Annotated in this window: 58 protein-coding genes and 4 pseudogenes (1 of these 62 running past the window's edge); 22 read left to right on the top strand and 40 right to left on the bottom strand. The window is 71.7% G+C overall.

Annotated elements, in window-relative coordinates; all coding sequences use genetic code 11:
* Positions 1-1001, bottom strand: the 5' portion of a protein-coding gene (locus AB852_RS19660) for a sensor histidine kinase (RefSeq protein ID WP_073790126.1). It extends 256 nt beyond the left edge of the window; only the first 1001 of its 1257 coding nucleotides appear in the window; the start codon lies at positions 999-1001; the stop codon falls past the left edge of the window.
* 392 nt (positions 1002-1393) lie between these two features.
* Here AB852_RS19660 and AB852_RS19655 point away from each other — a divergent pair, with 392 nt between their 5' ends.
* Entirely contained in the window at positions 1394-2368 is a 975-nt protein-coding gene (locus tag AB852_RS19655; RefSeq protein WP_073790123.1) for an ABC transporter ATP-binding protein, read from the top strand.
* Positions 2365-3216 (top strand): ABC transporter permease, encoded by an 852-nt coding sequence (locus tag AB852_RS19650; protein ID WP_073790120.1) that lies wholly within the window; start codon positions 2365-2367, stop codon positions 3214-3216. The genes AB852_RS19655 and AB852_RS19650 overlap by 4 nt, the downstream gene beginning before the upstream one ends.
* Before the next feature lie 130 nt (positions 3217-3346).
* Here the strand turns inward: AB852_RS19650 and AB852_RS19645 are convergent, their stop codons facing one another.
* From AB852_RS19645 to allB, 3 genes are all read right to left on the bottom strand, one after another.
* Positions 3347-3958 (bottom strand): dihydrofolate reductase family protein, encoded by a 612-nt coding sequence (locus AB852_RS19645; protein WP_073790117.1) that lies wholly within the window; start codon positions 3956-3958, stop codon positions 3347-3349.
* A 121-nt stretch (positions 3959-4079) separates the two neighbouring features.
* Positions 4080-5255 carry an allantoicase gene (alc, locus tag AB852_RS19640; RefSeq protein ID WP_079184771.1) on the bottom strand — a complete coding sequence of 392 codons (1176 nt, stop codon included), beginning with the start codon at positions 5253-5255 and terminating at the stop codon, positions 4080-4082.
* 306 nt (positions 5256-5561) lie between these two features.
* On the bottom strand, positions 5562-6926 hold the full coding sequence (gene allB, locus AB852_RS19635) for an allantoinase AllB (RefSeq protein WP_073790114.1): 1365 nt from the start codon (positions 6924-6926) through the stop codon (positions 5562-5564).
* Positions 6927-7267: 341 nt separating this feature from the next.
* Here allB and AB852_RS19630 point away from each other — a divergent pair, with 341 nt between their 5' ends.
* A complete protein-coding gene (locus AB852_RS19630) occupies positions 7268-8059 on the top strand; it encodes an IclR family transcriptional regulator (protein WP_073790111.1) in 792 nt (263 codons plus the stop codon).
* Positions 8060-8412: 353 nt separating this feature from the next.
* Here the strand turns inward: AB852_RS19630 and AB852_RS19625 are convergent, their stop codons facing one another.
* Positions 8413-8628, bottom strand: coding sequence for a DUF6243 family protein (locus AB852_RS19625; protein ID WP_073790108.1), 216 nt, complete (start codon positions 8626-8628; stop codon positions 8413-8415).
* A 756-nt stretch (positions 8629-9384) separates the two neighbouring features.
* Complete coding sequence (locus tag AB852_RS19620) at positions 9385-9696, bottom strand: DUF5955 family protein (RefSeq protein ID WP_073790524.1); 312 nt, start codon at positions 9694-9696, stop codon at positions 9385-9387.
* 274 nt (positions 9697-9970) lie between these two features.
* On the opposite strand from AB852_RS19620, the gene AB852_RS19615 reads away from it, so the two are divergent.
* Together AB852_RS19615 and aceB are read left to right on the top strand one after the other, a co-directional pair.
* Positions 9971-10579, top strand: a complete 609-nt coding sequence (locus AB852_RS19615; protein ID WP_073790106.1) for a nucleotidyltransferase family protein — start codon at positions 9971-9973, stop codon at positions 10577-10579.
* Between the two features lie 126 nt (positions 10580-10705).
* Entirely contained in the window at positions 10706-12328 is a 1623-nt protein-coding gene (gene aceB / locus AB852_RS19610; RefSeq protein WP_073790105.1) for a malate synthase A, read from the top strand.
* A gap of 60 nt (positions 12329-12388) precedes the next feature.
* Here aceB and AB852_RS19605 read toward each other — a convergent pair whose 3' ends face one another.
* Positions 12389-12682 (bottom strand): Rdx family protein, encoded by a 294-nt coding sequence (locus AB852_RS19605; RefSeq protein WP_073790102.1) that lies wholly within the window; start codon positions 12680-12682, stop codon positions 12389-12391.
* Between the two features lie 3 nt (positions 12683-12685).
* Positions 12686-13633 (bottom strand): HipA family kinase, encoded by a 948-nt coding sequence (locus AB852_RS19600; RefSeq protein ID WP_073790100.1) that lies wholly within the window; start codon positions 13631-13633, stop codon positions 12686-12688.
* Between the two features lie 1462 nt (positions 13634-15095).
* Here AB852_RS19600 and AB852_RS41515 point away from each other — a divergent pair.
* Positions 15096-15492 (top strand): annotated as a pseudogene (locus AB852_RS41515) (Tn3 family transposase); the annotation flags it as partial.
* On the opposite strand, the gene AB852_RS19590 reads toward AB852_RS41515, so the two are convergent.
* From AB852_RS19590 to AB852_RS19575, 4 genes are read right to left on the bottom strand one after another with little or no spacing between them, the layout of a single operon-like run.
* On the bottom strand, positions 15481-16578 hold the full coding sequence (locus tag AB852_RS19590; RefSeq protein ID WP_245876839.1) for a site-specific integrase: 1098 nt from the start codon (positions 16576-16578) through the stop codon (positions 15481-15483). The pseudogene AB852_RS41515 and the gene AB852_RS19590 sit on opposite strands and share 12 nt — an antisense overlap.
* Complete coding sequence (locus AB852_RS19585; protein ID WP_073790079.1) at positions 16575-16910, bottom strand: hypothetical protein; 336 nt, start codon at positions 16908-16910, stop codon at positions 16575-16577. The genes AB852_RS19590 and AB852_RS19585 overlap by 4 nt, the downstream gene beginning before the upstream one ends.
* The gene (locus AB852_RS19580; protein WP_073790076.1) at positions 16907-17521 is read right to left on the bottom strand and encodes a hypothetical protein; all 615 of its coding nucleotides are present in this window, start codon (positions 17519-17521) and stop codon (positions 16907-16909) included. The genes AB852_RS19585 and AB852_RS19580 overlap by 4 nt, the downstream gene beginning before the upstream one ends.
* Complete coding sequence (locus AB852_RS19575) at positions 17518-18204, bottom strand: hypothetical protein (protein ID WP_073790074.1); 687 nt, start codon at positions 18202-18204, stop codon at positions 17518-17520. The genes AB852_RS19580 and AB852_RS19575 overlap by 4 nt, the downstream gene beginning before the upstream one ends.
* A gap of 306 nt (positions 18205-18510) precedes the next feature.
* On the opposite strand from AB852_RS19575, the gene AB852_RS19570 reads away from it, so the two are divergent.
* Complete coding sequence (locus tag AB852_RS19570; protein ID WP_073790072.1) at positions 18511-18942, top strand: hypothetical protein; 432 nt, start codon at positions 18511-18513, stop codon at positions 18940-18942.
* 227 nt (positions 18943-19169) lie between these two features.
* Here the strand turns inward: AB852_RS19570 and AB852_RS19565 are convergent, their stop codons facing one another.
* Complete coding sequence (locus AB852_RS19565; RefSeq protein WP_073790070.1) at positions 19170-19370, bottom strand: hypothetical protein; 201 nt, start codon at positions 19368-19370, stop codon at positions 19170-19172.
* 692 nt (positions 19371-20062) lie between these two features.
* Here AB852_RS19565 and AB852_RS19560 point away from each other — a divergent pair.
* The 6 genes from AB852_RS19560 to AB852_RS19530 all read left to right on the top strand — a co-directional run bounded on the left by AB852_RS19560 (position 20063) and on the right by AB852_RS19530 (position 26510).
* Entirely contained in the window at positions 20063-21205 is a 1143-nt protein-coding gene (locus AB852_RS19560) for a tyrosine-type recombinase/integrase (RefSeq protein ID WP_073790068.1), read from the top strand.
* Positions 21202-21537, top strand: coding sequence for a helix-turn-helix domain-containing protein (locus AB852_RS19555; RefSeq protein WP_073790066.1), 336 nt, complete (start codon positions 21202-21204; stop codon positions 21535-21537). The genes AB852_RS19560 and AB852_RS19555 overlap by 4 nt, the downstream gene beginning before the upstream one ends.
* Before the next feature lie 396 nt (positions 21538-21933).
* Positions 21934-23076 carry a site-specific integrase gene (locus AB852_RS40275; RefSeq protein WP_245876838.1) on the top strand — a complete coding sequence of 381 codons (1143 nt, stop codon included), beginning with the start codon at positions 21934-21936 and terminating at the stop codon, positions 23074-23076.
* A 191-nt stretch (positions 23077-23267) separates the two neighbouring features.
* Complete coding sequence (locus AB852_RS19545; protein ID WP_073790064.1) at positions 23268-24644, top strand: S41 family peptidase; 1377 nt, start codon at positions 23268-23270, stop codon at positions 24642-24644.
* Positions 24645-24905: 261 nt separating this feature from the next.
* Positions 24906-25430 (top strand): hypothetical protein, encoded by a 525-nt coding sequence (locus tag AB852_RS19540; protein WP_073790062.1) that lies wholly within the window; start codon positions 24906-24908, stop codon positions 25428-25430.
* A 750-nt stretch (positions 25431-26180) separates the two neighbouring features.
* Positions 26181-26510: a hypothetical protein gene (locus AB852_RS19530; RefSeq protein WP_143201258.1), complete on the top strand. Its 330-nt coding sequence runs from the start codon at positions 26181-26183 to the stop codon at positions 26508-26510.
* A gap of 123 nt (positions 26511-26633) precedes the next feature.
* On the opposite strand, the gene AB852_RS19525 is transcribed toward AB852_RS19530, so the two are convergent.
* Positions 26634-27005: a MerR family transcriptional regulator gene (locus AB852_RS19525; protein ID WP_073790054.1), complete on the bottom strand. Its 372-nt coding sequence runs from the start codon at positions 27003-27005 to the stop codon at positions 26634-26636.
* 78 nt (positions 27006-27083) lie between these two features.
* Here AB852_RS19525 and AB852_RS19520 point away from each other — a divergent pair, with 78 nt between their 5' ends.
* Together AB852_RS19520 and AB852_RS19515 are read left to right on the top strand one after the other, a co-directional pair.
* Positions 27084-28310 (top strand): MFS transporter, encoded by a 1227-nt coding sequence (locus tag AB852_RS19520; RefSeq protein ID WP_073790051.1) that lies wholly within the window; start codon positions 27084-27086, stop codon positions 28308-28310.
* 407 nt (positions 28311-28717) lie between these two features.
* A complete protein-coding gene (locus AB852_RS19515) occupies positions 28718-28975 on the top strand; it encodes a DUF5133 domain-containing protein (RefSeq protein WP_329558943.1) in 258 nt (85 codons plus the stop codon).
* On the opposite strand, the gene AB852_RS19510 is transcribed toward AB852_RS19515, so the two are convergent.
* The 16 genes and pseudogenes from AB852_RS19510 to gvpO form a co-directional block, all read right to left on the bottom strand.
* The gene (locus tag AB852_RS19510) at positions 28924-29232 is read right to left on the bottom strand and encodes a hypothetical protein (protein ID WP_073790049.1); all 309 of its coding nucleotides are present in this window, start codon (positions 29230-29232) and stop codon (positions 28924-28926) included. The two genes, AB852_RS19515 and AB852_RS19510, sit on opposite strands and share 52 nt — an antisense overlap.
* A 763-nt stretch (positions 29233-29995) precedes the next feature.
* On the bottom strand, positions 29996-30358 hold the full coding sequence (locus tag AB852_RS19500) for a DUF6281 family protein (protein WP_245876837.1): 363 nt from the start codon (positions 30356-30358) through the stop codon (positions 29996-29998).
* A 32-nt stretch (positions 30359-30390) separates the two neighbouring features.
* The gene (locus tag AB852_RS40885) at positions 30391-31458 is read right to left on the bottom strand and encodes a matrixin family metalloprotease (protein WP_073790043.1); all 1068 of its coding nucleotides are present in this window, start codon (positions 31456-31458) and stop codon (positions 30391-30393) included.
* A gap of 489 nt (positions 31459-31947) precedes the next feature.
* Positions 31948-32301, bottom strand: a complete 354-nt coding sequence (locus AB852_RS19490; protein ID WP_073790041.1) for a hypothetical protein — start codon at positions 32299-32301, stop codon at positions 31948-31950.
* 249 nt (positions 32302-32550) lie between these two features.
* Positions 32551-33189 (bottom strand): zinc-binding dehydrogenase, encoded by a 639-nt coding sequence (locus AB852_RS19485; RefSeq protein ID WP_245876836.1) that lies wholly within the window; start codon positions 33187-33189, stop codon positions 32551-32553.
* Positions 33190-33223: 34 nt separating this feature from the next.
* Positions 33224-33364 (bottom strand): annotated as a pseudogene (locus tag AB852_RS40880) (IS5/IS1182 family transposase); the annotation flags it as partial.
* A gap of 267 nt (positions 33365-33631) precedes the next feature.
* A pseudogene (locus tag AB852_RS19475) lies at positions 33632-33936 on the bottom strand (transposase); the annotation flags it as partial.
* A gap of 639 nt (positions 33937-34575) precedes the next feature.
* Positions 34576-34923 (bottom strand): hypothetical protein, encoded by a 348-nt coding sequence (locus tag AB852_RS19465; RefSeq protein ID WP_073790039.1) that lies wholly within the window; start codon positions 34921-34923, stop codon positions 34576-34578.
* Between the two features lie 38 nt (positions 34924-34961).
* Positions 34962-35231: a gas vesicle protein K gene (locus AB852_RS19460; protein ID WP_073790037.1), complete on the bottom strand. Its 270-nt coding sequence runs from the start codon at positions 35229-35231 to the stop codon at positions 34962-34964.
* Positions 35228-35413 carry a gas vesicle protein gene (locus AB852_RS19455; RefSeq protein ID WP_073790035.1) on the bottom strand — a complete coding sequence of 62 codons (186 nt, stop codon included), beginning with the start codon at positions 35411-35413 and terminating at the stop codon, positions 35228-35230. The genes AB852_RS19460 and AB852_RS19455 overlap by 4 nt, the downstream gene beginning before the upstream one ends.
* Positions 35410-36303 carry a GvpL/GvpF family gas vesicle protein gene (locus tag AB852_RS19450; protein WP_073790033.1) on the bottom strand — a complete coding sequence of 298 codons (894 nt, stop codon included), beginning with the start codon at positions 36301-36303 and terminating at the stop codon, positions 35410-35412. Before AB852_RS19450 ends, AB852_RS19455 begins: the two co-directional genes overlap by 4 nt.
* A complete protein-coding gene (locus tag AB852_RS19445; protein ID WP_073790030.1) occupies positions 36300-36614 on the bottom strand; it encodes a gas vesicle protein in 315 nt (104 codons plus the stop codon). The genes AB852_RS19450 and AB852_RS19445 overlap by 4 nt, the downstream gene beginning before the upstream one ends.
* 142 nt (positions 36615-36756) lie before the next feature.
* Positions 36757-36990, bottom strand: a complete 234-nt coding sequence (locus AB852_RS19440) for a gas vesicle protein GvpG (protein WP_073790028.1) — start codon at positions 36988-36990, stop codon at positions 36757-36759.
* 4 nt (positions 36991-36994) lie between these two features.
* Positions 36995-37714, bottom strand: a complete 720-nt coding sequence (locus AB852_RS19435; RefSeq protein WP_073790025.1) for a GvpL/GvpF family gas vesicle protein — start codon at positions 37712-37714, stop codon at positions 36995-36997.
* Positions 37711-38142, bottom strand: a complete 432-nt coding sequence (locus AB852_RS19430) for a gas vesicle structural protein GvpA (RefSeq protein WP_073790023.1) — start codon at positions 38140-38142, stop codon at positions 37711-37713. The genes AB852_RS19435 and AB852_RS19430 overlap by 4 nt, the downstream gene beginning before the upstream one ends.
* 49 nt (positions 38143-38191) lie before the next feature.
* The gene (gene gvpO / locus AB852_RS19425; RefSeq protein WP_079184769.1) at positions 38192-38500 is read right to left on the bottom strand and encodes a gas vesicle protein GvpO; all 309 of its coding nucleotides are present in this window, start codon (positions 38498-38500) and stop codon (positions 38192-38194) included.
* A gap of 329 nt (positions 38501-38829) precedes the next feature.
* On the opposite strand from gvpO, the gene AB852_RS19420 reads away from it, so the two are divergent.
* A complete protein-coding gene (locus AB852_RS19420) occupies positions 38830-39072 on the top strand; it encodes a hypothetical protein (RefSeq protein WP_073790019.1) in 243 nt (80 codons plus the stop codon).
* A gap of 200 nt (positions 39073-39272) precedes the next feature.
* On the opposite strand, the gene AB852_RS19415 is transcribed toward AB852_RS19420, so the two are convergent.
* The 3 genes from AB852_RS19415 to AB852_RS19405 all read right to left on the bottom strand — a co-directional run bounded on the left by AB852_RS19415 (position 39273) and on the right by AB852_RS19405 (position 41898).
* Positions 39273-39659, bottom strand: coding sequence for a hypothetical protein (locus AB852_RS19415; protein ID WP_143201257.1), 387 nt, complete (start codon positions 39657-39659; stop codon positions 39273-39275).
* A 109-nt stretch (positions 39660-39768) separates the two neighbouring features.
* Positions 39769-40959, bottom strand: coding sequence for an alpha/beta hydrolase family protein (locus tag AB852_RS19410; protein ID WP_073790014.1), 1191 nt, complete (start codon positions 40957-40959; stop codon positions 39769-39771).
* A 261-nt stretch (positions 40960-41220) separates the two neighbouring features.
* Entirely contained in the window at positions 41221-41898 is a 678-nt protein-coding gene (locus AB852_RS19405) for a winged helix-turn-helix transcriptional regulator (RefSeq protein ID WP_073790011.1), read from the bottom strand.
* Positions 41899-42027: 129 nt separating this feature from the next.
* On the opposite strand from AB852_RS19405, the gene AB852_RS19400 reads away from it, so the two are divergent.
* The 4 genes from AB852_RS19400 (at position 42028) to AB852_RS19385 (ending at position 47234) form a co-directional block, all read left to right on the top strand.
* Positions 42028-43236 (top strand): pyridoxal phosphate-dependent aminotransferase, encoded by a 1209-nt coding sequence (locus AB852_RS19400; protein WP_073790009.1) that lies wholly within the window; start codon positions 42028-42030, stop codon positions 43234-43236.
* A gap of 92 nt (positions 43237-43328) precedes the next feature.
* The gene (locus tag AB852_RS19395; RefSeq protein WP_073790006.1) at positions 43329-43928 is read left to right on the top strand and encodes a histidine phosphatase family protein; all 600 of its coding nucleotides are present in this window, start codon (positions 43329-43331) and stop codon (positions 43926-43928) included.
* A gap of 126 nt (positions 43929-44054) precedes the next feature.
* Positions 44055-44702: a hypothetical protein gene (locus tag AB852_RS19390; RefSeq protein WP_073790004.1), complete on the top strand. Its 648-nt coding sequence runs from the start codon at positions 44055-44057 to the stop codon at positions 44700-44702.
* Between the two features lie 318 nt (positions 44703-45020).
* Complete coding sequence (locus AB852_RS19385; RefSeq protein ID WP_073790002.1) at positions 45021-47234, top strand: alpha-N-acetylglucosaminidase; 2214 nt, start codon at positions 45021-45023, stop codon at positions 47232-47234.
* 43 nt (positions 47235-47277) lie between these two features.
* Here the strand turns inward: AB852_RS19385 and AB852_RS19380 are convergent, their stop codons facing one another.
* The 6 genes and pseudogenes from AB852_RS19380 to AB852_RS19355 form a co-directional block, all read right to left on the bottom strand.
* Complete coding sequence (locus tag AB852_RS19380) at positions 47278-48666, bottom strand: 8-oxoguanine deaminase (protein ID WP_073789999.1); 1389 nt, start codon at positions 48664-48666, stop codon at positions 47278-47280.
* A gap of 61 nt (positions 48667-48727) precedes the next feature.
* Complete coding sequence (pucL, locus tag AB852_RS19375) at positions 48728-49687, bottom strand: factor-independent urate hydroxylase (protein WP_073789997.1); 960 nt, start codon at positions 49685-49687, stop codon at positions 48728-48730.
* 6 nt (positions 49688-49693) lie between these two features.
* The gene (uraH, locus tag AB852_RS19370) at positions 49694-50065 is read right to left on the bottom strand and encodes a hydroxyisourate hydrolase (protein WP_073789994.1); all 372 of its coding nucleotides are present in this window, start codon (positions 50063-50065) and stop codon (positions 49694-49696) included.
* Complete coding sequence (uraD, locus tag AB852_RS19365; protein ID WP_073789992.1) at positions 50062-50568, bottom strand: 2-oxo-4-hydroxy-4-carboxy-5-ureidoimidazoline decarboxylase; 507 nt, start codon at positions 50566-50568, stop codon at positions 50062-50064. The genes uraH and uraD overlap by 4 nt, the downstream gene beginning before the upstream one ends.
* A 314-nt stretch (positions 50569-50882) precedes the next feature.
* Positions 50883-51182, bottom strand: a pseudogene (locus AB852_RS40875) (helix-turn-helix domain-containing protein); the annotation flags it as partial.
* Positions 51183-51235: 53 nt separating this feature from the next.
* Positions 51236-51520, bottom strand: coding sequence for a YkoF family thiamine-binding protein (locus AB852_RS19355; protein ID WP_073789989.1), 285 nt, complete (start codon positions 51518-51520; stop codon positions 51236-51238).
* Positions 51521-51880: 360 nt separating this feature from the next.
* Here AB852_RS19355 and AB852_RS19350 point away from each other — a divergent pair, with 360 nt between their 5' ends.
* Together AB852_RS19350 and AB852_RS19345 are read left to right on the top strand one after the other, a co-directional pair.
* A complete protein-coding gene (locus tag AB852_RS19350) occupies positions 51881-52762 on the top strand; it encodes a TIM barrel protein (RefSeq protein WP_425444176.1) in 882 nt (293 codons plus the stop codon).
* Between the two features lie 179 nt (positions 52763-52941).
* Positions 52942-53835 (top strand): 2-hydroxy-3-oxopropionate reductase, encoded by an 894-nt coding sequence (locus AB852_RS19345; protein ID WP_073789984.1) that lies wholly within the window; start codon positions 52942-52944, stop codon positions 53833-53835.
* 334 nt (positions 53836-54169) lie between these two features.
* On the opposite strand, the gene AB852_RS19340 is transcribed toward AB852_RS19345, so the two are convergent.
* Positions 54170-54712, bottom strand: coding sequence for a DNA-binding protein (locus tag AB852_RS19340; RefSeq protein ID WP_245876835.1), 543 nt, complete (start codon positions 54710-54712; stop codon positions 54170-54172).
* Between the last annotated feature and the right edge of the window lie 9 nt (positions 54713-54721).

Genomic DNA, 54721 nt, shown 5'->3' with positions numbered 1-54721 from the left:
TGGGCGATGCGGTAGGCGGTGCGGCCCACGGAGGCGGGGACCGTGCCCGGGTCGGTGACCTGGTTGTCGAGGAGGATGTCGGCGCCCGCCGCGCGGGACTCGGCGACGAGTACGTCGAGCGCGGCCAGGGTCGGTTGCGGACGGCCTGATTCCTCGCCCTCACCGGCGCGCAGCACCCCGATGATCTCGCGCAGGTCCTGGAGCGCCTCGTGGGAGCTCTCCCGGATGACCCCGGCGGCCCGGGCGATCTCGTTCTCGGGGGCGCCGGGGCGGAACTCCAGGGCGCCCGCGTGGACGCTGAGCAGGGTCAGCCGGTGGGCGAGTACGTCGTGCATCTCGCGGGCGATGGACTCGCGGGCGAGCCGCTGGGCCTGTTCGGCGCGGAGTTCCGCCTCGGTCTCGGCGCGCCGGGCGCGGTCGCGCAGCGACAGCAGCAGTTCGCGGTGGGAGCGGACGAACAGGCCCCAGCCGACGGCGGTCGCCGTCAGGATCATGGTGAACGCGACGGCCAGGCCGAACGACACCTCGGGGTCGGGCCGCATCCAGAAGTAGAAGGGCACGGCGAGGAGGTTGGCCCCGCAGATCCAGGCGACGTATTTGAAGGGCCGGTGCACGGCCAGGGAGAAGTAGGCGATCAGCGCGGCTCCGCCGGAGGTGGAGGACAGCGGGCCCAGCAGGAGCAGCACCACGGCGAGACCGACCGGCCAGCGCCTGCGCAGCCAGAGGGCGCCGCAGGCCAGCGCGCCGATCACCTGGTCCACGGCGACCATCGCCGGGGGGAGGTTCGTTTCGTCCGGCAGGGTCTCCCCCGCCATCAGTCCGACGATGACGGCGAGCAGGAAGCAGCAGAAGTCGACGGCCCAGTCACGCAGGGTGCGGCGGGGCCGTCTGCCGTCGCTCCGCCCGGGGTACAGCTCCGCCGCCACCGCGGACGGCAGCAGCCAGCGGAAGCGGTACACGGGTCCCGGCTGCGCCGGCGCGGTCGGCTGTTCCCCACTCATGGTCGGCAATCTACGCAGGTTCGCGGCGTGTTCCTGTCATAAGGGCGGGCTGGCGACCAAAGTCCGCCAGGTGGAGACCTTCGGCCGACCCGCCGGGCCGGGGACGCCGACTTCGGCCGCGGTACGCGTTCCTGGCGGCCGGCGTCCGGGGTACGTACGGCCGATGCGGACGGTGACGTGCGTCCCGCCTGGGCTGCTTCCGGGGCCGTGCGCTGAAGCTCCTGTACCGGATCTCCCGCCGCCGGGCCCTCGCGACGGGCCCTTGGGAGGCGAACTTGCACCCGGCGGAGTGGGATGTTCCGGATGACCCGGCGAAGGGGCCGTCAGTTGGAGTATCCCTGCTGCACAAGGCAGTCGAGGAACCATCGTGACAGTGGAGGGAGAGGGGGAGCATGGCCCTGAACACCGCACCGGACGCGGTCCCCGGCGAGGTCGCGGGACCACCGGGCGCCGAAGCCGTCGTCGAGACGCGCGGTCTGCGGATGCGCTACGGGACCACCGATGTGCTGACGGGAGTCGATCTGACGGTACGCCGGGGTGAGGTGCTGGCCCTGCTCGGGCCCAACGGAGCCGGCAAGACGACCACGATCGAGATCCTGGAGGGCTTCCGGCGGCGCTCCGCCGGGGAGGTCCGCGTCCTCGGCACCGACCCCGGGGACGGCGACGAGGCGTGGCGCGCGCGGCTGGGCATCGTGCTCCAGTCCTGGCGTGACCACGCGAAGTGGCGGGTGGGTGAGCTGCTCGACCACTTCGGCCGCTACTACGCCCCGTACAGCGCCGACGGCAGGGTCCGGCCGTACGGCGCGGCCGAGCTGATGGCCCTCGTCGGGCTCACCGAACGCGCCGGGGCCCGGGTGGGCAGCCTCTCCGGCGGGCAGCGCAGACGGCTCGACGTGGCCGTCGGCATCGTCGGGCGGCCGGAGCTGCTGTTCCTGGACGAGCCGACGGCCGGGTTCGACCCGCGCGCCCGCCAGGACTTCCACGACCTGGTGCACCGGCTCACGGAACGGGAGGAGACCACGATCCTGCTCACCACCCATGACCTGGACGAGGCGGAGAAGCTCGCCGACCGGATCGTGATGCTGGCGGGCGGCCGGATCGTGGCCGACGGCACCGCCGCCGAACTGTCCCGCGAGGTGTCGGGCAAGGCCGAGGTGCGCTACAGCCGGGACGGCGAGCGCCACACGCACGCGACGGACGACCCCACCTCGTATGTGCGCGGACTGTTCGAGCGGTACGGCGACGCCATCGGCGATCTGGAGGTGCGCCGCGCCCGCCTGGAGGACGTCTATCTGGCGCTGGTGCGGGAGTACGAGTCGGGGCAGCGCACCGGTGTGCCGCCCCGGTTGCGGGAGGTGTCGTCATGAATCCCGGTGCGGCGGCCCTGCGGGCCGGACTCCATCGAGGCCGGATCGAGTTCCGGCAGCACATGAGCGACTCCCAGGACATCTGGGGCGCCGTGTTCCCCCCGGCAGTGTCGCTGGTGGTCATGTACATCCTGCGGGACAGCACCGTGCCGGGCACCGACGCGTCCCTCGGCTCCCACTCGGTCCCCGGCATCCTCGCGATGAACGTGGTGCTGACCGGCCTCATGGGGCTGGCCATCGCCCTGACGACGGACCGGGAGGACAGCACGCTGCTGCGGGCCAAGGCCGTACCGAACGGAGTCCTCGGCTATCTGACGGGCAAGGTCGTCAGCCGGGCCGCGGTGACGGTCGCGAGTCTGTTCGTCGTACTGATCCCCGCGTCTTTCCTGTTCGGCGGGCTGGAGCTGGGCCGGGTGATGTCCTGGGTGACACTGACCTGGGTCCTGGCGCTCGGACTGATCGCGACCCTGCCGATCGGCGCGATCCTCGGCGCCCTGTTCAACGGCGCCCAGAGCCTCAGCGTCACGACGCTGGTCCTGATGGGTCTGGTGGCGATCTCCGGGGTCTTCCACCCGGTCGACGGATTCCCCGGCTGGTTGCAGTTGCTGGCGCAGGTGTTCCCCTTGTACTGGCTCGCCCTGGGGCTGCGGTCGGCGCTGCTGCCCGGCGAGCTGGCCGCCGCCGAGATCGGCGGGTCCTGGCGGCACGCCGAGACGGTGGGGGTGCTGGGTCTGTGGGCGGTCCTCGGGTTCCTGGTGGCGCCCGTCGTACTGAGCCGGATGGCCCGGCGCGAGTCCGGTTCGAGCGTGGCCGCCCGCCGGGCGAAGGCGGCGCGACGACCGATGTGAGGCGAGGCGCGACCTGAGCGGGACGACCGGACGCCCTGAGGGCCGGGATCAGGATCGCCGCGCCACGCACGGGACCGCGCCACGCCGCCCTCCCGGCCGACGCCTCCGGGTCCGGGACGGGGCCGCGGTCCTACGCGTAGCTGCCGTACTCCGGGCGGCCCGCGAACGCGTAGGTGTGGATGGCCACGCCCTTCCCGGTGACCTGGGCCGCGCTGTGCCGGAACGCGGTCGGGACGGCGCCCTCCGCGAACAGCCTGCGGCCCTTGCCGAGCAGTACCGGGAAGACCAGCAGATGGGCGGTGTCCACGAGGTCGTGGTCGAGGAGGTAGCGGGCGAGGGTGCCGCTGCCGTGGACCTGGATCTCCCCGTCCGTGCGCTCCTTGAGCTCCGCGACGCGCGCGGCGACATCCCCGCCCAGCACGGTGGTGCCCTCCCATCCGGGGTGTTCCAGGGTGTTCGAGGCGACGTACTTGGGCAGCGAGTTGAGCCGGTAGGCGATCGGGTTGTCGGGGTCGGTGACCTTCGGCCAGTACCCGGCGAAGATGTCGTACGTACGGCGGCCGAGGAGGAACGCGGTGGACCGGTCGAAGACCCCCGTCATGAACCGGCCGAAGTCCTCGTCCCCGTACGGGACGGACCAGCCGCCGTGGTCGAAGCCGTCGCTGGTGTCCTCCTCCGGCCCTCCCGGTGCCTGCATGACACCGTCGAGGGTGACGAACGTGGTGATCGAGAGTTCAGCCATGGCCGGTGCCTGCTTCCAGGAGTGCGTTTTCCTCTTCCACCAGCTATGACCGCACTCCGGCGCGGAACTCATCGCCCACCCGGGTGGAGATCCGGGTGGGCCTCCCGTGGCCGAGGGCCGCTCAGCCCGCCGGGGGCCGGTGGCGGGCCCGCAGCCGTGCCGCGCCGTCGTCGGTCAGCGAGCCGTGCAGCCGCAGCCGGGAGATCCCGCCGTCCGGGAGGATGTCCACGCGCGCGTGGGTGCCGACGGCGGGCACGTCCAGGACGAAGCGGTGGTCGGTGTCCGGCTGGAGCGGGGTACGGGGCAGGATCTCCGTCCAGGGCCCGTCCCCGTCCCGCAGCGACACCGACGCCCAGCCCGCCGCGTTGCCCTTGAGACAGGCGGTGTCCAGCTGGACGGCACGCACCCGCGACCGTTCGGCCAGCCGGTAGGTGATCCAGTCGTGGCCGTGGTCGCGGCGGCGGCGGGTCTCCCAGCCTTCGTCCATCCGCCGGGAGCGGCCGGGGTGGATGGTGTGGACGGGCGGCGAGTAGAACCGGTCGGAGGCGTCCAGGACCTGGCCTCCGTACTCCAGGGCGACCACGTCGAAGGTGCCGAGCGCGGTGAGCCAGCCGGGGTCCGGGACGGGTTCGCCGTACGCGCGCAGCCGCGCGACGCCGCCGTCGGGGTACTGGCGCAGCCGCAGATGGGTGAAGCTCCCGGCCGCGTCCACGGTGAAGCCGTTGGCCGCGTGTCCGCCGACGGCCGTGCGCGGGACCAGGACGGTCCAGCCGAGCCCGGGGGCGAGGAGGTCCCCGGGCGCGGGGGAACCGGGGACATGGACGGCTTCGACGGACACCGAGTGCGGGTGGTTGCCGCGGAAGTGCGCGGTGTCGACCACGATCCCGTGGAGCACACCGGGGACCCCGAGCCTGATGAGCGCCCAGTCGTGGTCGTCCTCGGCGGGCCAGGGGAATCCGGCGGAGACACCGCGGCGGCGCCGGGTCTCCCAGCCGTCCATGATCTTCCCCTTGTGCCCGAAGGACACAGGGTCGAACTCGGCGCGGCCGGGCAGCAGCAGGTTCTCCCTCGGTGCGAAGAACTCGTCCCCGGCGGCGACGACCCCCGCGCCGAGCCGCCGGTCCGCGAGGTCGGCGTGCCGGGTGAACGCATGCTCGGCGGAGCGGTGGTCGGCGTACGGGTCGCCGCCGCGATAGGGCGCGGCGGCTCCGGTGAAGTCGGCCTCGGGAAGCCCCGGCGGGAACGTGGCAGGCCGGAGGGACGCATGGGGTTCGGGGTGCTGGGGGTGTGCCGTCACGGTGACCGGTGCTTCCTCTCGTCCGGGGTGCGGCGGCGTGGGGTCCGCGTGTGGTGGCAGGGGGTGCGGGGGCGTGGGGTGAGGTGCGTTCGGTGGCAGGGGGTGCGGTGGCTGCCGGTGGGCCGTATGCGGGTGGTGGCTGCGGCGGGTGGGTGCGGTGGCTCCTCGTGTCGGGCCCGCCACGGGCCGCTACGGGCCCCTGGGGGCGCTGGGGGTGCGGCCCGGCCGCCCGGGGCCCCCGCCGCACCGGGAGGCCGTCAGTCGCGCCCCGGTGGCCGCGGCCCGTCCGGTGGGGACCCGCCGGGGCTAGGAGCGGGACAGCAGTCGGCCGCGTGGCCCGGTGAACTCTCCGTCGGCGTATATCCGTTGCCCGCGCAGCCAGGTGGAGCGGACGACGCCGTGGAGGGTGCGACCGGCGTAGGCGGTGACGGGGTGGCGGTGCTGGAGGGCCGACGCGTCGACGGTGAGGGTCGCGTCCGGGTCGAGCACCGCGAAGTCCGCGTCCCGGCCGGCCGCGATGACGCCCTTGCGGCCGAGTCCGGCGAGCCGGGCGGGCGCCCCGGCCATCCAGCGGGCGAGGTCGTCCAGGGTGTGCCCCCGGGCGCGGGCGGCCGTCCAGATCGCGGGCAGGCCGAGCTGGAGCGAGGAGATACCGCCCCACGCGGTCGCGAAGTCGGCGGTCTTGAGTTCGGCCGGGGACGGCGAGTGGTCGGAGACGACGCAGTCGACGGTCCCGTCGGCGAGCGCGCGCCACAGGGCGTCCTGGTTCGCGGCCTCGCGTATGGGCGGGCAGCACTTGAACTCCGTCGCACCGTCCGGGACCTCCTCGGCGGTGAGCGTCAGGTAGTGCGGACAGGTCTCCGCGGTGATCCGCACCCCCGCCCGGCGGGCGGCGGCGAGCGGGCCGAGCGCGTCCGACGACGACAGGTGCAGCACATGCACGCGCGCGTGCAGACGCCGCGCCTCGGCGATCAGCAGGGCGACGGCGCCGTTCTCCGCGGCGCGGGGCCGTGAGGCGAGGAAGTCGGCGTACGCGGCGCCGCCCCGCGCGGGGGCGTCCGCCAGCTCCCGGGGGTCCTCCGCGTGCACGATCAGCAGTCCGCCGAAACCCGCGACCACGGCGAGCGAACGGGCGAGCTGCTCCTCGTCGAGGGCGGGGAACTCGTCGACGCCCGAGGGCGACAGGAAGCACTTGAAGCCGAACACCCCGGCGTCGTGCAGGGCCCGCAGTTCGTCGCGGTTGCCGGGCAGGGCGCCGCCCCAGAAGCCGACGTCCACATGGATTCTCGTCCGGGCCGCCTCCCGCTTGACCCGCAGGGCCGCCGTACCGGTCGTCGGCGGCAGGGAGTTCAGCGGCATGTCGACCAGCGCGGTGACGCCTCCGGCCGCCGCCGCGCGGGTGGCGGTCCAGAAGCCTTCCCAGTGCGCCCGCCCCGGATCGTTGATGTGCACGTGGGTGTCGACCAGTCCGGGCAGCAGCACGTCGTCGCCGAGGTCCTCGCACCTGACACCGGCGGGGACGGGGGCGTCGTACGGGAGCACCCGCGCGATCCGTCCGTCCCGGACGGCGACGGACGCGGGGCGGGTGCGCTCGGGGGTGACGACCCGGGTGGAGCGCAGCAGCAGGTCGGCGGGGCGGGCGGTGGACCTGGGCGGCGCTCGGTCGGTCACCTGGCCCCCTCCCCCGGTCACGACGACACGCCTCGGGCCTTCAACGTTCTGTTGAACGAGTGTTCAGGGCCGTCACCGAGCGGTCAAGACCCCCGCCATCACCCCGGACACCCCCTTGGCTAATTCCGCGAAGTGGAATTACTCTTTCGTCCAGCAGTTCACGTATCAGAACGCCACTCCGTCCCGCCGGGCGCCGGAACACCCTCCGGCGCACCCCGTCCGCGCCGGCCGAGCACCCCTGACCGGCGGGGACGCGGAGCCCGGCACGGAACAGCACCGGAGAACGGCTGCCGCCCCGGGTAGGCTGCACCCTTGCCCACCCGTCCCGAAAGGAACGCGCCGTGCCGACGTCCAGCGCCAGCTCCACCGACGCCGTCAAGTCCACCTCCCCGAGCGGCGGCGTGCAGTCCCTGGAGCGGGCCTTCGACCTGCTGGAGCGGATGGCGGACGCGGGGGGCGAGGTCGGGCTGAGCGAGCTGTCCACGAGCAGCGGGCTGCCCCTGCCCACGATCCACCGCCTGATGCGCACTCTCGTCGCCTGCGGCTACGTCCGTCAGCAGCCCAACCGGCGGTACGCCCTCGGGCCCCGGCTGATCCGGCTGGGCGAGTCGGCGTCCCGGCTGCTCGGGACATGGGCCCGGCCGCATCTCGCGCGGCTGGTGGAGGAGACCGGCGAGACCGCGAACATGGCCCTGCTGGACGGGGACGAGATCGTCTACGTCGCCCAGGTGCCGTCCAAGCACTCCATGCGGATGTTCACGGAGGTGGGGCGGCGGGTGCTGCCGCACTCCACGGGGGTCGGCAAGGCGCTGCTGGCGTACACGCCCGCCGACGAGGTACGGGCGCTGCTGGCGCGGACCGGGATGCCCGCGGCGACGGACAAGACCATCACCACGCCGGACGGGTTCCTCGCGGCGCTGGAGGAGGTACGGCGGGCGGGGTACGCCGTCGACGACAACGAGCAGGAGATCGGGGTGCGGTGCCTCGCGGTGCCGATCCCCGAGTCGCCCACGGCCGCGGCGATCTCGATCTCCGGACCGGCCGGGCGGGTCACCGACGCGGCGACCGAACGGATCGTGCCGGTGCTCCAGCAGATCGCGGCGGAGCTTTCGGTGACGCTCAGCACCAGCTGACCGCCTTCGCTTGCGCCTCTGGGTCTGTCCGGCTGGACGAACTTCGTTCCTGTGCCGTCGCTCGGTGGATTTGCGCAGTTCCCCGCGCCCCTGGGTGCTGCCCCTGTGCGTCGCTCCTCGGGTGCGGGCCGGTTCTCGTCTTCGCGCAGTTCCCCGCGCCCCTTTGGGGCGCGTCCGGCCGGTTCTTCGGGTCGGGGCCGGTCGGGATTCTCCGTCCTCGCTCCAACGCGCTCGGTCGGACGTTCAGTGGTCCTGCTGAAGAGCATCGGAGTCTGCGGGCAGAGATTCCCGCCCACCCCCTCCCGCAGCCATGCGACTGCGCGAGGAAGGGAGTGCGTGAGAGGGGTGGCGCGTCAGCTCTGTGCGGTGTCGTCGTCCGCCTGCGCGGTGCCCTCGGCCGCGCCTGCCTTCTCGCGCATCTTGCGCACCAGCTCCGCCTTCCGGTCGGCCGCGTCCTGGCGGTCGAGGTTACGATGCGGACCGTTGTTCTGCCGTTCGGCGCGGGACAGCTTCTTGCGCTGGCCGCCGCCCATGCCCACGGGGTTGTTGATGTTCTTGCTCACGGTCACGGGTTCTCCGGGTAATGATTTGACGTGCTCTACGGATTAATCGGTGGGGGACAAAGACGTTACCCGGTCCCGCCACCCCCGCACACCACCCCCGCACCCGAACGGCCACCGCAAGGCCGCGCCCCACAGACCCCACGAGCGACCCGCACGGAAACAAGTACGCCCAGGTGTGGAACCCCAGGGGCGCGAGGAACCGCGCACCCACCGAACGACGGCACAGGAACGAAGTACGCCCAGCACCGAGCACCCAGGGGCGCGAGGAACCGCGCACCCACCGAACGACCCCACAGGAACAAGCACGCCCAGGTGTGGAACCCCAGGCGCGCGAGGAACCGCGCACCCCACGAACGACGGCACAGGAACGAAGTACGCCCAGCACCGAGCACCCAGGGGCGCGAGGAACCGCGCACCCACCGAACGACCCCACAGGAACAAGCACGCCCAGGTGTGGAACCCCAGGCGCGCGAGGAACCGCGCACCCCACGAACGACGGCACAGGAACGAAGTACGCCCAGCACCGAGCACCCAGGGGCGCGGGGAACTGCGCACCCCACGAGCGACGGCACAGGAACAAGCACGCCCAGCACCGAGCACCCAGGGGCGCGAGGAACCGCGCACCCACCGAACGACGGCACAGGAACAAGCACGCCCAGGTGTGGAACCCCAGGGGCGCGGGGAACTGCGCACCCCACGAGCGACCGCACAGGAACGAAGTGCGCCCAGCCGGACAGACCTGAGAAGCGCAAGCGAAGGCGACTAGTGGGGAGGCTCGCCGAAGAGGTCGACCGCGTTGCGGACCCTCGCGAGGCCCACCGCGAGCGCGCTCACCGATCCGATGCTCCCCGCGACGAGGAGGAGGGACCGGCGCAGCCGGGGAGTCTCCGGCGCACCCCCCGCCACCATCGCGTCCAGCGCCGCCAGCTCGTCCTCCGCGATCACCCGGTCGGCGAAGTCCGCCGGATGCGTCGCGAGGTCCCTGCGGAGCCTGGAGACCGCGGCACGCAGCTCCACGACCCGGGGGTCCTCGTCGCAGCCGGTAACAACCCTTTGCCCCACGCTCCGCAACACAGCTCTCCCCCCGCGCACGCGCATCGTGCGCTTTCCGTACCGGGCTCGCCGCCCCCGTGGGACCGGTCGGTTCCCTGGGGTTCGCGGCCAGTTAACGCCACCCGCGGGCCCCGCCGCCACTCCATGGACGGAAATTCAACTCCCCTTTGCCCAGCGTAGATCGGGAGGGCGAATCCGACGGCGCGCTGATGCGCGGGGCAGCGCGCGACCCCGTCCCGCACTCCGGGGAAACCGCTTGCCGCGCGGCCGGGCGGTGCTGGGGTATCCAGAGGGCATGACGAACGACGACATCGCGGGACTGCTGCTCGCCGCCGGCGGCGGGCGCCGTCTGGGCGGACAGCCCAAGGCCCTGCTGACGCACCGGGGCCGCCCCCTGGTGGAGCACGCGGTACGGGCGCTGCGCGAAGGCGGCTGCGGGACGGTGCATGTGGTCCTCGGCGCGGGCCGGGACGGTGTGCGTGCCACGGCGGATCTGCGCGGCTGCGCGGTCGTCGGGAACCCTGACTGGGAGACGGGGATGGGGTCGTCGCTGCGGGCGGGCCTCGCGTCGCTCGCGGGTTCGGGCGCCCGCGCCGCCCTGGTGACGCTGGTGGACCAACCGGGCGTCGGGGCCGCAGCGGTGGCACGGGTGCTCGGCGTCGCCGGGTGCGACCCGGACGGCATGACGTCCGCGCTGGCCGCGGCGGCCTACGGCGGCCGACGGGGCCACCCCGTACTGCTCGGCGCCGACCGCTGGACGGACGTGGCCGGGCTGGCCGTCGGGGACCAGGGCGCGCGGGCGTATCTCGCCGCGCACGAGGCGGAGCTGACCCTGGTGGAGTGCGGGGACGTGGCGCGGGCGTACGACATCGACACCCCGGCGGATCTGCGGCGACTGGACTGAGCGGGGGCGGGGGCGGCCGTCGGGGGCATCCGACGACCTTGAAGTTCCACCATGAGGAAACTAGTATCCATTTTCCAGCGCATTCGATCGCCGCGCCCTCCCCCTTGCCGAAGGAAGTGACCGCTCATGTCCGCAGCAGCGCCGTCCTCGCCGACCCTCGTCGGCACGGAGCCCCTGCCCCGGCAGGACGAGGTACTGACCGGCGCGGCGCTCGCCTTCGTGGCGGAGCTGCACCGGCGGTTCACGCCCACGAGGGACGAACTCCTCGCGCTGCGTGCCGGGCGCCGCGCCGAGATCGCCCGTACCTCCACGCTGGACTTCCTCCCCGGGACGGCGGACGTGCGCGCGGACGACTCCTGGCGGGTGGCCCCCGCGCCGCCCGCGCTGAACGACCGCCGGGTCGAGATCACCGGCCCCACCGACCGCCGGATGACCGTGAACGCGCTGAACTCGGGGGCGCGGGTCTGGCTCGCGGACTTCGAGGACGCTTCCTCCCCCACCTGGGAGAACGTGGTCCTGGGCCAGCTCAACATGCGTGACGCCTTCACCCGGCGGATCGACTTCACCGACGAGCGCACCGGGAAGTCGTACGCCCTCAAGGACGACTCCGAGCTGGCGACGGTGGTGATGCGTCCGCGCGGCTGGCATCTGGACGAGCGGCATCTCCAGGTCGACGGCCGGCCCGTGCCGGGCGCGCTGGTCGACTTCGGGCTGTACTTCTTCCACAACGCGCGGCGCCTCACCGACCAGGCGCGGGGTCCGTACTTCTATCTGCCGAAGATCGAGTCGCACCGTGAGGCCCGCCTCTGGAACGACGTGTTCGTGTTCGCGCAGGAGAAGCTGGGCATCCCCCAGGGCACGGTCCGCGCGACGGTCCTCATCGAGACGATCACCGCCGCGTACGAGATGGAGGAGATCCTGTACGAGCTGCGGGACCACGCCTCCGGGCTGAACGCGGGGCGCTGGGACTATCTCTTCTCGATCATCAAGAACTTCCGGGACGGCGGCGCGAAGTTCGTGCTGCCCGACCGCAACGCCGTCATCATGACGGCGCCGTTCATGCGTGCCTACACCGAACTCCTGGTCCGCACCTGTCACAAGCGGGGCGCGCACGCGATCGGGGGGATGGCCGCGTTCATCCCCTCCCGGCGGGACCCGGAGGCGAACACGGCCGCGCTGGAGAAGGTCAGGAACGACAAGGACCGGGAGGCGCGGGACGGGTTCGACGGCTCCTGGGTCGCCCACCCGGATCTGGTGCCCGTGGCGATGGCCTCGTTCGACGCCGTGCTCGGGGACGCGCCGCACCAGAAGGACCGGCTGCGCGAGGACGTGACGGTCGCCGCGGGTGACCTCATCGCGCTCGACACCCTCGACGCGCGGCCGACGTACGCGGGGCTGGTGAACGCGGTCCAGGTCGGTATCCGGTACATCGAGGCGTGGTTGCGCGGTACCGGCGCGGTGGCGATCTTCGGGCTGATGGAGGACGCGGCGACCGCCGAGATCTCCCGTTCGCAGATCTGGCAGTGGGTCGACGCGGGGGTCGTGTTCGAGGACGGCAGGACCGCCACCGCGGAGCTGGTGCGGGAGATCGCCGCCGCGGAACTCACCGCCGTCCGCGAGGAGACCGGTGCGGACGCCTTCGCCGGGGGCGACTGGCAGCGCGCCCACGATCTGCTGCTGAAGGTGTCCCTGGACGCGGACTACGCCGACTTCCTGACGCTGCCCGCCTACGAGCGGCTGCGCGGCTGAGTACGCCCGGCGGCGGTCCCCGGTCAGGCATCCGCCGGGCCGGGGGCCTCGGCTTTCCGGTCAGGGACGGTCGGAGTGCCCGAGGGCGCGGCCCGGTGCCACCCGGTCGCGGACCAGTCGCTTGACGGCGGTCGGCTCGGGGAAGCCCTGCTGCTTGCGGTCCCAGACCACGTCGCCGTCGACCCGGACCACGAACACGCCGCCCGTGCCGGGGGCGAGGGACAGTTCCGTCAGCTCCGTCTCGAAGGTCGTGAGCAGTTCCTGGGCGAGCCACGCGGCGCGCGGCAGCCAGCGGCACTGCGTGCAGTACTCGATCTGGACGCGGTGCCCGGACGGGGCGTCGGACGTACTCACGGGTCAGCCTTTCGGTTTCCGGTCCAGATGGACGGACCAGTCCTGTTCCGCCGGGGGCCTCCCGTGCAGATCGGGCACGCGCTTGAGCCAGGCCGGGCGGCCCGCCTCGGTGGCCGCCGCGCGGTGCGCGTCCTCGGCCGCGAGCTGTTCCCGGGCCGGGAAGTCGGTGGGCAGCCAGTCCCGGGAGGCACGCGCGCGGGCGACGAGATGGCCGGCGTATGCGTCGCGTACCGCGTCGGGTCCGGCGAAGCCGGGTTCGTCCGCGAGCCACTCGTCGGGGACCAGGGCGGTGATGTCGCGCAGCAGGTCCCGGGTCACCCTGGGCGCCAGTTCGGCGTCGGCGGCGGCCGTGTCGGGGCCGTAGCCGCCGAGGGCGTGGCGGCGGAAGTCGTAGCGCTTGGTGACGGCGTCGGTGGCGCTCTCCCAGCGGTGGTGGAAGACCAGCGCGGCCCCGTGGTCGATGAGCCACAGCAGGGGTTCGTTGACCTTCGGGACGCCGAAGGTGGGCCACACCATCAGGTTCGAGCTGTGCAGGGTGCGGTCGACATTGGCGGTCAGCGCGTCCAGCCAGACGATCCGGCCGGCCTCCAGGGGGCCGACGCGCAGCGCGCGCGGCGCGGTGTCCGGGGCGAAGTCGGCGGCGCCGGGCAGATAGTCCATGCCGAGGTTGAGGCCCGCGCTGGCCGCCAGCAGGTCGCGCACCTCCTGGTGCGGCTCGTGCGCGGCGACCGCCGGGTCGAAGTGGGCGCGCACCAGCTCGGGCACCCGCAGCCCGAGGGCGCGGGCCAGTTCCCCGACGATCACTTCGGCGACCAGCGCCTTCGGTCCCTGGGCGGAGCCGGTGAACTTGACGACGTACATACCGAGGTCGTCGGCCTCGACGACACCGGGCAGCGACCCGCCCTCGCTCAGGGGCGTGACATAGCGCGTCGCCGTGACCTCTCTCAGCATTTCCCCAGGCTATACGGCGCGACTCCCTGTGAATCAGCAGACCGAGTCGGACCGGGCGACCAGGCGCGTCCCACTCCCACCAGCCCCGGGGAGAATCTGGGGAGTTTCCACGGGCACGTCACTCTCTCCGGCTCCCCAGGACTCCGTCGATGACGGTGCGCCCTTTGGCTCCGGCTTCCGGCATGAAGTGAGCGTAGTAGCTCAGCGTGACGGTCGGCGAAGGAATGCCCAGCCCTCGCGCCAGGGTCACCACGCACTCCCCCCGCCTCCAACATGACCGAGGCACAGGTGTGCCGCAGTACATGGAAGCCGTCCCTTGGCGCCGCCTCCCACTGCCACGCCTTCGCCCCTTCATGACGCGGCTCGATGACACCCGCCTTGGCCAGCGACGGCTTCCACGTACAGGTGTTCCATGTATTCACGGCGATGGCATTGCCGAACCGCGTGGTGAGCAGGGGCGCGAACTTCCGGCGCGGCCTGTCGGCTCCGGGTCTTCCCCACGGCAGCTCCACTTCCACAGGCGGAAACGTCCCGATGTGCCGCTTCACCTCCTCCCCCACTGAGGGCGGCATGTCGACGGTGCGCGTCTTCGCGCCCTTGGAAAGGGCGAAATACAGTTTCCCGTTGAGCGACTGCACTTGGCGGCGGACGTGCAGCACGCCCTTCTCGTAGTCGATGTCCGCGTGGCTGAGCCCGAAGACCTCACCCTGCCGAAGCCCGCACCCCAGCCCCAGCACGACGGCGATCCGGTTCCGAGGACTGATGACGTCGGGCGCTTTGGGCCATCGCACAGAACTGGCATGCATGGGGTTCCGGGCGAGCCGTTTGTCATCGACAGCCGCTTCAAGAATGCTGGACAACTCGTACAGGATTCCGCGCTGATAGTCGACCGAAGAGACAGTCGCCTCCAGCGTCACCGTGTACGCGCGCAACACCGCCGACGTGATGTTCTTGAGCGGCTGGCCCCCAGGTGGGGAATGATATGGAGCCTGGCCCGGCGCTCCTGATTCTCCTGGGTCTTCGGCGCTCCACCTCGACCCGGCGCCCAGTGCATCCGGGTGTAGTCGGCCAGAGTGATGCACCCGTCACGCGGGTCCACGAACTCTCCGCCCTCCTCGTCGGAGGCGGACCGGCGAAGCCATGCCTTCGCGTCTTCCAGCGTGTCGAAGGACCGATCCCGGACCCCTGTGACACCAGCGACTCTGTATCGCTTGCCCTTCCCGTAGCGCGTGGTCTTCTCACGCCTACCCGTTGCAGGATCCTTCTTCTTGATCCAGCGGTCCTCTATGCAGCCGGGCAAATATCTCCTTCGAAAGAAAACGGGGGACGACGACCGGTCAGGCGACCGCTGTGCCGCCGGATCGGTACTGACGGGGGGCCTGCAAGGGACTCAATGCCGTGGTGGAGCGCGAGTCGGCCTGTTCCTGTTCACGGACCCAGGCGTCCAGGGATTCCCGCCGAGACCGCCGAGCGGGTCGACACCTCCACCGGGGAGATCACCGCACCGAGGTGGAGACGCTGGCGGTGATGTGGGAGGCGATCGAGGCGGCGGTGGCCGCGATGGTCGAGCTTGCGCCGCCGCTGGACTCCGACGCCGACGAGGCGTGGCGTGGCGTCGGATGCTGGTGTCCCGGTTCTCCACGGTGCTGCCGTTCCTGAAGCTGCTGCTGGACATCGTCGACTTCGGCGCGACCGCCGAGGGCGAGCCGGTACTGCGGGCGCTGAAGTCGCTGCCGGACCTGCTGGGCCGCAAGAACGTCGGCGAGGCGGAGATCGACACCGCTCTGCTGGCCGGGTCGTGGAAGCGCCTGGTGCTGGTCGCGCCGCCTCTGGAGCCGGGTGAGTGTTCAGGCGAGGCTGGCGGAGGCGTTGTCGTCCCAGCCGTCGTCGCGCTGCATGTAGCCGAGCATCGAGCGGGAGTGCCGGGCCCAGCCGCCCTGGTCGGCGATGGCGTCGCGGCCCTTGCGGCGGGCGACGGAGGCCAGGCCGATGCGCAGGGAGTGCCCGGTCCAGGCGATCGGCACCCCGGCCCGCTTCGAGATCCGCTTGATGGCGCGGGTGACGGAGTCGGGCACCATGCCGCCGGTGACGTGGCCCCACTGGTCGATGCCGACGAACGCGGGCGCCGACGGGTCGGCCCACCGCGGGCCGTGCTCGTCGGCCAGCCGGGTGCGGTAGGCGGTCCAGGCCCTCACCGGGCAGATCGCCGGGTCGTCGGCGTAGCGGATCTTGGCGTTGCGCACCGAGTGCTTGGTCCTGCCGGTGAGCACGGCGACGACCAGGCCGCGCGGGTGCAGGGTGACGTCGCCGGTCAGCAGTCCGGCCGGGTCCTGGCTGCGGCTGGCGTAGTGGAAGCCGGTCAGGGTGAGCGCCTTGTCCCGGTCGCCGGTGAGGGTGTCGGGGCAGGCGCGGGCGACGGCGCGCAGTCCGTCGATGTCGGCACCGGACGCCTGCCCGCGGCCGCGCCGCTCCCCGGCCTGCGGGAGCTTGACCGCCAGTCCTTGCAGCGCGGCGCGGGCGGCGGCCTGGTCGTCGCCGGACACCGTCACGCCGCGCTCGCGCAGCCCGACGACGGCGGCCGCGAGATGGGTGGACGCCGAACTGGGTGCGTAGCCCTTGCCGTTCTGCTGGCCCTCGCGCAGCATCCACGTCACGAACGCCACCAGGGAGCCCCGGGTGGCCTCCGGTCCGGGCAGGCGGGCGGCGGCGCAGAACCGTTCCCACACCCGCCAGCTCTTGTTGTAGGTGTCGACGGTGTTGTCCGGGGTGATCTCCTTCTCGACGGCGTCGGCCAGGTCCTCGGTGTCGGCCAGGCGCCGGGCGGCGTCGACGCCGTGGCGTTCGGCCCACCGCTCGATGAGCGCCTGGCGCTCGGCGGCCGGCGAGTCCGGCACATCCGGCGCGGCGACGTCGCCAGCGGCCGCCGTCTCGGCCGTGACCGTCACTTCGTCACTCCCTCCGTCTGGTGGCCGTGGGCGGCCAGCCACCGGCCGACCACCTCCATCTGCTGCTTGGCCTGCTCCCACGCCTCCCGGAGGCCGCGCCCGAACATCGCGTCCTGCCCGGCCTTGATGGCGTCCTGCTGAGCCCAGCCGTAGACGAACTGCGGGGTGTTGCCCTCCAGCCGTCCGTGCTCCTCCCGCGCGGTGCGCTCGGCGGCCGCCGCCTCGACCAGGGCGGGGTGCCCGTCCTCGGCGGCGTTCGCGGCGACGCCGTGCAGGTGGTGGGCGATGAACGCCCGGGCGGTCGCGTCGTCGCCGTCGTCCACCCCCGTCACCGGCCCTGCTCCGGGACACGGACGACGGCGAACTTGAGCGGCTGGCCCCCGGTGGGATCCTGCTCGGCGGCGAGCAGCGCCGTGGCCATGTCGTACTCGCTGACGGTCGGCCTGCCGGTGTGCGCGCGGTCCCGGGTGCCGGCCGCGAGCAGCTGCTGGATGAGCGGCTCGTCGTGGGGCGCGCTCGCCCGCTCCGGGTACGCGGTCCCCCGGCACAGTTCCTCGACGTGGCGCAGCAGGGCGTAGTACTCGTGTGTGTGCGTCGGGCCCTGGACGCCCGGGCGGGGCATCCCCACACCCAGCGACCGGCGGTGGGCCGCGCCTTCGGCGATCGCGGGGCCCAGGGTGCCCTCCCGGCGGGAGGCGATGGCCCGCGCGGCCCAGGCCCGTTGCGAGGTCGAACGGTGGCAGTCGATCTTGCGGTTGCGCATGTCGACGTAGTGGTACCCGGCGAGGGCGGTGTCGAGGTGGGCGCGCATCTCTTCCTGCCGGGGGCCGTCCGCCCACATCGCGATCCACCGGGCGCCGGTGTCGTGGTGCAGCCCCACCTCGGCGCCGGTGACCTCGGACAGGTGCCGGGCCAGGAGCGCGGCCTGCCTGCTGCGGCTCATCGGGGTGAGTCCTTCTCCAGCGACTCCTCGGCCGCGCCGGAGTCGGCGTGCTGGTGCGCCGCGGCCAGGGCAGTCGCCCGGCTGTACAGGTAGGGACTGGTTCCGGTGAAGCGGGCGTGCTGCCGGGAGCTGCCGTCCCGGTGACGGGCCTGCGCGGTTGCCTCGAAGTCGGCCCAGCGGTCAGCGTGTCCGGGGTCGCGGGCGACGACGTACTCGCCGATGGGCTGCCCGCTCTGCCGCGGCCCGGGGATGCGGTACTCGAAGACGAAGTCCGCCGCCTGGGACGTCGACGCCTTCCCCTTCTCTTCCCACCGGCGGAAGCCTTCTTCGTCGTCAGCGTCGTAGAAGCGGACCGTGTGCCAGCGTTCCGTGGCGAATCCGTCGACGTCCTTCCACCGGGAGGCGACTTCGGCAAGCCGGTTCCAAGCGCTGCGGATGTCCTGGATACGGTCCAGTTGCTTGTGTGCGTCCTGTTGCGCCGTGGCCACGACCTCGTCGCGGAACTGGTAGGTGAGGGCGCCGGTGAAGCCGGGCACCAGGGTGCGCAGGGCGGCGTCGGTCCGATACTCCTCGGTGCCGGGTTGCAGGGGCGGACCGTTGAGCACGCCCATGAGGAAGTCGGTGAGCGCGTCCACGTCGTCCTGGGTGACGTCAACGGCGTAGCGCAGGGGCTCGGTGGCCATGCGGTGGGTTCCCTCCCTGGTTCCGCCGCGCCGGGTGATCGGTCGTCATGTCCCGTTCTGTCGCGTCGGATAAAAAAAGATTATCCGACGCGACCGGTCCGGATGGAGAGTTCCGGGATACGGGCAGCGGCTGTCCGCGCTCCCGGCGAGGACGCTCCCCTGCGAGGATGGCCCCGGACCGGCCTCGGACGAGGAACCGGCGGAGCAGAGGAGACGTACGAGCGGCGAGCACCTGATCACGGACGAGGAGACGCGGAGTATCGCGGAGGGTTTCCTCTCGGAGGCCCCCTGGCTGGAGGACGTGCGGTGGGGGACGTGCGGTGGGGGCGCACCGTGATCGGCGCGGAGGCGGCCCATCTCCAAGACCTCGACGGGGTCATCCCCGAGGACTCCATCCTGGCTCCGGGCCAGAGGTGGTCGTGGACGGTCTCCTTCTCGGATCCCGCCGGGGCCGAGAAGGCCCTCACCCACGAGCAGGTGCTCGACGGGCTCGCCCGCGTCGTCCACGGCGAGCACGAGGGCCCCGAGGGCTGGTTCTTGCTGGGCGTGAGGAACTGGTTCACGCAGCCGTCCGACACCCGCCGAACCCAATCGCTCACCGCCTCCCAGAGCTCGCGGGTCTGCCAGTTCGCCCGCTACGGCCGGACCGTCTTCCCGGCGGAGGAGGAGAAGTCCCTGTTCGGCCGGGAGCAGGACGCCGACGGCACTCCGGCGGACGCTGACGCTCCTGCGGAGTGACACCGCCGGGTGGCTCGGCAGCTTTTGATGCGTCCGCCACCCGTCGCCCCGGGCCTCGCCCGGTCCCCGCGTGCGCCGCCGGCGCTCTGCCCGCTCGTCCACCAGCGGGAGGAGGACCCCATGGAGGACCTGGCGGAGGAAGAGGCGCGGGGCAGCGGGCCGGTTGCCCCCGTTGGGTCTCACAGGGGCAACCGGCGCTGATCAGCTCAGCATCCTGACCGGGTCAGTCATCGGCGGGTACCTGCTGGGCCGCTCCGGGCAGGCCGTGAGGCCGCGCGCATGTGCGGGCACAGGAGCGGCTTGCGGCCGTCCCCGAACTGCACGCCGGTGCTCCGGCTCATCCTCCGGAAGAACACCTTGCCCATGGCCTTCTGGACCGTTGTGGTCCACGCGTAGTCCTCACGGCCGCGCAGGGCGTAGCGCAGCATCCGTCCCGCGTAGCCGCGGCCCTGGTACTCGTCGGTGACGCGGACCGCGATGACGAAGTCGGTGCGGCACGCAAGCAGACCTGCCGGTCGAGCCAGGCGAAGTCGTACCCGTCGACGCGGGTCACTCGCATCTGTTCGCGGTCGGCGGGCTGCGCGGGCGGGAGGTAGTGCCAGTCCTCGCCGGGCACTACCTCCCGCCGGCCACCGCCGCAGCCACCTCATCCCGGCTGTCCGGCACGGGGGAGGGCGTCCTGCGCGGCGTGCCACGGGTAGGCGTCCCAAGGTTCTCCTCGCCACAGATAACAGTGCTCGTCGGACGGGGAACGGGCGCGCTCTCCCTGGTCGGTATTCACCTTGTTGCAGATAACAGGGCAGTTATCTGGGGGAAGACATCGGACAGGTCCGGCCGCCGACGCTCCGTCAGCCGCCGACCAGCGGCGATCGAGGCTTAGCGCCGGTTTTCGTTCCGATGTTCCAACTGCCGCCAATTGCATCAGATGCGAATTCGCGCCGGTATGCGAATCGGCCTGCGTGAAGGCATCAACCACGCCGCGATTCCGTGGAGTTGGACGCCTGCGTCACCGGTGACCATAACGGTCGGCAGGGCCTTGTCGCCACTGACCCGAGGGGCTGACCTGCAGGTCCTCCGGGGGCTCGCATAGGATGCGGTTTTCTCGCATCTGATGCGAGTCATGGAGAGTGGTGGATCAGTGGGGTTCAACGGTTCGATACCAGGGGCGGCGAGACTGCTCCTGGTGGACGGGGTCGCGCTGCTGCGGCCGGAGGAACAGGTCTTCACGGCGATGCTGACCGGGTTCGCCAATCAGCAGCTGGCGCGGAACCTGGCCCGCACGACCGTGGAAGGCCGGGAGAACACGGTGAAGGCGTTCACCGCGTACGTGAACACCTACCCGTGGAATTGGACGCCGGCGATGGTCGATGAGTGGCTCGGCGACCTGCGCTCACTGCGCGACCTGAAACGCTCGACGATCCGTTCGTACTCCGAGGCCGTCCGGTCCTTCTGCCACTTCGTGACCGACCCTCTCTATGAATGGGTCGCGACCTGCGAGGAACGCTTCGGCGCTCACCCGGTCCAGGTGGTGCACGAGTGGAACACCGCAGTGCACGTCCAGGACAACGAGTCCGACCCGAAGAAGCGCGCGTTCACCAAGGCTGAACTGCACGCCTTCTTCGCCCACTGCGACGACGAGGTCGCCCGCATCCGCTCGCTGGGCCGCAAGGGCTGGCTGCCCGCGTTCCGCGACGCCACCGTGTTCAAGACCGCCTACGCCTACGGAACCCGCCGCAACGAGACACGAATGCTCGACGCAGCCGACTTCGGCCGGAACCCGCACGGGGCCGAGTTCGGCGAGTTCGGCCGGTGCCAGGTGCGGTTCGGCAAGGCCAAGAAGGGCTCGCCGCCCAAGCGCCGCGGAGTGCTGACCGTGTTCGACTGGACCCCTGACGTCCTGGACGAGTGGTTCACCGAAGTCCGGCCCCAGTTCGGGACCGCCGGCAATCCGGCCGCCTGGCCGTCCGAACGAGGCCTGCGGATCGGCTGCCAGCGGATCAACTCCCGTTTCAAGGCATACCGCGAGGCCCTCGGCCTGGACGACGGACTGGACTTCCACTCGCTGCGAAGGTCCTACGTCACCCACCTGATCGAAGACGGCTGGGACCCCCGCTTCGTCCAGGAACAGGTCGGTCACGAGCACGCCAGCACCACCTCCATCTACACCTGCGTGTCCTCGGACTTCCGCACCCGCACCCTGCGCCGGCACCTGGACACCACCATCGCCGCGGCCCTTCAGGCCCGGAACGGGAGGAAAGCATGAAGCGCAAGGTCGGCTACACCTGGCGGCTGCGCGAGGTGATGGCCAAGCACCGGATCTTCACGGCCACCGAGCTGGTCCCGCTGCTGCGCGAGCGCGGGATCGACCTGTCCGCCTCGCAGGTCCACCGCCTGGTCTCCGGCACCCCGGAACGGCTGTCGTTGCAGGTCATGGCCGCGCTCTGCGACATCCTCTCCTGCACCCCGGCCGACCTGGTGGCCACCACCGCCGAGAACGCCGGGGTCCGCAAGACCGCCACCGGCGACCTCCCGGCTCTGTCCGCGAACGTCGCCAAGCTACGGCCTCGCGCGGCCCGCATCCTGCCCGACGCATGAGCCGGACCTACGCCACCGACGAGCAGTACGAACGCTGGTTCCTGGCCGAGTGCTGCCGCTGCGGACGCCGCAGGCACAAGGCTGGCAGCTGGCCAGACGGCTACGTCTGCCGGACGTGCTCGGACCGCGCGGTGCGGACACGGGGCATCTGCCCGGCATGCGGCCAGGACCGGGCCCTTCCCGGTCTCCGCCCCGTCGACGGCACCGCGATCTGCACGACCTGCGCCGGCTTCTCCCAGACCTTCGGCTGCTCACGCTGCGGCTTCGAAGGGAAACTCCTGGGCGGGCGGCTCTGCGAACGCTGCACACTCGCCGACCGGCTCACCGCCCTCCTGGACGACGGGCACCGGCCGCGTCCGTCCCGAGCTGACATCGCTGTTCGACCTGCTGGTTGCCATGGACAAGCCCAGCAGCGGGCTGGCCTGGCTGGCCCTGCGCCGGGACCAGCCGGGAAACGCCTCTGAGCGGCTGCGGCAGCTCGGCCTCGGGCAGATCCCGCTGACCCACGACGCGTTCCACGGGCTGAAGCCCTGGCGGTCGGCCGCTCACCTGGAAGAACTCCTGATGGCAAGCGGGGTCCTGCCCGCCGTCGACAAGTACATCTGCTCTTTCCAGCGTTGGTTGCCCAATCATCTGGCCGAGATCACCGATCCCGAACACGCGAAGACGATCAGGCTCTTCGCGAGCTGGCGCGTCCTTCCCCGGCTGCGGGCGCGAGCCGACCGGGGCCACATCACACCCAGCATCCGCCGCTTCGCCGCCGAGCAGACCAAGTACGCGACTGCCTTCCTCCTGTGGCTCGGCGAACGGAACACCACCCTCGCTTCCTGCGGCCAGATCGACGTCGACGCCTGGTGGGCCGAGAACAGCGAGCACGGCCGCAACTGCTTGAGGGCCTTCCTCAACTGGGCCATGCTGAGCCGCCATTGCCGACGCGCTCTCTCCATACCCGCGATGAAAGCCACCCGCCGAGCCACGCTGAGCGAAGACGAACGCCTGGACGCCCTCGGCCGCCTGCTGACCGACCAGGACACACCGAAAATCCTCCGCGTCGCCGGCGTCGTCGTGCTCCTCTACGCACAGCCCCTCACCCGGATCGTCCGGCTCACCGTCGACGACGTGGTGCACGACGGACAAGCAGTACTTCTCCGTCTCGGGGAACCGGCCTCACCCGTCCCCAAGCCAGCCGCTTCCCTGCTGCTGGACTACATCGCCGACCGCAACCACATGAACACCGCCACCAACCAGGCATCACCCTGGCTCTTCCCAGGCCGCCGAGCGGGCCAGCCCTTCCGCCCCGACCACCTGTCCGCACTCCTCAACAAGATCGGCGTCCCAGTAGCTGCCGCCCGCGGCGCCGCCATCCGACAACAACTCCTTGAGATGCCCGCTCCCGTCGTCGCCGACGCCCTCGGCTACCACGACAAGACCACCACCCGCCTGCTCAACGAGACCGGCGGAACGTGGAGCCGATACGCCGCTGGCGATCACACACGGTCACCAGCAGGCTGGGCTCCACGGGGACCTGGCAACAGTTGAATACGCGAGCCCACCAGTAGCGCGGCATGGTCCGCGCTGGTCGGTCCCTCAATGCGATGGCCCCCGAGTGCTGCCGGTAATGGGGGGCTGGCCCCACCCCCGATCAACCGGACAGCCGGATGGCCGGGAGAACGCCGTGTCGGCGACCGTGGGGCTGTCCCGAGCAAGCCGCCTACAGAGAAGGCAAGATCGTGCGCATTGTCACGGCGACCGCCGTCGCACTGGCCCTCGCCGGCGGAGCCGCGCCGGCCGCCGCCGCCCACCAGCCGACCACCGACGGAATCTGGCGCATGGACGGCTACGGCACAGTGCTATCCATCCGGAACGGAACCCTCCAGGAGTACCAGACCACCGCCGTCAGCTGCCTCAAGGGCGACTCCGCGCAGCGGACCGGCCCCGGCACCTACACCACGCCCGACGGCACCATGCTCACTGTGCGCACCCAAGGAGGCCGCGACCGCGGGTCCATGCGGGTGGACGGCTCCGTCGGCGACCGGAACCTGCGCCGGATCCAGGAGTTGCCGGACGCCTGCACGCGTCCGGCCCCCAAGGGGCCGCTCGCTGCCTTTGACGTCTTCTGGCAGTCCTTCGAGGAGAACTACCCCTTCTTTTCCGCCAAGGGCATCGACTGGCGCGCTGTACGCGACCAATACCGGCCCAAGGTGCACGCGAAGACGACCAAGGACGAGCTCTTCGCCGTCTTCAGCGAGATGGTCAAGCCGCTCTACGACTCCCATGTTGCCGTTCAGGACGGCGATCGCGTCTTCGCGCAGGTTCGCCCCGGCACCGTCCTGCCCACCGAGGAGTTGGACACCAAGGTCAAGAAGTTCATCGTGGCGCACGACCTCAAGGACGCCCGGAACCTCCAGGACTTCGCCAACGGGCGGATCACCTACGCCGACCTCCCCGGCGGGCAGGGCTATTTGCGGATCTCCGGGTTCGGCGGATACGCGGGCGATGGAGCCCTCTACGCCGCCCAGCTGGCCGAGCTCGACAGGGCGCTGGATACGGTCCTCAGCCAGGAGCGCACTCAGCGCCTGAAGGGTCTGATCATCGACCTGCGGATTAATGGCGGCGGCTCCGACGCCCTGGGAATCCACATCGCCGAGCGCCTCACGGACACCTCCTACGTCGCCTACTCCAAGCGGGCCCGCAACGACCCCGCCGACCCCACCCGGCACACTCGCCCCCAGCCCGCGTATGTCACACCCGCCCAAGGGCCCCGTTACACCGGGCCGGTCGCCGTGCTGACCGGCGGCTCGACCGTCAGCGCGGGGGAGACCTTCACCCAGGCCCTCATGGAGCGGCCCGGCAAGACGGTCCGGATCGGGCAGCCCACACAGGGCGTCTTCTCGGACGTCATGCTGCGCAAGCTCCCCAACGGCATGTCGGCCTGGCTGCCGAACGAGGAGTTCCTGACCCGGTCGGGCAGGACCTTCGACGGCACGGGCATTCCGCCGCACCTCACTGAGCCGGTCTTCACGAAGGAGGAGTTCGACAAGAAGAGGGACTCGGCCTTCGACAGGGCTCTGAACGTCCTGCGGAACTACGGCGGCACCACGAGCTGACGCAGGAGGAGCGGGACTGGGGGGCGGGGACAACCCGCTGGAGATCACGGAAAGTCACTACCACGCTCAGCAGCACCGACAACTCGCGACAGTTGAATACGCGAGCCCACCAGTATCAACCCCCGAATCGCAGACCGGAGCCGTGCTGGTGGCGGGGAGTCAGCCCTCACCACCTCCTTCGGGGGGCGAAAGTCATTTGCGGGGCCGCCGCCCGGCCGGACAGGGTGGACGCAAATATGTAAGGCATACTCAAGGGGAACCATGCGCAAGACCATGCTCACCGCCGCCCTTGCAGCGGCCACGCTGATGGTGCCGGCGCTCGCGGGCACGGCCCAGGCCGCCCCGGCGTCCGGCTGGCACTGCAAGACATCGAGCAAGACCGTTGACCATCCTGGATCGACCGCTGTGTGGGACGACTTCGACTTCAAGGTCAAGACCTGCGCGAAGCGTTCCGGTGGCACCATCTACGCCAAGGCGACCGTGGACATCGACGGCCCGCCCGGTTTCTACGGCTACAGCGTGGTCAATTCGGCTCGCGCGCTGGTGCAGGTCAAGCGCAGCGTCAGCGGTCCCGACCCTGTGTCGAAGCACAAGTACGGGCCCGGCCTGGGCAGCAAGATGAACAACCTCAACACCAGTGGGAATGCCTTGTATACGAGCCCCACGGTCTCCCACAAGGCCGGCGCCGGCTCCAGCTACTACGGTGACTCAGTGCTCCAGATCGACTGGAAGGACGACGGCAAGGGGCTGAGGAGCTACGCCTTCTCAGCCTCCCCGCGGGTCTGACGCACGAGTGGTGGCGCCACCACTCCGTTCCGAGTAACCCAAGGTCGCGCGCGCTCGCAGACGAGAGGCCCGGCAGTGTCACGTTTGCGGTGACACTGCCGGGCCTTCTTGCTTCGGGCGGCCGACGCCGTGTCTACGAACTTCAGATACCGCGACCCCCGAGGCGCGTCCGTGGGATTCGGCGGGCAGTGCCCACGGCACGCCGCGCAGCGGTGAGCTCCCGAGCGGCCGTAGGGCCTTGCTGCCGCCAAAACCCGGTCCGATCCTCCCCAAGGGCCGACTTGTTGAACGGAGCTCAGGACGGCTGAGCCGAGTCCGGCGTTCTCCTCGGTGGTGCCCGTGAGCGCGGCGACGGTCAGGGCGGGCAGACTCAGCTTGACGTCTGTCTGATGAGGTCTGTACGGGCTTGAACTCGCCAGACGGACGGCAAGCTGAAGCCGCGTCAGGCGCAGGGGATCGGGCCCCGTGATCGTCGACTGCGCATCTGGCGGACTTCGTCACGGGAGGGGAACGTCGGTCGCGCAGTGCGGTGACGTTCACGCATCATCGGTCTGTGATTCCGGTCGGGGGCGCCGTCAGCCGCGCAGATGGTTAATCGTGGGCGCGGCGAGTGCCGTGCTGGTGCTGGTGCTGGTGCTGGCCAGCGTGGTCTACGCGGTCTGGCAGATCGCTTACGGAGGGCTGGCGGGTGGCGATGCAGCCGGCGTGCTCGGTGTTCCTACGGGAGCGGCCTGTCGGACCGTAGCGCTCATGGCGCTGCGAAGGCCGGTGGAGGGTGTCGACGCGGAGCTCGCGAGCAGCCGGGCCAAAACACTGGAGCGGCAGGTCGCCGACGGCGAGGGCAGAGTACATCGGGAGCTGCTGGGCGACGACTCCCAGCACATCGACCTGCGCTACGTCCTGCAGCCCCCTCCGGCTCGCGACGCGACGGCCCTGCCCGCCGGGCAGATCCATGCCGGGGAGCACCCGTCGCCGGGAGAGGGGTCGCTGCCGGACATGCTGGCCTACTACCGCGCCACCCGCCCCGCCCGGCTCGTCCTCACCGGCCCGGCCGGAGCGGGCAAGGCAACTCGACTGTGAGCACCGCAAAGCACTCCAGTTCGCGTAACGGCAGATCAGGCCCGATCCAGGCCGTCACTCCGCACCGTCCTGCTCCGACGCTGCCAGGCGCCGCCGGTCAGCAGACGTACCGGGGGCGCCTCATCAGGAAGCTCGGATTTCGTGGCTCACGGCGTGGAGATAGTCGTCGATGGCTCGGTGATTCTTCGTGAGGCATTCGATCTTCTCTGCCATCCGGTCGCGTTCGCGTTCGAGTGTCGCAATCATGTCCGGGGTGACGTACGGCAGGTGTATCGCCTGCGGACTGTCCAAGCAAGGAAGGATCTGCTTGATGATCCGCGTCGGCAGGCCGACATCGAGCAAGCCCCGGACCTGCCGCACCCGATCGACAACGTAGTCCTCGTAGTGCCGGTACCCGTTAGGGAGCCGTTCGGACTCGATCAACTCTTGCTCCTCGTAGTAACGGAGCATCCGCACCGGCGTGTCCGTGCGCTGAGAAAGCTCCCCGATCTGCATCCCCCCACCCCTCGCGTCTGGGCTGCGATGCAACCGCACTTGACCCTCACATCAATGTCACACATTGATGATGACGATATGACACGAACGGATACATCACCACGCCCTCCGGCCGCTGAGACGCGGTTCCCCATCGCAGGTCTGCTGGCGCTGGCTGCCACAGGGTTCATCACGCTCCTGACCGAGACGATGCCCGCCGGGATGCTGTCGCAGATGAGCCGCGACCTGGAAGTGAGTGAGGCGGCTGCGGGGCAGAGCGTCACGGTCTTCGCGATCGGGGCGATTCTCGCGGCGGTCCCTCTGACGAGAGCTACGATCGGCTGGCGACGCAAGCACCTGCTGCTGTTCGCGATCTCGGGGTTCGCGATCACCAACACTGTCACCGCCTTCTCCGACAGTTTCGCGCTCACCCTGGCCGCGCGGTTCCTCGGCGGCATCGTCGGCGGCATGCTCTGGGCGCTCCTTGCCGGATACGCTCGGCGGATGGTTCCCGCGCACCAGCGCGGCAAGGCCATGGCCATCGCCATGGCGGGCGGGACCGTCGCACTGTCCGTCGGGGTCCCCGCAGCAGCGTTCCTCGCCAAGGTCGTCGAATGGCGATTCGCATTCGGGATCATCACGATGGTGACTCTCGCACTGCTCGTATGGGTGATCGCCAGCGTTCCGAACTTCCCCGGCCAATCCAAGGGCGCACGACTGCCGCTGCTCCACACGTTCCGCCTGCCCGGGGTCGCCCCGATCCTCGTCGTGACGTTGACGTTCGTGTTCGCGCACAACATCCTCTTCACCTACATCGCCCCATTCCTGGCCCCGCTCGGCATGGCAGGTCAGGTCGATTCGGTGCTACTCACCTTCGGCCTGGTCTCACTCGTGAGCATCTGGCTCACCGGCGTACTCATCGACCGGCACCTGCGCACGCTCATGATTCTCGCCTGCACGCTCCTGGCAACAGCCGCTCTCATCCTGAGTGCCTTCTCCGGCACCTCCGCTCTCGTGTACGCCAGTGCAGCCCTGTGGGGACTCGCGTACGGCGGTGCCTCAACCCTGCTGCAAACCGCGATCGCTGACGCCGCGGGGGCGGCAGGCGACGTCGCACAAGCACTCCTCACCACATGCTGGAACATCGGGATCGCCGCAGGCGGGATCATCGGCGGTATCACCCTCAACGTGCTGGGACCTCCCTCCCTGGGCTGGATCACACTCGCGCTCCTGCTCCCCACGCTCGCCATCGTCATCGGCACACGTCGACACGGATTCACCAGTTGCGCATTCGAACACGAGACCACCTCCGCACCGGATGCGTGACCATCAGACACCCGAGAACGGCGCGCAGGCGTAATCAGTGGCGTCTCCTCTTGCATCCGTTGCCAGGGTCGACCCCGCTAGGCGGGGATAGTCCGCCCTGTTTCGTCATCCCCTACCCGGACCCGGTGTCGGCCCCGCTACGCGGGGATAGTCCCGTGATCCGGCCGGTGCGCTCGTACTGCGTGCAGTCGGCTCCGGGTGCACCACACCCGCCTCCAGCCGTCGGCCCCGCTGTGCGCAGCACTCCTGGCAGTCCCTGGCCGCTCGGCTCGGCGCCGCCGCTGGGTCTCCGCCGCCGGGCGGTGCGGCGGACACAGGCCTCGGCTCCCGCCCTTGCGCTTGGCCTGCGGGGGCGGTGCGGCGTGGCTGGAGGTGCTGTCGGGGGTGTCTGCGGCAGCATGGCCGGGATGCTGTCGTCGCGTACGGAGGAGGACGTCATGCTGATGGCTCACCGCGAGACGCTCACCGGACTGGTCCGCGAGTACGAGGAACTGTCCCGCACCGCCGCGGCATGCCGCACTCCGGACATGCTGCGGCGGCTGGACGACGTCGCCTACACCCTGTGCGTGTCCACCGGCACCCGCGATGCCGACGACGCACTCCTGGCCGCCCGTCACCAACTCCGCGACGCCCACCCCGGGGGCGGTTCCACGCGCGTCGGCTGAGGGGAAAACCCACAGGCCGGGACCGTCGAACCGGTCACGGCCCAGGTGGGCGCATGCGGCGACGGCGGGCCGCGGAGGGGGGTTGCGGTGACGCGGACGGTGCCGATGTTGATGCCGGTCATGATGATGGCGCCGGTGGTCATGGGGGCGGCGAGTCCGGTGGACCAGTCCGCGCTGTCGACGGGGATGTTCCCGCCGTCCAGCACGGCGAAGGTGCCTTCGAGGATGTCGATGCCGACTGTGGTGTGTGCGGTCATGCGGGCCCCCCTTCTATGGCGTGCGGTCGGCGGGGAGCGTACCGCCCGCGGGCGAGGGGGGCGGACGGTTCCGGCCGGTGTCGGTCGCCGCGGATCTGGAACGGGTCGCCGTTCAGGACGCGCCGGATGCGGGAGAACTGCATGCTCAGGCCGCCCTCACCGTCACCGCGGTCCGGCTCGTTACCCCGCCCTGACCGCAGGCTCGCCGGGACATGGCCCAGGAGCGGTCCGGGGCTGGAGAAGGAAGCACTCCAGGTCGGCAGGAGTTCGAGGGCAGCGGTCCCGGAGTGCTCCGCCGACTGGCTCTGGCGCAAGCGGGCGTCTTTACACCGACCGTGCCGCAGTCCAGGGTGACGACGCCGCTGTAGTCCCCGGCGCGTAGCCGGGCGATCTCCGTGTCGGTCTCCGCGACGGCGCCGGGCGCGGTCTCCAGCGGACCACGCCGACCGCAACCTTCTCGACGGCCAGCGCGAGGTCGAGCCGCTTGTCCATGTCGAGCCGATAAGTACTGGAGCAAGACTCCAGACCGGTCCCGGGGCCTATGTCCCGTCCGCCGCTCACCAGGGCCGACGGGGGCTTAGCACCAGTTTTCGTTCCGATGTATCAACCCCCAAACGCGATTACAGGAACCGCGTCAGCACCCTCCCCGGCGCTCCAGCCAGACCCTGGTCGTTCTCACCGGCACCTTCTGTCCTGGTACTGCGTATGCCCGGCACAGGTCGCGTCCACGCCGCTCGGACAGCGGCGTGGACGCGCTGCCGCGTCAGGGCCCGTCGATCAGTTTCTGTATCTCCGGGGGGAGCTTGTTGCCTGAGTAGGCGGCCACGAGGGCGGCGTCGCCGGGGCTGTCACCGACGGCGACGGCCACGTCGGGAGAGATGCCGTCCACCGCGTAGGCGGTCGTCGTCTCCCCCGGTTCCTCGGCGTTGTCCGGGTCGCCTGTGTCCTCACATGGCGGGACGGTGGCGGAACCGAGCCTTCTTCCCGCCGTGAACTCCACGTTCGCGACGTCCCTGTAGGTGCGGTCCTGGTAGAGGACACGGTAGGCGCAGGATTCCGCCCGCCCGTCTCCGTCACCGCTGCTCTCCGATGTGCAGGCCGCAGCCAGCATCATCATGGCTGCCATGAGAGGCAGTGGCGTGGCTCGCCCCGACCGGCTCATTGTTCCTCCTCGTAGATGCTGCGGAGGGCCAGGACGTCTCCCTTGCCGAGGGTCCTGGCGATCGTCTTGCACGTGAACAAGTTCGTGTACATGGTGAGGTTCGAGTGTCCCGAGCCCACGTGTCCCAGCCCGAAGACGTGCCCGGCCTCATGAGTACCGACGGAGCGGATGTCATATTTGTTCGAGCAGCTGCTGGTCGGCTTGTTCGTGAAGTCGTAGTCGTGGGTGTTGAAACGGACGTCGGCCTCACGCAGATCATTCTTCACCCCGGGCATGGCCCAGGTGTATGAGCAGGTCGTCGCGACGACGCCGTTCTTGAGGTCGCCTGCGTCCCACACGCTCAGTTCGTCCTGGCCGGTGCACCGGCCGCTGTTGTTGATGCCCGCCTCACGGCTGGTATCGGCCAGGTAGTTCTGCTTGGCGCCTACCGTGTCGCTGTACCCGCAGTTGTTGTAGCTGTCGGTGATGTTGTTGATCGCGTCCATGAACGCCCATTTGGCGTTGTCACGGGACAGCCCGCCGGGCATTCCGCCGTCACCGACGTACCAGGTGTAGGTGCCGTACTCCTTGCGGTCAGCCGTCGAGTACGCGCCGTCGCTGCACGCCGAAGGTGCAGCGGCAGCATCGACATCTGCCACTTCGGCGCCCTCCGCGGTGTCGGTGGGCTCGACGATGGTGTCCGGTTCTGCGGGCACTCCGGTCGCCGGGTCAGGGCTGGCGGAGCCGGGGCGGTCATTTCCGTCCGTCGAGGCATCGATCACAGCGTCACCGAGGTCGTAGGAGACCGTGCCGTCGGTGCCGACCTCCACCGTGAACCCGTGCGACGCGCCGTCCGTGGTCAGCATGTCAATGGTGACGGCCATACCGGGTTCGGGCACCGTCACCCCCGTGCCGTCGTGAGTCACCACACGTCCGACCGCACCGCACAGGATCACGGACGAGCCGGCGGGCAGGTCGTAGATGGTCAGCTCGCCCTCGACGAGCTCGCAGACAGCCGGCCCTGGCACGGCCGCGTTCGCCGCGCTGCCCACCGCCGAAAGCGATGTCGCGAGACCGAAGGCCATGATCGTCTTTCCTATGACTCCTGGGTTACGCCGAGCCACTTTCCACCCTCTGATTGCGTCCCGCATCGAGCGGGACATGATCAAAACGCGAAGGAAAGTAACAATCAGCTCATCGCGACCTCTCCTCATATCCAGCCAATGGAAGCCAGCGCCCGGATCCACCCACTCCGTGCGTTCAGGAACGGTTATGCTGGTCAAAGCAATGAGCTTGCGGCTTGGCGATGCGGCTTCCCTTGCACCCAGGACGGCGCACGCTTCGGACCCACTCAGCGGTGGCGGGTTCCGCTTTTGCGGCACCATCGCTTCCAGCCCCCCGATATGGCTGGGAGCACCGAGATTCCGGATCCGGGATAGTTGAACTGTTTCAACAGGAGCAGTCGCGAATGGTCTGTTTTATCGTCAGCCTTTATCGTCAGCGACGGCAGCAACTGCGTTTTGACACGTTGAGGACCATTGCAGCACAGGCACAGCACACGGCTTCGTCGCCGATCAGCCGGAAGAGGATGGGGCTGCACTCTTCAGTGCAGCCAACACCTCCAGTACACGCAGGTGTCCCGCACCGAGCCAGCAGCAAGCGCGGAAACCGGCTTCCCGGTGGGCAGGCCGTGCGGGCGCAACGCTTACGGCGGCGGGTACGCCGTGCTGCGGATCGAAGGCCGGGCGCCGCTGGGTGGTCGGCAGCAGCCGGACCTCCTCCAGCCGCATCTCGACCTCGTCGATGACGGTCCGTTCGCTGCCGGGCGCGTCGAGCACCGCGTCGGGGTTCTCCTCAAGCCACTCCAGCGCGCGGCGTGCGAGGCGGAGTGCGGCGAGCAGATCGCCCGGCCAGTAGGCCCTGGCCATGCGGAGGGTGTCCCTGCGGTGCTTCAGCCTGACCTCTGCCGGGCCTGTGAGTTTGTCCGGCTGTCCGGCCTGGCCGGCCTGTAGCTGCTGCTTGGCGCGTTCGGTGGGCGTGCAGGTGTGCCGGGACTCCTGGTGGAGCCGTTCCCCGACGGCGGCCAGGGCGGAGCGGTGGGCGGTGGCGAGGAGCCGGGACAGGGTCTGGTCCGGGTCCAGAAGGTCCGGTCTCGCTTCGCCAGGCCGACGGGGTGATCACAGGACGAGCATGAGCTTGCCGCCAGGTCGGCGGGACCGGCTGAGCTCGGCCGCTTCCTGGATCCGGTCGAGCGTGTAGGTACGTGCGACCGGTACGACCAGGATGCCTTCGCCGGCGAGCCGGGCGAACTCGTCCATCTGCTCGTAGCGGATCTCGGTGGTGGTCCGGACGCCCAGCTCGGCCGCGGCGGCGAAGTCCGAGACGGTGAGGAAACGGTCGGGGTCCCCGGTCAGCTCGATCAGCGTCGGCAGTGAACCGCCGGCCGGGCTGGGCTGGTCGGCGCGGTCGATCCGGCCGCCGGTCGGCGCCGCGTCGAGGGCACGATCGATGCGGTCTCCGGACAGTGCTCTGACGCGTTCGGCCATGCCCTCGCCGTAGGCGGTCACCTGGGCGCCGATCTCTTCCAGAGCCGCTGCCCGGGTCTGCCCGGCGGTGGCTGTCACCCGGATACCCCGGTGCAGCGCGAAGCGCACCGCCGCCTCACCCACGGTGGTGCCCGCGCCGTGGACGAGCAGCAGCTCACCCGGCTGGACGCCGAGGCCGTCGAGCGCGCGCCACGCCGTCTCGGCCGCCATCGGCAGCGCGGCGGCCTGCTCGACGGTCACGCCGTCGGGGATACGTGCCCAGGCCGGCATCAGCGCGTTCTCGGCAGCACCGGCCGTCGGGCCGCGGCAGGCACCACGGCCTCCCGCCACCGGGCCCGTTCCCGCCCCGTTCACGGACAACTTTCAGCAGCCGGTCGAACTGCCGCATCCGCAGACTCGTGAACGTCTCCACCCACAACGGCTCAGCCCTCAGCACCCCACGCATACAGAAGAAAGGCCCGGAACAAAGGCTTCTGCAACACGCTTTATGACCAGGTGGATCGGTCGATGATGAAGAGCAGCCTTTCTCGGGCAGTTCGGGAGGCGTGGACGCCAAGCAGCAGGCGTGAACGTCGATGAGTTCGGACGGCACTCCGTGGCGCCGGCCGGAACGTCCGCCGTCGGTATCACAGCAGGTTAAGACAAAAACGCTGGCTACGCAGTTGGGTGGCACAGTGGTCCGGCTCCGCTGCCGACAGCAGGACCTCGGCTGGCGGGCGCGGTCGACGGGCGAGGGGCCGACGTGATCCCCCCTTTGAGGGCCCGGACGTGCGACCTGTCCACGGAGCAGTCGTCCAGGTCCAGCAGACCGGCACGGCGAAGATCGGCCAGCAGGGCGGTATGCAGGCGCGGCCACACGTCGGCCTCGGTCCAGTCCCGCAGCCGGCGCCAGGCCGTCACCCCGGAGCAGCCCACGGTCTCGGCGGGGACGTCACGCCACGCGACACCCGTCCGCAGCACGTACATGATGCCGGCGAGTGCCGCTCGGTCAGGAACACGCAGCCGCCCAGGGTAGCGACGAACGCTCGCCAGCCTTCCTTCGTGGACAGTGACATCCGCGGGTTGGCGATGTCTTGTGGCGGAGCCTCGCTCACAGGCGGCTCCCGTCGGTGAAGGCGTCGAATACGCCGAAAGGAATGACGTTCGACGTCTGCTCCGGGACGGTGGCCTCCTCCTCGGCGTCTTCCAACGCTGGTGCCTGCGGCAGCGCAGGACGGACCGGGCGGGCTCCAGGGCAGCGCGGGTGCGCGCCGCGATACGGCGGTCCGGCCCGGTTTCCGCCCGCGTCGGCAACTGGTCGACTGCGGCGGCCACGGCGGCTTGGTTTGTGTCGTCCTGCCCCCGCATCGCGAGCAGGTCCCGGGCCCGGCGCCAGGTGAAGTCCGCGAACGGCGCGGAGACCAGGTGCCGGTGTGTCCACGGAACCGTGATCCACTCTCCGGCCCGCGACTGTCGATCAGCCGCACTCGCGGCCGCCGGGAGCGTGTACCGCGGGCGGCTCGATCCCGCGCAGCCGTGCGAACGGCACAGCCGGGGCGCGCGCGAAGGCGATCACCCCCACGAACAGGAGGGCGGAATCGGCACCCGAACGCCGGGCGGCGGCACTGTGTGTCCGCTGCCCGGCCCGGGGGATGCCGTCGGCAGGAGGAAGGCGGGTCAGAGCCGTCCGGCGATGAGGCGGGAGAGCGGGCCGAGGCGGCGGCGCTCCGACCGGCGGCCCAGGAGGTAGGCCCCGGTGAGCGCCGCGGCGGAGGCCACCGAGGCACCGCTGGTGACCGCCTTGCGGGCACCGAGGACGGTCCACAGCCTGCCACCGGGGCCGACCGTGCCGCCCACGGCCCGGGTCGCGGCGTACGCCTTCTCCGCGATCGGGGCCGGCAGCGCCGTGAGGGCTCCGGTGGCCTTCTCCGTGGTGTCCGACGCGGCGCTCGCGGCACTCTTGGTGGCGGTACGCGTCGATCCGTTGCGGGTGTTGTTCTCGCTGGACTTCTGTGAAGCAGTCATGTCATTCGCCTGACCTCAAATCCGTCGGCCAAACCCGCTCACAGCAGCTTGCCCAGCGGTCCGAGGTCGATGTTGAGGTCCTCCGGCTCCAGTCCGAATCGGTCCCGGAGCACTCCCATCCGGTCCTCCAGGAGCATGAGGGTCGTCCCCAGCCGCTCCTCCTGCTCCTCCGTGAGATCACCGGACTCGACCCTGCGCAGCGCCTGGCGTTCCATCAGCTCGCGCAGCAGCTCGATGACGGTCAGGACCAGCCGCGCCAGGTCCCGTTCCACGGTGTCCGGTTCGAGTTCCACCCGGGTCCGGGTCATCGTGTCACCTGCTCCCACGGGGACGGCACGGTGTCGTCGATCGAGCTGATCAGCGCCTTGAGGTCGACGCGGACGAGGTCGATGTCGGCGATCCCCAGGGTGATGTCCCCGGCGAGGACGACCCCGCCCGCCAGCAGCCGGTCCAGCAGGTCGACCAGGGCCGTCTCCGGGCGCCCGTTCACCGGGACGCACCGGGGCCGGGGGCGACCTCGGGGTCGCCCTGGGTGACCTCGGGGCCGGTCCGGGTGGCCCCGGGGTCACCCTGGGCCGGTTCGGGGCCGCCCTGGGTGAACGAGTACGGCACCCAGGGCCCCGTCACCACCACGCGCAGCCCCTCGAAGGGCGTGTCGCGGTCCGGCACGGCGTCCAGGAACGTACGGCGCCGGCCGACGGGCACGAGGTAGGCGGCGTTGAGCACATTGCGGCCGGGGGCGTGCGAGAGCCGTGCCTGTTGGGGCGGGTGGAGCACCGCGCCGGTGGCGTGGGCGGACAGCAGGGTGTGCAGGCCGTCGGCGCTGCCGGAGGCCCGGATCGCGTCGCCCTCCCGGGCCTTGCGGCTCTCCAGTCTGCGGCGCAGGAAGTCACGTCCGGTGGAGGCGGTCCGGTCCGGTGCGGGCGGGGGTGAGGCGGACGGACCCGGTGCGGGCGGCGGCGACACGGGGTCGGCGTACAGCTTGACGCCCCATTCCTCGTGTCCGGCGACCCGTTCGAGTGCTTCGTGGAGCCGATGGCGTCCGTTGTCCAGCAGTCGCCGTACCCCGGCCTCACCGCGGCAGACGGTGGCCAGCCGCAGCGGAACCGTCGTGGTGCGGTGTCCGACCGCCTCCACGACCGTGTGGTGCTCGCCCGCCACCGCGGCGACCCAGTCCAGGTCCTCCAGGTGTGCGCGCAGCGGCGCCTCGTCGAACTCACGGCTGTCGACCGGCCGGACGACAGCCGTGAGCCCCTGGTGCCCGACGAGCCGGAGCCCGTCCACGACCCCGTCGGTGAGCGGCGGGGAGCCCAGGGGCTCCAGGGCCGCGGCGTCCGACGGGACGACGGCGTACACGTACAGCAGGTTCTCGTGGCTCATGGCCGGGCCTCGGCTTCCAGTTCGGCCACGCGTCGGCGCAGGTCCTCGTTCTCGCGGTCCAGTTCGCCCTGCCGGGCGCGGGACGAGAGCGCGGGGTCCTGCTCCCACCAGTCGATGCCCATCTCCTTGGCCCGTTCGACGGAGGCGACCACCAGGCGCAGCTTGATCGTGAGGAGTTCGATGTCGAGGAGGTTGATACGGATGTCCCCGGCGATGACGACGCCTTTGTCGAGGACGCGTTCGAGGATGTCCGCGAGGTTGGCACCCGAGTGGTCGTCGAAGGGGCGGGGCAGGTTCGAGGGCGTCGTCATGGCCGTGGGGTGTCTCCGTCCGGGTGCGGGGGACCGTCCTGGGCGGTGCCCAGGACGGCCGGGGTGTCCGGCGCGCCCGGTCTCTCCGGCGTCCCCTGGCCGGTGCCGGTCCGGGGCGGGGGCGCGCCCTCCGGTCCGCCGGTCACGGTCCGCTCCCGGCGGCCAGCCGGTCCAGCAGCTCGTCCTCGCGCGCCTCGAACTCGTCCTCGGTCATCTCGCCCGCCTCGTACGCGGCGACGAGGTGCGCCAGTTCACGCTGGACCGTGGCCGGGTCGTAGTACTGCCGTTCCGCCTCCGTCACGACCTGCCGCAGCACCCACGCCGTGCCGCGGACCGGCGCGGCGGGCAGCAGAAGCACCTCGCTGAGCAGCCCCATCGGCTCATCCCTCCTCGGTGAAGCTGTACGCGGGCAGGGGTCCCGCCACCTGCACCAGCAGGTGCGCGTGCTCCTCGCTGAGGCGGTGCACCGCGGCCAGGAACTCCTCCCTGCGTTCCCGCTCCACCAGGAACGAGAGATTGGCGAGCCGGCCGCTGCCCGGCGGCCCCTGACGTGTTCCGGCGGCCCAGGGGGACAGTGTCTGTTCCACGAAGGCGGCGTCCTGACCCTCACGCTGCGCGACCGCCCGCGCCACCAGTTCACCGAAGGCCAGCTTCTCCGCCTGGTCGCCGCCCCCGGCGGCGCGGTTGGCGAGGTGCCGGGCCCGCAGCTCCGGGTCGCTTTCGAGGACCACGCGCAGGACGGTCTCCTCGTCGTGGTCGACCTTGACGTTGAACTCGTCCTTGCCCTCCAGGAGTTCCAGGCGGCGCAGATAGTGGGCCTGGTGCTCGTCGAGGACGGCGGCGACGGTGTCGTCGTCCGGGGACACCCCGCCGAACCGGAAGGGCAGCACCGGTCCGTCGGCCGCGGCTCCGGTGACCACCCTCTGATGGGCCAGCAGATCGCGTCGCCTGGGCTTCAGTTCCTCCGGCGCGTCGCTGACCAGGGCGCACAGCGCGCCACTGAGTACGGTCCTGACGGGCAGCGCGGGCTTGCCGATGCCCTCCAGTCCGGAGGGAAGGGGTTGCGCGGCGCGGGTGACGCCGTAGACATAGGTACTCATTCCTTCTCCTCGCTCCGGGAGGCGGACCGCCTGCGCGGCTTGCTCTCGCTCTTCTCCTCGGAGCCGTCGCCGCGGGCGTCGTGGAACGCGTCGGAGATCGACTGCGCGGCGCCGCTCAGGGCTCCTTTCGTCTTCTGCTTGGCACCTGACTCGGTCGCCTCGCCGACCAGTTCGGGCAGGCCGGGGTTCTTGCGCGGTCCGGCTTCCAGGTCGAGCCGGTTGCACGCCTCGGCGAACCTCAGATAGGTGTCCACACTGGCCACGACGACACGTATGTCGATCTTGAGGATCTCGATGCCGACCAGCGAGACCCGTACGAACGCGTCGATGACCAGACCTCGGTCCAGTACCAGTTCGAGGACGTCGTACAGGCCGCTGGAACCGCCGCCGGAGGCAGCGGGTGCGGTCTGGGCAGGAACTACAGTCATGAAGTCCGGTTCCCTCTCGTCTTGGGGACGGGTACGGGGAAGCCATGGATCAGCGGCGGTCCGCCCGGCCTCGCTCGTAGCGCCGGGTCCGCCGGTAGGCGATCAGATCCCCACGGCCGTCCAGCTCCACCTCGTACGAGGACAGCAGGCTCATCGTGTCGGGGATGCGCGGCAGTTCGAGGACCTCGACGGTCACCCGCCAGGTCCCTTCGGCGTCCCGCTCGCACGCGGTGACCGCCTCGGTGGGCTGCGCCAGCAGCTCCGCCAGTTGTTCCATCGCCGCGCGGATCACTCCGGCGGCCCTGATCGGCGGCCCTTCCCCGGCCGCGTCCTTGCTGTTCTCGGATTCCTTTGTCATGTCTTCCTCCCTGTAGCGCATGACCGAAGTGCTCGGCTTCAAACCAGGTACTCACAAGGCGAGTTGGAGCAGGGTCCGGGCCTTCCACGCTCACCGGCACCGGTACGGCGCCCGCACCGGTCGGCGTGTCCCGCGGTCCGTCCCGCGGTCCTCCCGTGGACGTCCCTCAGTCCTCCCGCAGTCCTCCCGCAGTCGTCCCGTGGCCATGGGAGGGCCCCTTCCGGGTACCCGAACGCTGACGCTCGGGCACCGGCACGCCCGATACCGGCACCCCGGACGCCGACGCACAGAACCCGACCCGCACCGCTCAGGTGAAGGAGTGATCGGATGTGATCGTCACCGTGGCAGTGGCACTGCTCCCGCTGCTGGGAGGACTGCTGGCGATGATGGCGTGGTGGGAGGACCGGCTCTTCCGGACCTCCGACAAGACCGCTCGCTCCCCGGTCCACGGTCGTCCAGGGGTGGTCGGCGGCGGGGACGGGGTTCGACCGGGCCGATCTCGCCGGTCGCACCGGTCGCACACCCGCGCGCGGCGGCGTCACGCGGCGGGCAGGCGGATGACCTTCGTGTGAGCGGGGGTTGGCACCGAGCCGGATGCGGTGGTCGCGGCGGCGTGAGTGCGGGTGCGGGTGCGGTGCGGGATTCGGTGTCGTCGGACGGGTCCGCGCGTCGTGATCGTTCACGTCGCGGTGCGCATCGGCCGGGCGGGCGGGAGCGGCTTCGTGAGCCTTGGTGCGGCCGGGCGGGAGCCGTCGCGGGGAGCGTGGCCGGATCAGACCCGTGCGCGGGCGCGTGCGCTGCGGGCGCGCCGGAAGTCGAGGTACGCCACCGTGATCACCACCGCGGGGACCACGGTGCACATCATCACCAGCTGGGTACGCCCTTCGGTCAGCCCGAGCACCAGCCCGATGACCAGGGCCCCGCCGACGAACGCGAAGTACTGCCGGTACGAGCGGAAGCCGCCGAAGGCCGTCGCGGTCGCGACGCCGCCCTCGTCGGGCTCCTCCTCGTCGAACGCGGCGCGCAGGGGGCTCGGGGCACCTTCGCGGCGTGCCTGGTTCCAGGCGAGGAACCAGCGGGCGACCACGTACAGGGCGAGGACGGCGAGGAGCGCCCACCACCCGTTGGCGTTGTCGGGCATCGTTCGGGCGAGTGTCATGGACCGCGCGTACCCCGCGCCGGACGGAGCACACGGTGGCGCGACGGAGCTCACGGTGGCGCGTTCGCGCCGGGCCCGGACGGTGTCCCGGGCCCGGCGCGGCATCCGGTCAGCGCTGGTGGAAGACGACCTCGGGATTGTCCGGGGTGGGTCCGTCGAGCACCGGCCGTGCGATGCCCCGCAGATGCTGGTCGAAGAACGCCGTCACATACCCCCGGGTGATCTCGGCGGAACGCTTGCCCGAGAGCGCGGGGTTCCGCGGCGCGCCCGGTATTCCGTCGGCGAGCGCGGGTCCGTCGACGAAGCTCAGATGGTGGCTTCCGTCGACGGTGAGCCAGCGCTTCCAGCCGTCCAGCCGGGGCCAGTTGGAGTGCCAGCTCCAGAACTCGTCCTTGGCCTGGTCGTGTCCTTCACCGAGGAGCATGAAGGGGCGGTTCCCGATCCCCGTCGCCGGTACCTCCTGGATGAAGCTGCCGTCCATGTTCACCCCGGCCCGGACCCGCGGGTCGGTCGCCATGGTCTGCGCGGCGCTGTTCCCGCCGATGGAGTGCCCGGCCATGCCGATCCGCCGGTCGTCGATCATCCGGGCGTGCCGCCAGGGCGGCCGGTTGTCCGTCAGCCGGTCGAGCAGGAAGGACACGTCCTTCGCCCGCCCGACCGACACCGCGGCGTACGCCCGGATGTCGCCCGCCTGCTCCAGCGTCCGGCAGGACGTGCAGGGCAGGACGCCCTGGCCCGGATAGGCGGTGGCCTCGGACTCGTAGGGGTGGTCGACGGACGCCACCACGTAGCCCCGGCTGGCCAGTTCCTCGGCCAGCAGCGTCAGTGACGTCCTGGGCAGCGAGAACCCGGGGGACAGCACCACGAGCGGATGCTTCCCGCGCGCGGGGACGGCCCGGTCCCGTGCGTGGGTACGGGTGGCGGCGACCTTGTCCGCGTGCTCGGCGGGTATCAGCTGACCCATCCCCGTCCGGGTCAGCAGCAGCCGGGACTCCTCCGCGCTCATGTACGGCCTGGCGGCGGGCTTCCCGGTGCCCTCGCGCGCCGGATAGTGCATGGACACGAGCAGCTTGCGCGCCCCGGAGGACGGCACCCAGTGGTCGGTGCGGCTGCGGTCCTTCAACTGGAAGGTACTGGTCCCCACGGCGTGCTTCCCGGTGGGCGCGGGCAGCTCCAGCGGGGGGACGGGGGCGGTGCGCGCGGCCCCGGCGGACGGGGCCGCGCTGGCGGGGCCCGCGAGAGTCAGCGGCAGGGCGAGCAGAAGCAGGGCGGCGACTGCGCCGCGACGGATTCTTGTCATGTAACGACATTAGTACGGGCGTTGGAGCGGCCCATCGGCGGCGAGTAGGACATGCAGGTCCCGCGTTCGTCCTACTTGCTCATATGCGTCCGGCCGGGCCGCGCGTGTCTCCGGCCGGGGCGCGCGGCGGGGGACGCCCGGTCCGCTCGCCCGCTTCCCGGCTCGCCCGCTTCCCGGCTTGTCCGCATCCCCGGCTCGCTCGTCCGGCCCGCACGCCCGTACCGTGCTGAGCCACGACGGGGAGCGCCCCGCCCGGCCCCGTCAGTCGGCGCGCAGCAGCTTCGCGAGCCGTCCGTCGCCGCTCACGCGCGCGTGGCCCTCGCGTACCGCTTCCACCAGGGTCAGTTCGGCGCGGGCGACCGCCGCGCAGGTGGCCATGGAGAGGGACAGCAGGGCGTCCGGGTCGCGGGGGGCCGGGCCCTCGGCGTAGGGCGCGGCGGGGTGGTCCCCGGCGGTGTCCCCGAGGTGGACGTGGAAGGCGGTGCCCTCGTCGAGGCGTACCTCCACCAGTCCCTCGGCGCCGAGTTCGGCGAGGCGGCGGCGCAGCGGGAGGGCGAACCAGTGGGCGCGTACGGCGTCGGTGGGGCCGGGGCCGGTGAGCGCGGCGGCGCCCCAGTCGGCGAGCGCGTCGAGGACCGGGAGCAGAGCGGCGCCGCGTCCGGTGAGTGTGTAGACGGTGGCGGAGGCGGGCGCGGGGAGTCTGCGGCGTTCGGCGAGGCCGTCGCGTTCCATGTCCCTGAGGCGGGTCGCCAGCATGTCGGTGCTGACGCCGGGCAGGTCGGCGTGCAGATCGGTGTAGCGGCGGGGCCCGGCGAGCAGTTCCCGGGCGATCAGCAGGGTCCAGCGGTCGCCCACGGCGTCCAGGGCGCGGGCGGCGGCGCAGTACTGGTCGTAGCTGCGGCGGGGACGGCCCGGCGCGGCATGCGGCTGACGTGGCATGTGGCGCAGTCTAGCCAAGTTGTTGGACTTTCCAAGCGGTCACTTGGTAAAACCAAGTAACACAGTACCGGGCACCGGTCCGCCGCACGGAACGGCGTCGAAGCCCCACAGGGTCTGGGAGGCCAGCGCATGGAGTTCCGGCAGTCGAGCAAGTTGAACGAGGTCTGTTACGAGATCCGCGGCCCGGTCATCGAACAGGCGAACGCGCTGGAGGAGGCGGGTCACACCGTCCTCCGGCTGAACACGGGCAACCCCGCGCTGTTCGGGTTCGAGGCGCCCGAGGAGATCGTCCAGGACATGATCCGGATGCTTCCGCAGGCCCATGGGTACACCGACTCACGCGGCATACTGTCCGCCCGGCGCGCGGTCGCGCAGCGGTACCAGACGCTCGGTCTGGACGTCGGCGTGGACGATGTGTTCCTCGGCAACGGCGTGTCCGAACTGGTCTCCATGGCCGTGCAGGCGCTCCTGGAGGACGGGGACGAGGTCCTCGTACCGGCGCCGGACTTCCCGCTGTGGACGGCCGTCACCACGCTCGCGGGCGGCAAGGCGGTGCACTATCTGTGCGACGAGCAGGCCGAGTGGTACCCGGACCTCGACGACATGGCGTCGAAGATCACCGACCGCACCCGGGCCGTCGTCATCATCAACCCGAACAACCCGACGGGCGCGGTCTACCCGAAGGAGATCGTCGAAGGCATCCTCGACCTGGCCCGCCGTCATCAGCTGATGGTCCTCGCGGACGAGATCTACGACCAGATCCTGTACGACGACGCCGTGCACCACTCGGCCGCGGCGCTCGCCCCCGACCTGGTCGTGCTCACCTTCTGCGGACTGTCGAAGACCCACCGGGTCGCGGGGTTCCGCTCCGGCTGGCTGGTCGTCACCGGCCCCCGGCAGCACGCCCGCAACTATCTGGAGGGGCTGACCATGCTGGCGTCCATGCGGCTGTGCGCCAACGCGCCCGCCCAGTACGCCATCCAGGCCGCCCTCGGCGGCCGGCAGACCATCCATGAGCTGACCGCCCCGGGCGGGCGGCTGTGCGAACAGCGCGACCGCGCGTGGGAGAAGCTCAACGAGATCCCCGGGGTGTCCTGCGTGAAGCCCAAGGGGGCCCTGTACGCGTTCCCGCGCATCGACCCGGCCGTGCACCCCATCCACGACGACGAGCGGTTCGTCCTGGACCTGCTGCTGCGGGAGAAGATCCAGGTCGTCCAGGGCACCGGCTTCAACTGGCCGCGCCCCGACCACTTCCGCATCCTCACCCTGCCGCACGTGGACGACCTGGACGCGGCGATCAGCCGGATCGGCCGGTTCCTCAGCGGGTACCGGCAGTGAGCGCGCCGCCGGGCGCCACTTCCGGTGGGCGCGCGTGATCGGCCACGCGCGCGCGTGGCCGACGACAGCGCCTCCGGTGGTATCAAGGACCCATGGGTGATCTTCTTCTCGTCCGGCACGGAGAGACCGAGTGGTCCCTCTCCGGACAGCACACGAGCTGGACGGACCTGCCGCTCACCGACAACGGCCGCGCGCAGGCCCGCTCGCTGGCCCCGCTGCTGACCTCGCACCACCTCGCGAGCGCGATCAGCAGCCCGATGAAGCGCGCCCGGGAGACCGCCGAGCTGGCCGGGCTGACCGGCGTCCGGATCGACCCGGACCTGCGCGAATGGGACTACGGCGGGTACGAGGGGATCACCACCGTCGAGATCCACCGCACCCGGCCCGGCTGGTTCCTGTTCGACGACGGGGTGGCCCCGGGGCCGCCCGAGCACCCCGGGGAGAGTCCCGAGGAGGTGGGGGCGCGGGCCGACCGGATGCTGGCCAAGGCGGACGCCGCACTCGCCAACCACGAGGGCAGTGTCGTCCTGATCGCCCACGGGCACTTCCTGCGGGTCCTGGCCGCCCGGCGGCTCGGGCTGCCGCCGTCCCACGGGGCGCTGTTCCAGCTGGCGACCGGGACCGTGTGTCGGCTGAGCACCGAGCACGGCCGGCCCGTCGTCGCGGGCTGGAATGTCAGACCCTCGTCGTAGGCTGCGGACAGCGGGGAGTTCACGGGGGATTCGCCGCGCCGGGGCCCGTCGCCGGGAGCGCCGCACCGCGCTCCCGGCGGCCGGGGGCCGGTTCCGAGGGAGTGTTGCCCGAGGGGAGCATCGGCCATGGCACGACCACCGAGCGCCGCCCAGCTGCGGATGATCGCCGCGGCCGAGTCCGTGACCGGGCGGCTGCGGGGCACACCGGCGCAGCTCGCCGCGCTGGGGCGGCTGCGGCTCGCGTTCCGCCATCCGCGCCCGCCGCACGACTGGTTCCTCACCCCGGCCGGGCACCGACTGCGGGAGGCGCCGCGGGGCGCGGAGCCGCCGGTCACCGCCCCGGCGGCGGACCCCGGAGCGCCGCCCCGGGACACCGGGGTGTTCGCCGCCCGGGTCGGCGGCGAGGCACCCGGCCCCGGCGGTCCCGGCCGGGCCCGCGAGGTGCACAGCGCGTGGGCGGGGCTGCTGGAGATGCGGCGGATGACCCACACCGACGGGTCCACGGAACGGCCGTGCGGATGGGAGCGGACCCATCTCATACCGGCGGCGGCGCTCGCCCTGGAGGCGGCGGGCCGCGTGCCCCGGACCACGGAGTCCGACGGCTACGAGGTCGCGGGCTCCGCCCAGCCCGAGGCGGTCACCGTACGCGCGGCCGACAGCGACGGGCTGCGCGCCTGCGCGGACGCGCTCACGCGCGCGGGATGGCAGGTCTCGGAGCACCAGGAGCCCCGTACGGGACACCGCTACCTCCTCGCCTCCCCCCGCCGCGTCTGACCTGGCCGCGTCCGGCCGTGTTGTGTACGGCGTGACCGTGTACATCTCCGGCTTGCACGGCGTGACCGCGTCCGGCGTACCCGGGTCGCACGGCCGACAGCGACAGCGACAGCGACAGCGACAGCGACAGCGACAGCGACAGCGACAGCGACACGGCAAAGCGCCCCGTCCCGTCCCGACACGGCCAGTCACACAAAATCCCGCCGTCCCCGCATTCCGGCCACACCGGATACACATGATCCCGACCTCGCGGACCGTCGAGGCCCGTGCGGCGCGGTGGCCACCGTGCCGCTCGGGCTCCCCACCCATGGAGGCCCCATGCCGCTCCCCCGCCGTGCCCTGCTGTCCGCCGCCGCCGGTTCGGCCGGGGCGGCCGTCGCGGCCTGCTCCGGCGTGGGGGCGGGCGGGGGCTCCGCCCACGCGCTGGGCGCGGCGGGGGACGGCGGGCCCGCCGCGCGGGCCGCGCGGCGGCTGCTGCCACGCCACGCGGACCAGCTGGACTTCCGTGCGGTTCCCGGCGGCGGCCCGGACACCTTCCGGATCTCGGGGACCAAGGGCCGGATCACCCTCAGCGGCGGCACCCCGGCGGTCCAGCTCACGGCGCTGCGCTGGTACTTGAAGCACACCGCGCACGCCGGCATCACCTGGGCGGGCGAGCAGCTCGGCCTGCCCGCGGTGCTGCCCGCGCCCGCCCGGCCGACCACGCGCACCGCGCGCGTGCCCCACCGGTACGCGCTGAACGACACCAACGACGGCTACACGGGCGCCTACCGGGACTGGGCCTACTGGGAGCGGGAGCTGGACGTGCTCGCGCTGCACGGCTACAACGCGGTCTTCGTCCAGGCGGGCGCCGAGGCCGTGTACCACCGGGTCTTCCAGGAGTTCGGGTACGGCGAGGCGGAGCTGAGGAACTGGATTCCCGGCCCCGCCCATCAGCCGTGGTGGCTGCTCCAGAACCTCGCCGGGTTCCCCGACCCGCCGTCCCGGCAGCTCATCGACGCGCGCGTGGCGCTCGGCCGCCGGATCTGCGGGCGGCTCCGGGAGCTGGGCATGAGCCCGGTCCTGCCGGGCTGGTTCGGCACGGTGCCGCCGGACTTCGCGGCCCGCGTCCAGGACGCGCGTACGGTGCCCCAGGGCATCTGGTACGGCTTTCCCCGGCCGGACTGGCTGGACCCGCGGTCGGGGGTGTTCAGCCGGGTGGCGCGGGCGTACTACCGGGTCCAGGAGGAGCTGTTCGGCGCCACCGGGCTGTACAAGATGGATCTGCTGCACGAGGGCGGCAGCCCCGGCGACGTACCGGTCGCGGAGGCGGCGCGCGCGGTGGAGGGCGCGCTGCGGCGGGCGCATCCGGAGGCGGTGTGGGTGACCCTCGGCTGGCGCACCAACCCGCCGCGCGCGGTGGTGGACGCGGTGGACCCGGAGCGGACGCTGATCGTGGACGGCATCGCCGACCGCTTCCCGCGCACCACCGACCGCGAGACGGACTGGAACGGCGTCCCGTACGCGTACGGCTCGATCTGGAACTTCGGCGGCCACACCGTCCTCGGTGCCAACGCGGCCGAGTGGGCGCGGTCGTACCCGGCCGCGCTGGAGCGTCCGGGCAGCGCGCTGCGGGGTATCGCGCTGATGCCGGAGGCCGCCGACAACAACCCGGCCGCCTTCGAGCTGTTCTCCGAGCTCGCCTGGCTGGACGGCGGGCCGGACCTCACGGCGTGGTTCGCCACCTGGGCGCGTGCCCGGTACGGCGGGCGGGACCCGCACGCGGCGGCGGCCTGGGACCGGCTGCGGCGCACCGTGTACGGGACGACGCGGGACGACTCATGGAGCGAGGGCGCCGACGGGCTGTTCGGGGCCCGTCCCGCGCTGAACGCGGTCCGGGCGGCCCGCTGGTCACCGAAGGCGGTGCGTTACGACGCGGCCGAGTTCGCGCCCGCGCTGGACGAACTGCTGCGGGTGCGGGCCGGACTGCGGAAGTCGGCCGCGTACCGCAGGGACCTGCTGGACGTGGCGCGCCAGTCGCTGTCGAACCGCGGCCGGGAGCTGCTGCCCCGGGTGCGGGCCGCGTACGACGGCAAGGACGCCGTCCTGTTCGAGCGGCTGACCCGGCGGTGGCTGGAGCTCATGGACCTGATGGAACGTCTGCTGACGACCGATGGTGACCATCTGCTGGGCCGGTATCTCGCGGACGCCCGCGCGTGGGGCGCCGACCGGGCCGAGGGCGACCGGCTGGCGTACGACGCGCTGTCGCTGATCACGGTCTGGGGCCCCCGCGCCGCCGCGGACGCGGGGCTGCGCGACTACGGCAACCGTGAATGGGCGGGCCTGGTCGGCGGCCTGTACCGGCTGCGCTGGTCGATGTACTTCGACTCGCTGTCCGAGGCGCTGCGTACCGGCGGCAGGCCCCGGACCATCGACTGGTTCGCGGTGGACGACCGCTGGACGCGGGCCCCCGGCCGTCCGGTGACCCGTCCGTCGGGGAGCGTGTACGAGGTGGCGCGCGAGGTCCGCGACCGGCTCGCGGCGCAGGACTGACCGGGGGGCACCGGGCACCGGGCACCGGGCACCGGGCCCAGCTTCAATCCCCGGCGGCTATCCGGGTGAGCCGGCGGGCCTGTTCGCGGGTGGTGCGGGCGATGGCGTCCTCGTCGTCGTGCAGGAGCCGGCCGTCCTGGACCACGGGTCGGCCGCCGACCAGGGACAGGGTGACCGGGGCCGGAGCGCCGAGGACGAGCGCGGCCACCGGGTCCGCCATGGAGGCGTGGGCGAGGGTGTCGAGCCGCCACAGGACCAGGTCGGCGAGCTTGCCGGGCTCGATCGAGCCGATCTCGGCGGCCCGCCCGAGGACCTGGGCACCGCCGTACGTACCGAGCCGCAGTGCCTGCCGGACGCCGAGCGCCCGCTGCTGGTGCGGTCCGAGGCGGTTGACGAGCAGGGCGTTGCGCAGCTCCGTGTGCAGCTCGCCGGTCTCGTTGGACGCGGTTCCGTCGACCCCGAGGCCGACGGGCACCCCGGCGGCGAGCAGATCGGGGACCCGGGCGATCCCGGCACCGAGCCGGGCGTTGGACGACGGGCAGTGGGCGACCCCGGTGCGGGTACGGGCGAAGGCGTCGATGTCCGCGTCGCTCATCCATACGCAGTGGGCCATCCAGACGTCCTCGCCGAGCCAGCCGGTGGACGCGAGGTAGTCGGTGGGGCCCATGCCGAACCGCTCGCGGCAGAAGCTGTCCTCCTCCCTGGTCTCCGAGCCGTGGGTGTGCAGCCGTACTCCCTTGCTGCGGGCGAGTTCCGCTCCCCGGACGAGGAGTTCGGTGCTCACGGAGAAGGGCGAGCAGGGCGCGACGGCGATCTGGGTGAGCGCGCCGGGCGAGGGGTCGTGGTGGGCGTCGATGGTCGCCTCGGTGGCGGCCAGCGCGTCATCGAGGCTCTCCACGGCGAAGTCCGGGGGCAGCCCGCCCGCGGACTCGCCCAGGTCCATGGAGCCGCGGGCGAGGGTGAACCGCAGGCCCATGGCGGACGCCGCGCCGATGATGGTCCCGGACAGGTCGCCGGAGCCGCGCGGGAAGACGTAGTGGTGGTCCATGGCGGTGGTGACCCCGCCGCGCGCCATCATCGCGAGGGAGCCGCGCGCGGCGGCGTGGACCATGGGCTCGTCGATCCGGGCCCAGACCGGGTAGAGGGCCACCAGCCAGTCGAACAGATGGTGGTCGGTGGCGAGGCCCCGGGTGAGCCACTGGTAGAAGTGGTGATGGGTGTTGACCAGGCCCGGGGTGAGCAGATGGCCGGTGCCGTCGATCCTGCGTGTCCCGTCGGCGGGTCCGGCGGGCGCGGGGCCGGGGCCGACGGATTCGATACGGTCGCCGAGGACCACGACATGCCCGCGCCGGTACTCGGTGCCGTCGGCGTCGACGGTCGCGACGGCGCAGTTCTCGATGACGAGCCGCCGGGGGCCGTGGTGAGCCGGCATCCTGTGTCCTTCCTGGGCGGGTCAGGGGTTGTGGATCAGGGGGCCGAGGTCCCTGAGCGGGTCAGGGGTGGCTGAGGTCCACGGGGATGCGGGGTTCGACGCCGTCGCGGACGACGGTGGCCTCGATCAGGCCGTACGGGCGGTCGGCCACGCGGTACACCTCGTTGTCGTTGTCGAGCCCGAACGGCTCCAGGTCGACGAGGAAGTGGTGCTTGTTCGGGAGGGACAGGCGGACCTCCGCGATCTCCGGGCGGTGCTCGATGATCCGGGCGCCCATGGCGTACAGGGTCTGCTGGAGGGAGAGGGAGTACGTCCCGGCGAACGCCTGGAGCGCGTGGTCCCTGGTCCGCGTCCAGGACGTGTCCCAGGCGGGCGCGGGTTCGGCGTCGTCGCTCCAGTGGAAGCGCCAGCGGGCGGACACCTCGGTGGCGAGTATCCGGTCGTACGCCTCCGGGAGGGTGGTGTACGGGTCCTTGGTGTAGCCCCAGAACTCCGAGTGCGTGGAGTTCAGCACGACCAGACCGGTCAGCCCGGAGACCACTTCCCACCGGGCTCCGTCGTAGGTGATCTGGGTGACCCGGGTCTCCTGGCCGCGGCGGACGAAGGAGTGCCTGGGCTCGGGGGTCCCGGCGGGGCGGGGAGCGGGTGCCTCTATGCGGTCCCACGCGTATTCCTCGATCCGGACCCGGGCCCGGTGGATCGGCTCCTGGGTGGTGACGAAGTGCCGGGCGAGGAGCAGGCCGAACCCCTCGGCCGACGCGATGCCGTGCTCCTTCGCGAAGGCGTACACGGTGTTCTTGACGGTGTCGGTCGGCAGGACGTTGGTGTTGCGGCCGTGGTGGTGGACCTCGGCCATCTCCCCGGACAGCGCGACGGAGACGTTCAGGTCCTTCAGATGGTGGGTGGCGCCGTCCCGGGTGATCCGCACGACCCGGGTCTCCGCCTTGCCGTACTGGTTCTGCGCGAGCACGGCCGGGGCGGGACCGGCGGGGCCGGTCGGGGCGCGGTGGTTGTCCGTCATGGTCCGTCAGCTCCCCCGGTACACGGAGTAGCCGAAGGGACTGAGCAGCAGCGGTACGTGGTAGTGCTCGCCCGCGACGACGGCGAAGGTGACCGCCACCTCCGGGAAGAACGCGGGTGCCGTCCCGTCCCGGGGCGGCCCGGTGTACGGTCCGACCTCGAAGTCGAGCCGGACATGCGCGGTGTCCGGCGGCGGGGCGGGGAGGTCGGCGCATCGCCCGTCGGCGTCGGTCCGCGCCCCGCCGAGGTCCCGCCAGGGGTCGCCCGGACCGGGACGGGCCGCGAGCCGCACGGCGACGCCCTCGGCGGGGCGGCCCCGGGCGGTGTCCAGCACATGGGTGGACACGGACGGTGGGCGAGGGACGGTGACGGCACTCATGTGTGCTCCCCTTCGAGCAGTCGGATCAGCCGGACGCGGTTGATCCTCCCCAGTTCGGTGCGGACGGTCTCCCGTTCCCGTTCGGGCGTGTTGCCGAGCCGTTCCCTGGCCGCGTCCCGCATCTCACCGGCCGTACGGCCGGTGGCGCAGATCAGGAAGACATGGCCGAAGCGTTCCTGGTAGGCGAGGTTGAGGTCGAGCAGGTCGGCCCGGAGCTCCGCGGAGGCACCGGCCATGCCCCGCTGTTCCCGTGCGGAGGCGCCGGGTTCGGGACGCCCGATCGGCGGATGCGCGGCCAGTGCCTCGGCGAGGTCGGCGGGTTCCAGCCCCGCGGTGACGGTGTCGGCGGCGGCGAGCAGCTCACCGTCCGACAGGTACGGGCGCCGGGCGAGCAGGCCGTCGATCCACGCGGCCGAGGCGCACACCGCACGGAGTTCGGCGGTCGCGGCGTCCCGCGACAGGGCGTTGAACCGGGCGCTGCCCGCACTCGCTGACGATGTCACGGACGGCCTCCGGGGGCTGGTGCCGGACGGGTGCGGACAGCTAACGCCAGCGACGCCGCCGCGTCAACACTTTGTTGAACAACGGCGTTCGGTGTCGTGGCCCCGCCCCAGGGGCCCGCGGCCACCGGGGGTCAGCCGTCCTCGGCCGCGCTCTCCCGGCTCGGAGGGTTCGCCGCGCTCGGGCGGCTTTCTCGGCTCGATGGGCTCGCCCCGCCCGGATGGGTCTGCCGGTTCGGAGGGCTCGCCCCGTCCGGAGGGTTCTCCCGGTTCGGAAGGCTCGCCCCGCCCGGAAGGTTCTCCCGGTTCGGAGGGTTCTCCCGGTTCAGGTAGTTGTAGACGGTGAAGCGGCTGACGCCGAGCGCTCCGGCGACGGTCTCCACCCCGTGCCGCACGGCGAAGGCGCCGCGGGCCTCCAGGCTCCGGACGACCCGCTGCTTGGCCTTGCGGTCGAGTTCCGCGAGGGGCCTGCCCCAGGTGCGCTCCAGTCCGGCGAGGATGCGGTCGAGGGATTCCGCGAGACGCGGCAGCCGGACGGCGACCACGTCCCGGCCCTCCCAGGCGAGGACGATGTCGTCGTCACCGGCCTGCTCCGGCGGGAGCAGTTCGCCGCCCATCGCGTCCACGAGCGGGGCGACGGCGGCGACGAAGGGGCCGGTCGGGGCGTCGTTCACCGGTCGCCCTCCCGGGCACCGGCGGCCGGGGCGGGGCCTTCGTCGGCGAGGACGTTCAGCTGGACGGAGATCCGGGTCGCCCCCGCGCCGAGGGTCCGGCGCAGCAGCTCGCCGACCGCGCCGAGCACCGCGTCCGCCCGGCCTTCGGCGGTGTTGCCGAACGGGCCGACGTCGACGGCGTCGAGACCCGCGTCCTCGATGACCTCACGGGCGACCAGGGCGTGCCCCGGCGTCTCGTCGAGATCGAAGGGCTCGGTCGTGAACTCCACCCTCAGCCGCACCGCGCCTCCTGGGTTTCCGGCTCCGGTCCGCGGGGCGGAGGCGTCCGCACGGCGGTCCCGGATGCTCGGGGACGACCCTAACGGACCCGCCCCCGGGTGTTCGGCGGAGTCCACCGGCCGGCAGCCCCGCGGCGAACAGCCCGTGCGCCACCATCCCTCCGCGGTCGTGGCCCACGACCGCCACCAGGGACAACGCGCGGCGGGCCGGGTGCCCGATCCGACGGCCGGGCGGCCCGGGCGGGTGAACCGCCGGGCGGGGCGATCCTCGGGCGACCCCTTGACAGCGCGCGACGCCCCGGGCAGCATTTCCGTACAGCAGAAATATATTTCCACCATACGGAATTCATAGAGGGTGATGGCATGACGGCAGAAGGGGCGCGGGCCATGACGGACTTCTCGACGGACCAGGCCGCCGGACGGCGCTACACGGTGAACCTGTCGATCCTCTTCACCGAACTGCCCCTGCTGGAGCGCCCGGCGGCAGCCGCCGCGGCCGGATTCACCGCGGCCGAGCTGTGGTGGCCCTGGATCGACGCCCCCGAGCCGCCGTCCGCCGAACGGGACGCGCTCAAGGGCGCCTTCGAGGACGCGGGCGTACGGCTCACCGGGCTCAACTTCTACGCGGGGCGGCTGCCGGGCCCCGACCGGGGCGCCCTCTCCCTGCCGGGCGAGGAGTCGGAGCGGTTCCGTGCGAACATCGCCGCCGCCGCGGACTTCGCCGGGTCACTGGGCTGCGGCGCGCTGAACGCCCTGTACGGCAACCGGGTCGACGGCACCGACCCGGCCGAGCAGGACGCGATCGCCCTCACCAACCTCCAGCTCGCCGCGCGCGCCGCCGACCGGATCGGGGCCGTTCTGCTGATCGAGGCCCTGAACCGCGCGGAGTCCCCGCGCTACCCGCTGGCGAGCGCGCCCGCCGCGATCGAGGTCGTGGACCGGGTGAACGCCGAGACCGGTCTCGGCAACGCCCGCTTCCTGATGGACCTCTACCACCTGGCCATGAACGGCGAGGACCTGCCGACGGTCATCGACCGGTACACCCCCCGCACCGGGCATGTGCAGATCGCCGACAACCCGGGCCGCGGCGCCCCCGGTACGGGCTCCCTGCCGCTCGCGGATCTGCTCCGGCGGCTGGACAAGGCCGGGTACGGCGGCTGGATCGGGCTGGAGTACAAGCCGGGCGACGGACCCAGCGCGGCGGCCTTCGACTGGCTGCCCCCGGCCGACCGGGCGGCGCGCTGACCGCACGACCCCCACCCCGCGGCCGCCGGCGTCCACCGCACCCACCACGTGCTTCACGGCCACCGCGCCCACCACGACCACGGCGGACCGCCGAGACCGCCCGGACCGAGGACGCACGGTCCCGGCGGGGCCGCGGCCGCCGCCCCTCACCACCCATCAGAGAGTCGAGAGAGGTCCCCATGACCACACCGCTTCCGCAGGTCGCCTGGATCGGCCTCGGCATCATGGGCTCCCCCATGTCCGAGAACCTGATCAAATCCGGTTACCGGGTCACCGGCCACACCCTCGAACAGGCCAAGCTGGACCGGCTGACCGCGGCCGGGGGCACCGCCGCCGCCTCGGTGGCACAGGCCGTGGCGCAGGCCGACATCATCGTCACGATGGTGCCCGCCTCCCCGCAGGTCGAGGCCATCGCCTACGGCCCGGAAGGCATCCTGGCGCACGCCCGGCCCGGCGCCCTGCTCATCGACATGTCCTCGATCACCCCGCGGACCTCCGTGGAACTGGCCGCGGCCGGTGCGGAACGGGGGCTGCGGGTCCTCGACGCCCCGGTGTCGGGTGGTGAGGCGGGGGCCGTCGAGGCCACCCTGTCCATCATGGCGGGCGGCGAGGCGGCCGACTTCGAGGCCGCGAAGCCGCTGTTCGACGCGCTGGGCACCACGGTCGTCCACTGCGGGCCGCACGGCTCGGGCCAGACGGTGAAGGCGGCCAACCAGCTCATCGTCGCCGTCAACATCCAGGCGTGCGCGGAGGCCGTGGTCTTCCTGGAGAAGTCCGGCGTCGACCTGGGCGCCGCGCTGGACGTGCTGAACGGCGGGCTCGCCGGTTCGACCGTACTGACCCGCAAGCGCGACAACTTCCTCACCCGCGACTTCGCCCCGGGCTTCCGTATCGACCTGCACCACAAGGACCTGGGAATCGTCACCGACGCGGCCCGGACCGTCGGGGCGGCGCTGCCGCTCGGGGCGGTCGTGGCCCAACTCGTGGCGTCCCTGCGGGCGCAGGGCGACGGCGGACTCGACCACTCGGCACTGCTGCGCTCGGTGGAACGGCTCTCCGGCACACAGGTCTGACGCCCCCGGGGGTCAGGACACCTCCGAGGGCCTGATACCTCCGAAGGTGCCTGACGCCTCCGGAGGCGTCAGGCACCTTCGGAGGTCCGGCCCGACGGCCCCGTGCGGGGCGCCCGGCACCCTCGTCCGCTCCCGGGTGTCCCGCACGGTCCCTCGTCCGGCGGGGGCTTCATCCTTCCGGGCCGTGGCGGCGCCGACATCTGTCCTGTCGCGCCCAGGTGCCGCCACGGCCCGGGACCTGAACGCGGTCCCCGCCGGACCGCACGGCAGCCCGTGCACCGGGACGACACCTCCCCCTTGGTGTCGCCCCCCGGTGCACGGGCTGCCGCGTTCCCTACTCCGCTTCCCGGCCGCCCGTGTCGGCGGTGCGGCCGACCAGCCGTTCGTACCGCTGTCTGGCGGCCTGCGGGGTACCGAGGCCGAGGCCGAACGCGATCTCGGGCCAGGTCATCCCCCGTCCACGCGCCATCTGGAGCAGCCCGGTCTCCAGTTCGTCCATCTCCCCGCGCACCCGTGGCACCAGGCTCAGGGCGGCGGTGATGTCGGCCCGGTCCACCTCCGGCTCACCGTCGTCGAGCCGCGCGGCCCCGCTGAGCAGGAACGACACCAGCCGGACCGCTTCGTGCGGAGCGAGCACGGAGGGGTGGATCTGCCGCAGCCGCTGCTCGTCGGTGGCCGCGTGCCGCTCCGCGATACGGAACAGCGAGGCATGGACGCGATGCGCCCGCGCCTGGTCCGGGTGCGGAGGGGTGAAGGGGTCGGCGGGCGGGTCGGAACCGGGCCGACCGGACGCCGCCGGGCCGGAGGCCGCCTGCTCGGAGGCCACGCGGCCGGGGCCGGTCTCTTCGGGAGTGGTCTGTTCGGGTGTCGCTGCCATCCGGCCAGC

This window comes from Streptomyces uncialis, assembly GCF_001905345.1.
Lineage (GTDB): Bacteria > Actinomycetota > Actinomycetes > Streptomycetales > Streptomycetaceae > Streptomyces > Streptomyces uncialis.
The sequence above is the reverse complement of the archived record's forward strand: the minus strand, read 5'-3'. Positions and strand labels throughout refer to the sequence as shown.

Bases quoted from the DNA above. Each gene is read 5' to 3' on its own strand.
- AB852_RS19580 (WP_073790076.1), bottom strand. From the start codon at position 17,521: ATGAGCCGCAGCAGGCAGGCCGCGCTCCTGGCCCGGCACCTGTCCGAG.
- pucL (WP_073789997.1), bottom strand. From the start codon at position 49,687: ATGACGGACAACCACCGCGCCCCGACCGGCCCCGCCGGTCCCGCCCCG.
- AB852_RS19440 (WP_073790028.1), bottom strand. From the start codon at position 36,990: ATGGGGCTGCTCAGCGAGGTGCTTCTGCTGCCCGCCGCGCCGGTCCGC.
- gvpO (WP_079184769.1), bottom strand. From the start codon at position 38,500: ATGACAAAGGAATCCGAGAACAGCAAGGACGCGGCCGGGGAAGGGCCG.
- AB852_RS19655 (WP_073790123.1), top strand. From the start codon at position 1,394: ATGGCCCTGAACACCGCACCGGACGCGGTCCCCGGCGAGGTCGCGGGA.
- AB852_RS19430 (WP_073790023.1), bottom strand. From the start codon at position 38,142: ATGACTGTAGTTCCTGCCCAGACCGCACCCGCTGCCTCCGGCGGCGGT.
- uraH (WP_073789994.1), bottom strand. From the start codon at position 50,065: ATGAGTGCCGTCACCGTCCCTCGCCCACCGTCCGTGTCCACCCATGTG.
- AB852_RS19410 (WP_073790014.1), bottom strand. From the start codon at position 40,959: ATGACAAGAATCCGTCGCGGCGCAGTCGCCGCCCTGCTTCTGCTCGCC.
- AB852_RS19435 (WP_073790025.1), bottom strand. From the start codon at position 37,714: ATGAGTACCTATGTCTACGGCGTCACCCGCGCCGCGCAACCCCTTCCC.
- AB852_RS19565 (WP_073790070.1), bottom strand. From the start codon at position 19,370: ATGCTGCGCTACGCCCTGCGCGGCCGTGAGGACTACGCGTGGACCACA.
- AB852_RS19390 (WP_073790004.1), top strand. From the start codon at position 44,055: ATGGCACGACCACCGAGCGCCGCCCAGCTGCGGATGATCGCCGCGGCC.
- AB852_RS19445 (WP_073790030.1), bottom strand. From the start codon at position 36,614: ATGACGACGCCCTCGAACCTGCCCCGCCCCTTCGACGACCACTCGGGT.
- AB852_RS19530 (WP_143201258.1), top strand. From the start codon at position 26,181: ATGGCGCTGCGAAGGCCGGTGGAGGGTGTCGACGCGGAGCTCGCGAGC.
- aceB (WP_073790105.1), top strand. From the start codon at position 10,706: ATGTCCGCAGCAGCGCCGTCCTCGCCGACCCTCGTCGGCACGGAGCCC.
- AB852_RS19340 (WP_245876835.1), bottom strand. From the start codon at position 54,712: ATGGCAGCGACACCCGAACAGACCACTCCCGAAGAGACCGGCCCCGGC.
- AB852_RS19560 (WP_073790068.1), top strand. From the start codon at position 20,063: ATGGAGAGTGGTGGATCAGTGGGGTTCAACGGTTCGATACCAGGGGCG.
- AB852_RS19380 (WP_073789999.1), bottom strand. From the start codon at position 48,666: ATGCCGGCTCACCACGGCCCCCGGCGGCTCGTCATCGAGAACTGCGCC.
- AB852_RS19540 (WP_073790062.1), top strand. From the start codon at position 24,906: ATGCGCAAGACCATGCTCACCGCCGCCCTTGCAGCGGCCACGCTGATG.
- AB852_RS19510 (WP_073790049.1), bottom strand. From the start codon at position 29,232: ATGACCGCACACACCACAGTCGGCATCGACATCCTCGAAGGCACCTTC.
- AB852_RS19485 (WP_245876836.1), bottom strand. From the start codon at position 33,189: ATGCCGGCCTGGGCACGTATCCCCGACGGCGTGACCGTCGAGCAGGCC.
- AB852_RS19500 (WP_245876837.1), bottom strand. From the start codon at position 30,358: ATGGCAGCCATGATGATGCTGGCTGCGGCCTGCACATCGGAGAGCAGC.
- AB852_RS19350 (WP_425444176.1), top strand. From the start codon at position 51,881: ATGACGGCAGAAGGGGCGCGGGCCATGACGGACTTCTCGACGGACCAG.
- AB852_RS19515 (WP_329558943.1), top strand. From the start codon at position 28,718: ATGCTGTCGTCGCGTACGGAGGAGGACGTCATGCTGATGGCTCACCGC.
- AB852_RS40885 (WP_073790043.1), bottom strand. From the start codon at position 31,458: ATGGCCTTCGGTCTCGCGACATCGCTTTCGGCGGTGGGCAGCGCGGCG.
- AB852_RS19405 (WP_073790011.1), bottom strand. From the start codon at position 41,898: ATGCCACGTCAGCCGCATGCCGCGCCGGGCCGTCCCCGCCGCAGCTAC.
- AB852_RS19465 (WP_073790039.1), bottom strand. From the start codon at position 34,923: ATGACTGCTTCACAGAAGTCCAGCGAGAACAACACCCGCAACGGATCG.
- AB852_RS40275 (WP_245876838.1), top strand. From the start codon at position 21,934: ATGGACAAGCCCAGCAGCGGGCTGGCCTGGCTGGCCCTGCGCCGGGAC.
- AB852_RS19575 (WP_073790074.1), bottom strand. From the start codon at position 18,204: ATGGCCACCGAGCCCCTGCGCTACGCCGTTGACGTCACCCAGGACGAC.
- AB852_RS19600 (WP_073790100.1), bottom strand. From the start codon at position 13,633: ATGCTGAGAGAGGTCACGGCGACGCGCTATGTCACGCCCCTGAGCGAG.
- AB852_RS19490 (WP_073790041.1), bottom strand. From the start codon at position 32,301: ATGGCCAGGGCCTACTGGCCGGGCGATCTGCTCGCCGCACTCCGCCTC.
- AB852_RS19385 (WP_073790002.1), top strand. From the start codon at position 45,021: ATGCCGCTCCCCCGCCGTGCCCTGCTGTCCGCCGCCGCCGGTTCGGCC.
- AB852_RS19450 (WP_073790033.1), bottom strand. From the start codon at position 36,303: ATGAGCCACGAGAACCTGCTGTACGTGTACGCCGTCGTCCCGTCGGAC.
- AB852_RS19395 (WP_073790006.1), top strand. From the start codon at position 43,329: ATGGGTGATCTTCTTCTCGTCCGGCACGGAGAGACCGAGTGGTCCCTC.
- AB852_RS19555 (WP_073790066.1), top strand. From the start codon at position 21,202: ATGAAGCGCAAGGTCGGCTACACCTGGCGGCTGCGCGAGGTGATGGCC.
- AB852_RS19645 (WP_073790117.1), bottom strand. From the start codon at position 3,958: ATGGCTGAACTCTCGATCACCACGTTCGTCACCCTCGACGGTGTCATG.
- AB852_RS19525 (WP_073790054.1), bottom strand. From the start codon at position 27,005: ATGCAGATCGGGGAGCTTTCTCAGCGCACGGACACGCCGGTGCGGATG.
- AB852_RS19345 (WP_073789984.1), top strand. From the start codon at position 52,942: ATGACCACACCGCTTCCGCAGGTCGCCTGGATCGGCCTCGGCATCATG.
- AB852_RS19400 (WP_073790009.1), top strand. From the start codon at position 42,028: ATGGAGTTCCGGCAGTCGAGCAAGTTGAACGAGGTCTGTTACGAGATC.
- AB852_RS19415 (WP_143201257.1), bottom strand. From the start codon at position 39,659: ATGACACTCGCCCGAACGATGCCCGACAACGCCAACGGGTGGTGGGCG.
- AB852_RS19650 (WP_073790120.1), top strand. From the start codon at position 2,365: ATGAATCCCGGTGCGGCGGCCCTGCGGGCCGGACTCCATCGAGGCCGG.
- AB852_RS19615 (WP_073790106.1), top strand. From the start codon at position 9,971: ATGACGAACGACGACATCGCGGGACTGCTGCTCGCCGCCGGCGGCGGG.
- AB852_RS19520 (WP_073790051.1), top strand. From the start codon at position 27,084: ATGACACGAACGGATACATCACCACGCCCTCCGGCCGCTGAGACGCGG.
- AB852_RS19460 (WP_073790037.1), bottom strand. From the start codon at position 35,231: ATGACCCGGACCCGGGTGGAACTCGAACCGGACACCGTGGAACGGGAC.